We start from the raw sequence: 57,671 nt of genomic DNA on the forward strand, positions 1-57,671 counted from the left end.
GACCAGCTTGTAGGTGGTATCAGACAACTTATAGGTAATTACCAGCGGCTGCTTGGCCAGCATGGCTTCCAGGGTGGCGGTACCCGAGGCCACCAGGTTGGCATCCGCCGCCTGCATGGCCTCCTGGGCGTGGCCAAACATCAGCCGCAGGGGTAGATCCAGCGCCTTGTACTTGTAGCGTGCCGTATCAAACAGATCGCGGGTCTCGCGCGTTACCAACGGCACCAGGAACTGCGCCAGCGGGTAGCGTGAGTGCAGCAACCTGGCGGTCTCGATAAAGAGTTCGGCATGGAACTCCACCTCGCTGACCCGGCTACCTGGCAGCATCGAGAACACCAGCTGATTCTGTGGCAAGCCTATGGTTTCACGCACCTCGGCACGATTCACGCTCAGCGGCATTTCATCGGCCAGGGGGTGGCCCACATAGGTCGCCTTGGCACCTACCGCGTCATACAGCGCCTTCTCAAACGGGAACAGGCACAGCACCTCGCTGGTGGCCGCCTTGATCTTATGGATGCGCTCCCCTCGCCAGGCCCAGATGGAAGGGCTGACATAGTGGACGGTGGGTATGCCGCCATCCTTGAGCTTGCGTTCCAGCCCGAGATTGAAATCAGGGGCATCGATCCCGATAAAAAGATCCGGGCGCTCGGCCAGGCAAGCCGCCCGCAACTGCGAGCGTATGCCCAGCAGCTCACGCAGGTGCTTGAGCACCTCGACATAGCCGCGCACCGCCAGCTTATCCATAGGGAAAAGGCTGGTAGCGCCGGCCGATTGCATCTTGGGGCCAGCTATGCCGGCAAAGCGCACATTGGGCATGCGCCGCCGCACCGCCTCTATCAGGCTGGCACCCAGCAGGTCGCCAGAGGCCTCACCAGCAACAATGGCAATACGCGGGCCGGAATGGCCATCGAACAAGGACTGCATGGGCAATGATATACCGATGAATGAAACAGCTTAGCGAATCAGACCACGCGTCGCCGTCGGAAAGAAATCCACAAAGGCCTGCAACTCGGGCCGCGCCGATGCACGCGCCACGATCTCGGCACAGGCTTCCTCCAGGCTCAAGCCCTGGCGATACAACAGCTTGTAGGCCCGCTTGATCTCGGTGATCTGCTCAGCGGTATAACCGCGCCGGCGCAAGCCTTCGCTGTTGATGCCCGCCGGCGCCGCACGGTTGCCAGCCGCCGTGACATAGGGTGGCACATCCTGCGTCACCGCTGCCGTGAACGCCGTCATGGCATGCGTGCCGATCTTGCAGAACTGATGGATGGTGGTGAAACCGCCCAGGAACACCCAATCACCCAGATGCACATGGCCCGCCAGCGTGGCGTTGTTGGCCAGTATGGTATGGCTACCGATGCGGCAATCATGCGCGATATGCACATAAGCCATGATCCAGTTGTCGTCACCCAGACTGGTCAGGCCTTCATCCTGGCTGGTGCCGGTGGAGATGGTGACGAAATGGTAAACGCTATTGCCATCGCCCATAACCAGCTTGGTCGGTTCGCCCTGGTATTTCTTGTCCTGCGGGGCGCAGCCTATCTGGGCCGATCCATGGAAAACATTGTTGCGGCCTATGGTGGTGTGGCCATCGATCACGCAATGGGGCCCTACCCGGCTACCCGCAGCAATGCTGACATGCTCGCCCACCACACTGAAGGGGCCGATCTCGACATCGTCAGCCAGTTGAGCGCCTGGATGGACTACGGCGTTCGGATGGATACGGGCCATGCCTGCCTCACGCGGCCGCAGGGGCAGTTGTGGCCGGCTTGGTGGCCACCTGGGCGCACAACAGGTCTGCCTCCGCCACCATATTGCCCGCTACGCGGGCCACGGCCTTGTACTTCCAGATATTACGCATGCGCCGCTCTATCTTGACCTCGATCAGCATCTGATCACCCGGCATGACCTGCGACTTGAAGCGGACATTATCGATGCCGGCAAACATGTAGAGGTAACCATCCTTGGGCTTGTCGCCAGTGGTGCGGAAGCTCAGCACACCAGCGGCCTGGGCCATCGCTTCTACTATCAGCACGCCGGGCATGACCGGGTACTTGGGGAAATGGCCGACGAAGAAAGGCTCGTTGTAGGACACATTCTTCAATGCGACGATGCGCTCGCCAGGCACCAGCTCGGTCACCCGGTCTATCAGCAGAAAAGGAAAGCGATGTGGCAGATGGTCCAGTATGCCCTGGATATCCATGCTTTCGATGGTCTCGGTTCCGGTCTCGGCTCCGGCTTCGATTTGCGCTTGGGTCATGACGTTGATTCTCCCGTGTTGGCATCATTGCGGCCAACTTTACGTTCAAGTTCTTTCAATCTCTTTGCCATGGCATCCAGCCTGCGCAGGTGTGATGCATTGGCCAACCAGTCTTCGTGCGATTGCACCGGGTACTGCCCTACATAAGTACCCGCCTTCAATATCGACTTGCCTATCAAGGTACCTGCCATGATGTTGACCCGGTCGGCAATCTCCAGATGCCCCAGAATCATGGCGCTGCCGCCAAAGGTGCAATAGGCGCCTATACGGGTACTGCCCGCCACGCCCACGCAACCGGCCATGGCAGTGTGCCGACCTATATGCACGTTGTGGGCTATCTGTATCTGGTTATCGAGCCTGACGCCATCCTCGATCACCGTATCGCCCAGCGCCCCCCGGTCTATGGTGGTGGAAGAGCCGATCTCCACGTCGTTGCCTATGCGTACCCGGCCTATCTGCGGAATCTTGTACCAGCCTTCGCCTGTCCAGGCGTTGCCAAAACCATCGGAGCCGATCACCGCATTGGCATGCACCACCACCCGCTGCCCCAGCAGGCAATCGTGGTAGATCACCACATTGGGGTAGAGCCGGCTGTCATCACCAATCTCTACACCCTCACCCACCCGGCAACCAGCCTCAATCACCACATTAGCGCCCAAGATGGCACCCTGCCCCACGCTGGCATGCGGGCCTATGCTCACACCGGGCGCAAGGAGGGCATCGGGTGCCACCCAGGCGGTGGGATGCACACCCGCGGCAGGCATGCGCGGCGGGTTGAGCAGCGCGGAAACCTGCGCGAAATACAGATAGGGATTGGCAGCCACGATACGCGGCAGCAGAGTCAGATCGCGACTTTGCTGCCCCAGCACGACGGCTGCAGCCTGGGTGTCATCCAGTTGCTTGCGATACTTGGGGTTCGCCAGAAAAGCCAGTTCGTCGGGCTTGGCAGCCTCAAGCGTTGCCACCTGGCGTATTTCTGCATCATCACCGACCAGTTCGCCGCCCAGCCGGGCGACGATATCGGACAGCCTCAGCACCGATCAGGCCTTACTTGTCAGACAAGGATTTGAGGACCTTGTCGGTGATATCCAGCTTGGGGTTCACGTACACCGCCTCCTGCAGGATGGCGTCGTACTTCTCTTGCGCTGCGATCTGCTGGATGGTGTTGTAGACGCGTTCCTGAATGCCCGACAACTCCTCGTTACGGCGGGCATTCAGATCCTCTCGGAACTCGCGCTGGATACGCGCCAGATCCTGATTCAGCTTCACCAGTTCGCGCTCCTTGTTACGGCGCTCGGTCTCCGGCATGGTCAGGCCGCCTTTGTCCAGCTCCACCTGGCGGCCCCGTACCTGCTCGGTCAGCTTCTTGATGTCGGCATCACGACCTGCAAATTCCTTCTCTATCTTCTTGACGGCTTTCACCGCCGGCCCGGACTCACGCATGATGCGATCCAGGTTGACGAAGCCGACTTTGATGTCCTGCGCAATGGCAGGCGTCATCAGACCGGCGGCAAGAATCAGGCTGAACAGGCGTTTCACGATTACGTCCTTTTGAACTGGCTGCCAGGCAACAGCATGCATCAGAAAATCTGGCCAAGCGAGAACTGGAAGCGCTCCAGTTTATCCCCATCCTTGGCATTCAGGGGCTTGGCATAGCTGAACTTCATCGGCCCCACGGGTGCAAGCCAGCTGAAGGCCACACCAGCCGAGAAGCGCATGTCACCCAGCTTGAGCTTCTGATCCTCACCCCACACGTTACCGCCGTCTATGAAAGCCGACAAGCGCGTCGATTTGTCGGTCTTCATGCCCGGCACCGGTAACAGCAGTTCCAGGTTCGTGATCAGGCGACGATTACCGCCGGTTGCCTCATCCGTGGTTACGGTGCTGGTGCCGCTGGTGATGGTGTTACGCGGGCCCAGGCTGGAGCTTTCATAGCCACGCACCGAGTTCACGCCACCGGCAAAGAAGTTGGAATAGAACGGCAGTTTCTGACCACCATAACCGCCACCCATGCCTGCCTCAGTGTTCCACAGCAAGGTAAAGGTCTTGCTCAAGGGGAAGAACCACTGCTGCTGGGCGGTCACCTTGTAATACTTGACGTCGCCACCTGGCAAGCCAGACTCGGCATTGATGGAGAGCAGCTTGCCACGAGTCGGGAACAGGGCGCTGTCGCGGGTATCGCGTGCCCAGCCTGCCGAACCCAGTATCGTGATATTGGTCTCGCCGTACTTGTTGACGAAACGCTTGTACTCTTCCGGGCTGTTCTCGAACAAGGTCAGCTTGGAGCGTTCTGCCGACAGGCCCAGGTTGACGCCGTCGTACTCACTGACCGGCACGGACCAGCGCAGACCGCCGCCTACGGTGTCGTTGAGGTAGCTGCCCACCGACAGGTTATCTGGCTCATAGCGACGCTTGTACAAGTCAAAACCACGCGATACGCCATCGGGTGTGGCATAGGGGTTGGTGAATGACACCGCGTAGACCTTGTTGCTGGAACTGGTATTCACTTCCAGCTTCAGGTACTTGCCGCTACCGAAGATATTGGCCTGGGCGATGGAGCCCGACAGCACCAGACCATCTGATTGCGAATAACCGGCACCCACCTGGATATTACCGGTCTGCTTCTCCGTCACCGTCACATTGACGTCCACCTGGTCGGTACTGTCCGCGACCAGAGGGGTATCCACCGTGACTTCATTGAAGTAACCCAGCAGATCCAGACGCTCCTTCGAGCGCTTGATCTTCCAGCCAGCGTAGGGAGCGGCTTCCAGTTGGCGCATCTCACGGCGTATCACTTCGTCGCGGGTACGGGTGTTGCCGCTGATATTGACGCGGCGCACATAGGTCTTGCGGCCAGGATCAACATAGAAGGTGAACGCCGCTTCGAATTTCTGCTTGTTGACCTCAGGCACCGCATTGACGTTGGCGAAGGCGTAGCCCTCGTCCGCCAAGCGCTCGGAGATGATGGTGGTGGCAGCATTGATCTTGGCGCGGGAGAACACCTCACCAGCCTCGATGCCGATCAACCGGCGCAGCTCAGCCTCGGGCACAATCAGCTCACCGGCGAACTTGACGTCGCTGATCTTGAACTGCTCGCCCTCGGTCAGATTGACGGTGAGGAAGATATCCTTCTTGTCGTCGGACAAGGCCACCTGCTGGGAATCGATATTGAATTCCAGATAGCCATTATCAAGGTAGTAGGAACGTAGCGCCTCGATATCGGCCTGCAGCTTGGGCTTGGAATACTGGTCGCTCTTGGAGAACCAGCTGAACCAACCACCCGTATCCAGCTGGAAGTAATCCTTGAGATCACCTTCGCTGAATTTCTGGTTACCCACCAGGTTGATCTGCTTGATGGTGGCAACCAAACCCTCGGAGATATCGAAGGAAATCCCCACGCGGTTACGCTCAAGCCGCGTCACCGTGGTCTTGATCTGTACCGAGTACTTGCCACGGCTGTAGTACTGTTTCTTCAGTTCCTGCTCAGCGGAGCCCAGCAAAGCCTGGTCGAATGTCCGGCTCTCCGCCAGGCCATTGTCGCGCAAGGCCTTGAGCAGTTGATCCGATTCGAACTCTTTGGCGCCTTCGATCAGGATATTGGCAATGATGGGGCGCTCGTCCACGGCCACCACCAGCACATCCTTGTCGACCTCCAGCCTGACATCGCTGTAGAAACCAGTGGCGAACAGCGCCTTGACGGCGGCTGCGGCCTTGTCATTGTCTACACGGTCACCCACCTTGACAGGCAGGTAGTTGAATACTGTGCCAGCTTCCGTGCGCTGGATGCCCTCTACACGGATTTCCTTGATGACAAAAGGCTCGAAAGCCTGAGCGGGTACAGATAGGCCGAATACGGCGAGTAGAGCGAGCGAGATCGAGGTCGGTTTCATAAACGAATCCGGCGGCGCAAGCGTGACACCGTCGATGGGATGGAGTTTGGGTGGCTAGCCACCCACCAGGCGCGTAATGTCATTGAACAGGGCAACGACCATCAACGCGGCGAGAAGTCCGACGCCCACGCGTTGACCAAGTTCCATCACGCGTTCCGACACGGGTCGGCCCCGCAAAAGTTCGGCGGAATAATACATCAAATGCCCGCCATCCAGCACCGGCACGGGCAGCAGGTTAAGCACCCCCAGGCTGATGCTGATCAGGCAGAGAAATTCCAGGTAGGCACGCAGGCCTATCTTGGCACTTTGGCCGGCATAATCGGCTATCGCCACCGGGCCGGACAATTGCTTGACTGATACATTGCCCTGCAACATGCGCCACATCATGCGCAAAGACAAGGCCGAAGTCGCCCAGGTCTGCTTCAGGGCCCGGCCGGCAGCCTCCACAGGGCCATATCGTTTCTGCTGCTGCAGACTCTGCAGCGCAGCGATATCCATCCCCACTCCAGCGCCGATACGCCCTATGGTGCGGCCATTTTCCACGATGGCCTGGGGGGTCACTAGCAATTGCCTGACTTGCCCGCCACGCAACACCTCCAGACGTGTAGGCAGGCCAGCCCTGGCCTGTATGGCAGCGACAAATGCACCAGGGCCGGCAATAGGCTTGCCTTCAACCTGCAGCAATTGATCGTCGCCCTGCAATCCGGCCAATGCAGCGGCACTACCCGCCCGCACCTCGCCCACCCGCAGCACACCCAGCAACATGCCGATATGCTGGGTCAAACGGCCGTCGACCGCTTCATTGCCAAGGCGCGAAAGATCCAGCACCAAGGTCTGCCGCTCGCCCCGGCGGTCAACCTCCAGCGCAACCTGTGCCCTGGCTGCAGCCCGGTCTATCAAGGCAAGCTGCACTTCGGCCCAACTACCCAGCTGTTCGCCGTCAATAACCTGTATCGTGTCGCCAGCCTGCAAACCTGCGGTGGCCGCCACACTGCCGGGCACAACCGTACCCAGCCGGGGCAGCGTGATATCCACCCCGGTCATGAAAATGCCCCAATAGACCAGGATGGCAAGCAGGAAATTGGCCAATGGCCCTGCCACCACGATGGCCATACGACGCAAAGGTGTTTGCTGGTTGAAGGCGCGATGCAACTCGTGGTCAGCTACCGGGGCTTCACGCTCATCCAGCATCTTGACGTAGCCACCCAGAGGTATGGCCGCCAATTGCCATTGGGTCTCTCCACGCTGCCAGGTCAGCAGGGGCTTGCCAAAGCCTATGGAGAAGGTCAGGACCTTGACGCCACAACGCTTGGCCACCCAATAGTGGCCATACTCATGGATGGAAACCAGCACCCCGATGGCGAGGGCGAAGGCAGCAAGGGTGATCAACAGCGACATGGGGCAGACTTCTTCAACGTAGGCAGGGCAACGGCATGGAAGCCAAGATGGTAGCGCAAGGCATGGGCCAGGGGCAGATTAACTGCGCCGGGATATCCACGCATCGGCAACACCGCGCGCCGCAGCATCTGCAGCAATCAGGCCATCCAGCGTATTGGCGTCAAAATCCGGGCTTACCTGCTGCATGACCTGCTCATTCAGGCGAGCAATATCGGCAAAACCCAGCGTACCCGCCAGGAAAGCCGCCACCGCAACCTCATTGGCCGCATTCAGCACAGCCGGTGCCGCGCCCGCCATACGCAACGCCTCGAACGCCAGCGCCAGGCATGGAAACCGGGCCGTATCCGGCTGCTCAAAATCCAGCCTGGCAATCTGGAACAAATCCAGCGCCGCCACGCCCGCATCGATACGCTCCGGCCAGGCAAGGCCATAGGCGATGGGCGTACGCATATCGGGATTGCCCAATTGCGCCAGCACCGATCCATCGACGTACTCAACCATGGAATGGATGACGCTCTGTGGATGCACCACGACCGAGATACGCTCAGGCGGCAGGTTGAACAACCAGCGCGCCTCGATGACTTCCAGCCCTTTATTCATCAAGCTGGCCGAGTCTACCGATATCTTGCGGCCCATGCTCCAGTTGGGATGCTTGACTGCCTGCTCCGGCGTCACGACAGCTAACTGCTCGGTACTGAAGTGCCGGAACGGGCCACCGGATGCCGTCAACAGTATGCGCCTGACGCCCTGCCCTGCCTGATCGGAAAAAGGCTGCGGCAGGCACTGGTAGATAGCGTTGTGCTCACTGTCTATGGGTAACAGCGTGGCACCGCCCTCCCGTGCCGCATCCATGAACAGGCGCCCGGCCATGACCAGGGTTTCCTTGTTGGCCAGCAGCACACGCTTGCCCTGGCGTGCCGCTGCCAGGGTCGGGCGCATGCCCGCAGCACCAACGATGGCCGCCATCACCGCATCGACCTCAGGCAAGGTGGCAATGTGTTCCAGCGCCTCCATGCCCGCCATGACCTCGATATCGCTCAAGCCGGCAGCCACCAGCTTGGTACGCAGCTCGGCCACTCTGTCAACCGTCGCCAGCACGGCATAGCGCGGCTTGTGCAACAGGCATTGCTCAACCAGCTTGTCGACCTGGCCGTTGCCGCTCAAGGCCACGACACGGTACTTATCGGGGTGGCGGGCAATCACATCCAGCGTATTGACGCCAATGCTGCCGGTAGAACCCAGAACGGTAATGGAACATTTTGGCATGATGCTCAAGCCATCCATAAGGCGTAGCCAAACAACAGGGCACTGGCTACCGGAATCAATGCCAGCAGGCTATCTATGCGATCCAGCACACCGCCATGGCCGGGCAGCAGATTGCTGCTGTCCTTGAAGCCCACCTGGCGCTTGAGCAGGGACTCAAACAGGTCGCCCACCACGCTTACTGCGGTCAAGGCCCATACCAGAGGCAGCAAGGCCGTGAGGGGTATCTTGGCAAACAGTGGCGCACCCGCAAAATGCAAAGCCAGCGCATAGAGCGTAACGCCTACCAGGGCACCATACACCCCTTCCCAGCTCTTGCCGGGACTGATGCTGGGCGCCAGCTTGCGCTTGCCGAAAGCGCGGCCAGAAAAATAGGCGGCCACATCAGCCACCCAGGCTATGGCCAACAGGAACAATAAAGCCCAGGCGCCATCCTGCATCTCACGGAAACGGGTCACGCCTACCAGCGAAGCCAGCAGCAATAGCCAGCCTATCAGTGCGGACAACCATTTGCGCCTGAGCGTCCACTTATGGCGCAACCACATCGGCACCACCAGCAACCAGAACACCAGGGCCAGCACATCAACGATGGGCGCCCAAACACGAGCCAGCGGCAAATACAGCCAGGCTGCGCCCAGGCCCACAAAGCCCAGGATAAAGCAGACCATCTCGTCGCGCCGATAGCTGGCGAAGCGTGACCATTCCCAGGCCCCCAAGGACAGCGCAAACAGGGCAAACAGCCCCCACCCCCAGGCCGGCGCAAAGAACAGGCAACCCAGCACCAGCGGCAATAGGGCCAGCGCGGTCAGGATACGGGTCTTCAGCATGCCGAGCCCTTCAGTTGCTCGCTGGTACGGCCAAAGCGCCGCTCACGATTACGGTAGGATGAAATGGCAGATTCGAGCGCCGCCCGGTCAAAATCCGGCCAGTAAGCGTCGGTGAAATACAGTTCGGTATAGGCCAGTTGCCAGAGCAGGAAATTCGATACCCGCGCCTCCCCACCCGTGCGAATGAAGAGATCGGGCTCGGGTGCATAGGCCATGGCCAGGAAAGGCGCGAGATCCGCCTCGTCCAACTCGCCGCCAGCCAGTTCGGGCCGCGCCTTCAGCATGGCCTGGGTGGCCTGCAAGATGTCCCACCGACCGCCATAGTCGGCCGCAATGGTCAGCGTCAGGCCGGTGTTGGTGGCGGTGCGTGCTTCTGCCGCCTCGATGGAGCGGACAATCTCGGCAGAAAAGCGATCACGCCGCCCTATCAACTTGAGCCGTATGCCGTTCTTGTCCAGCTTGGCGACCTCGCGCTCCAACGCCGCCAGGAACAAGCCCATCAGGAACGACACCTCCTCGACCGGACGGCGCCAGTTCTCGCTGGAAAAAGCAAACAGGGTGAGATATCCCACCCCCAGCTCGGAGCAGGCCTTGACCGCCTCGCGCACGGTCTCGACACCCTGCTTGTGCCCTGCCACCCGTGGCAGGAAACGCTGCTTGGCCCAGCGGCCATTGCCATCCATGATGATGGCAACGTGGCTGGGCACGGCAGCAACAGCAGGTACTTCGCGGGTAGAGCTTTGAAAGAGCTTCACGACCTTATACCGTCAGCAGCTCTTTTTCCTTGTCGGCGAGCTGCTTGTCGATATCGGCGATGTATTTGTCAGTCAGCTTCTGCACATCGTCGGTACCACGTCGCTCGTCATCTTCCGAAATCAGCTTGTCCTTGACGGCCTTCTTCAGCTGCTCGTTGGCGTCGCGCCGCAGGTTACGCACAGCCACCCTGCTGTCCTCTGCCTCACCGCGCACGACCTTGATCAGATCACGCCGGCGCTCTTCAGTCAGCGCAGGCATCGGCACACGTACCACGTCACCCATGGAGGCCGGGTTCAAACCCAGGTCAGAGTCACGGATCGCCTTCTCAATGGCGGCCGCCATCTTTTTTTCAAATGGCGACACCGACAAGGTACGGGCATCCATCAGGCCTACACTGGCCACCTGGTTGATGGGGGTGGGGTTGCCGTAGTAGTCCACGGTGATATGGTCCAGCAGGCCAGCGTGGGCCCGACCAGTACGCACCTTGGCCAGATTGTTCTTCAGATTTTCCACCGACTTCTGCATCTTGGCTTCGGTGTTCTTTTTCACGTCGGCGATCATGTTTCTCGCTCCTGTGTTGCTTAGGTTGTCTTGGATAAAAAGCGCCGGTCGTATGACCCGCGCAGGGATTCTTTGCCACAAGGTCAGCCACGGTACCGCGACAAATGCGATGTCCGTATGCCAAGGTGCGGAGGTGGGGAAATACGGAGCAATCAGGGACGGGCCCAATTGTCACCTCCGGCAGAACCCGACGGGTCCTGCCTGGCGCGACGGGTGGCATGCCTATCAGTGCGGCAGCAGATCAGCAGTGTACCAGCGTACCCTCGTCTTCTCCCAGCACCACGCGCTTGAGCGCACCGGCCTTGAAGATGCTGAATACGCGGATATTCATGTTCTGGTCACGACACAGCGCCAGCGCCGTCGCATCCATCACCTTGAGGTTCTTGCTGATGGCCTCGTCAAAAGTCAGGGCCGAGTAACGCACCGCATCCGGATTTTTCTTCGGATCATCGGTATAAACACCATCAACCTTGGTGGCCTTGAGCACGATATCGGCATTCATTTCCATGCCACGCAGGGCCGCGGCCGTATCAGTGGTAAAGAAGGGGTTGCCGGTGCCCGCGCCAAAAATCACCACCTTGCCTTCCTCCAGATACTGAATGGCCTTGGGGCGTATATAGGGCTCAGCCACCTGCTGTATGGTCAGCGCCGATTGCACACGGCTGACCAGACCCTGCTGGCGCATGGCATCCTGCAGTGCCATGGCATTCATCACCGTGGCCAACATGCCCATATAGTCGGCCGTTGCGCGATCCATGCCGGCGGCAGCTGGCGCCACGCCACGGAAGATATTGCCGCCGCCTATCACCACGGCTACCTGTATGCCCAGCTCAGCCACTTCCTTGATCTCGGCAACAATGCGCTCGACGGTAATCCGGTTGATCCCATAACTGTCCTCGCCCATCAGCGCTTCACCCGAGAGTTTGAGGAGGATGCGTTTATAGATGGGGGACTGGCTCATGGGCTCACCTTTTATGATGTGGAGAAATCGCTTCTTTGTAGCAGCCGCACGGCAAAAAGTTCGCACAATGCGTACGCTACTTGCAAAACAACCGCCCGGGTCACCCCGGACGGTTGTCTGATACTACGGGTACAGCTTAAACCTTGGCGGCAGCGGCAACTTCGGCAGCGAAGTCGACAACCTTCTTCTCAATGCCTTCACCCACAACATACATGGTGAACGCGGTCACGCTGGCATTGTTGGCCTTCAGCAGTTGCTCGACCGACAGCTTGTCGTCCTTGACGAAGGGCTGGCTCAGCAGAGTGACATCCTTCAGGAACTTCTGCACGGTGCCTTCGGCGATCTTTTCCAGCATGGCTTCCGGCTTGCCGGCTTCCTTGGCGCGCTCGATGGCAACGCGACGCTCGGTAGCGATCAGCTCGGCATCAACGCCCGAGGCATCCAGCGACTTCGGCTTGCAAGCAGCGATATGCATGGCAATGTCCTTGCCCAGCACGGCGTCGCCACCGGTCATATCGACCACAACACCGATCTTGGAGCCGTGCAGATAAGTAGCCAGCTGACCCTGGGTCTCAAAACGCACGAAGCGGCGAACGTTGATGTTCTCACCCAGCTTGGCGATGATGGCCTTGCGCAGCTCTTCCACGGTCTCGCCCGAAGCGGTCTTGACCGCACCCAGGGCTTCCACGTCGGCAGGGTTGCCCGCAACGATGGCTTCTGCAGCTGCCTGAGCGAATGCCAGGAAACCCGCATCCTTGCCAACGAAGTCGGTTTCACAGTTCACTTCGGCCAGGGCGCCGATATTGCCCTGCACGAAAGCAGCCACGGTGCCTTCAGCAGCGGTACGACCAGCAACCTTGGAAGCCTTGTTGCCGCTCTTGATGCGCAGCGCTTCTTCAGCTGCCTTCAGGTCGCCATCAGCTTCAACCAGTGCCTTCTTGCAATCCATCATGCCCAGGCCGGTCATTTCGCGCAGCTCGGCAACCATCTTTGCGGTGATTTCCGCCATGTTGGTACTCCTTGATCGTTCGATATTCGGTATTGATTTAACAAAAAGGGGCTTGTATGCCCCTTTTTGCTGACTTCATGTGACAGAGCGATTAAGCAGCTTGTGCTTCGCTACCGGCGGCAATGATTTCCTGAATGGCCAGGGCACGGCCTTCGAGGATGGCATCAGCCACGCCACGGGCATACAAACGAATCGCACGGGCGGAGTCATCGTTACCCGGGATCACGTAATCAATGCCTTCAGGCGAGTTGTTGGTATCGACCACGCCGATGACGGGGATGCCCAGCTTCTGGGCTTCCACGATGGCGCCCTTCTGGTAGCCAACGTCGATCACAAAGATGGCATCTGGCAGACCGTTCATGTCCTTGATACCACCCAGCGAGGTTTCCAGCTTCTCGACTTCGCGCTGCAGCATCAGCTGCTCTTTCTTGGAGTAACCGTTGTTGGCATCAGCCAGGGTCACTTGCAGCTCGTTCAGGCGCTTGATGGATTGCTTGACCGTCTTGTAGTTGGTCAGCATACCGCCCAGCCAGCGGTGATCAACGAACGGGGTACCAGCACGCAGGGCTTCTTCGCGAACGATCTCGCGAGCCTGACGCTTGGTACCGACGAACATGATCGAACCCTTGTTGGCGGTGAGGCGACGCACGTAGGCCAGTGCGTTTTCGAACATCGGCAACGTCTTTTCGAGGTTGACGATATGAATCTTGTTGCGGTGACCGAAGATGAACGGAGCCATCTTGGGGTTCCAGTAACGGGTCTGGTGGCCGAAGTGAACACCGGCTTCCAGCATTTCGCGCATGCTGACGGACATAGGGTAACTCCAATGCAAGGGTTATGGACTTACCGCCCGCGACCGACACATCGTCCTGAGACGGATGCACCCTGGCTTGCGCGGACGGGTAAATTCTCTTCCCGGATTTGGGAAGCCAGCGATTATAGACACAAAACCCTGTTTCCCTCAAGCCGCACCGGCATTTACTCCCACCAGCCACGCTCCAGACACCTTGAACACCTGCCTGGTTAAATGGCGCTGCACGGCATTCAGGGCCGACAATACTCGGCTCCCGCCGCCTCACACACCCTGGCTGCCCGCGCGGCCAGCGCCTGCGCCGTTGGGTCGGCGCGCAGAGCCGCCAGTTCAGCCAAGGCCCGCAGATCAGCAGCGATGCCGCCAGGGCGGGCCAGTTGCTTGTCCAGCCGCAAAGCCGCATCCAGCGCTTGCGTAGCCGCAGGCCAATCCTGCAGGCGCATGGCCGCCTGCCCCTGCAGGCGCAGGGCATTGGCACGCTCACCGCTGGCAGGCCCGGCCATAGTGAGCGCCGCGGCAGCATATTGCCGCACCCCCAGCCAATCACCAGCAACCCAGGCAGCGCGGGCGCGTAGATTGGCCATGGCAGCCCTGAGCTCGGCATCCTGGCCGGCATCCCGCTCCGCTGCATCCAGCAAACGACCAGCCGCCGCCCAGTCTCCCTGATCGGACTTTAACAGGGCCAACTGATAACGCGCCTCAGCCTGCTGAGCCACCGGGTACACCCCTTCTTGCAACAGGCTATCGAGCAGACGCGTCGCCTCGTCCTGGCGACCCAGGCGTTGTAGCGCCTGGGCCTGGCCCAGCGCGGCAATGGCCACGCCCTGCCCGTCATCCAGGGCCAGATGTCGACGCGCCGCCTCTTGCCACAGCTGCGCAGCAACGCTCCACTTGCCTTCTCCGCTGGCACGTGCGGCTACCTGGCTGGCGGTCTCTGCCTGCTTGCGCATGGCCGGCTGCGTGGGGCCGCTGGCACAGCCGGTCAGCACCAGCGCCATGATGATCCATCCGTGTTTCATGGCGCCACCCCCTGACTATCGCTGCGTGGTGGCTGGCTCGCGGGCGGCGTGATCAGTTTGTTCAAAGGCCACGCCCCCGTTACCGCATCGATGGTTTCATTACCCTTGCGAGAGAGCTCCCGCCCTTCATGCACCAGCCCCACCGCGTCCGGCCCTATCTGTTTCACCAGCTGATTGGTGGCATTCCCCGCCGCTTCCAGATGGCCCAGGGTACGGTCAGCCTTATCCAGTAAACTAGGCATGCGCTGCTCTATCTGCTGCAACGACGCATCCGCCCGCTCCAGCGCCTGCCGCGTGGTAGCCAAGGTCGCCGGCACCTCTTTGCCGGTGAGCTGGTTGACGCTGATCAGCACCTGATCCAGGTTATTACGCGTCTCGTTCAGGCCGGCCGAGAAAGTACGCAGATTCTTCAGGGTTTGGTGCAGATCCCCCTGCGGGTCGTTCACCCGCTGAATCATGGTCTCCACCTCATTGATAACTGGCATGGCCCGATCACGCACCTCGCGCATGATCTCGTCCAGGCTCTTGGCTGGCACAAACTCCAGCTCCGCATCGCGCTCTACCGGCGGCGCGGTGGCGCTACCGATACCCACATCGATATAACCATCGCCGATCAGGCCATCCTTGGCGATGCGCCCCACCGAATCAGGCTTGATCAGGCGCAGATGCCTGTCCTCCACCAGAACCGAGATACGCACCCGGCTGACTGGCCCATTGGTATCCAGGCTCAGATCGGTCACCTCGCCTATCTTGAAGCCCGAAAACTTCACCGCCATTCCTAGCTTCAGATCATTGCCGCTGTCGCTGATGAAGCTGATCGGTGTCTTGGCCTCGAAATAGCCCTGCTTGATGGCCAGAAACAGCAGAATGGCCGCCGAGCTGATCAAGGCAGCCAGCCCAAACAAAGCCAGCTTCCAGGGTAGCGCACGAAAGCGCGGGTCATTGTCACGCAGCAGCATCAGGATGCTTCCCGGTTGTCATCATCAGTAAATCCCCAGCAGGCAGCCGGCCGGCGGCCGCCCAGCACCAGCCAGGCACTATGCGGGCAATGCTCGGCAAACAGCCCAGCCAGATTCAGCGCATCCACCTCCTCCAGCCTGCCGAACCACTCGCTCTCAGCCAGCAACAGCGCCGGCCTGGCCAATAGGGCGCGCAAGCCACAAGCTAATCGGCGCAATCTTGGCGTCAGGCTACCGGCCGGCGCAGCTGCAAAGGCCGCGCGTTCCGGCATCGACATCGCCAAACCATCCAGCAATCGCTGGAACAATGCCTCATCCGCCATGGCCGGCGTCCGCCCAAAATAACTCAGCGGCAACAGGCAGTTCTCCCATACGCGCAGATTGGCCACCAACCCGCCCTCGCCAGGCAGCCAGCCACGCGGGCCCGCCACCGTCGCTGCCGCAGTATCGAACAACAGCTCACGTTCATGCCCCGACACCGGCAACCACAGCCGCCCGCCGGGCTGGAGGCGAACTGCCCCACCCTCATATGTCAGGCTGAGCAGACTCATGCGTAATACCTCACCACAATGAATACCAGGTCCAGCGCAAACACCGTCAACAAGGCACGTATCACCGCACTGGAGGCAGCAATGGGAACATCGGTGCCGCTATGCCCCCCTGCCAGGCCGCGCGCACAGGCAACGGCGGCGATCGCCGCGCCAAACGTCACTCCCTTGGCCAGGCATTGCAACAAGGTAGCCGGCGGCAAGACCAAGGCCAGCCGCGTCAACTCCTGCAACCATCCAAAGCCCGCCACCGCGATGGCTCCAGTAACCAGCGAAGCCGCAGCGAAGTAGAAGGTCAGTACGCCACAGGCCAGCATCATGCCCAGCACCCGAGGCATGACCAGGTACAGCTGGATGCTCACCCCCATCCGGCTCAGGCTGGTCAGCTCGCCATGAAAACGCATCAGTGCCAATTCGCTGGCCATGGCGGAACTGGAACGTGCCGTCAGGAGGATGGCGGTCAGCATGGGTGCCAGCTCCCCCAAGGTAATGGTAGCCAGTAATTGCAGGCTGCCCTCACCGCTCTGGCCTATCTGGTAATGCAATTGCGCCACCACTATGCCACCCACGGCCACGCCCACAAACAGCAGCAATGGCAGCGCCTCAATACCGCAGAAGTACAATTGCTTCATCAAAACCCGCCGCACCGGCCAATAGCGCAATGCCGGCAAGCCGCGCAGGCTGGCCCAGAGCAGGCCCGCGCTACTCATGCCACACCTCGTGGAACACGGTGGGCTATCGGATATATTGAAACAATCAATTTAATTCCTTTGCGATGCCGGACTTATACTATCGCCCAATTGTGACCGGCCACAGCCAGCCACGCCAGCTTTCCCAGTATCCAAACAAAAAGGAACCCGCCATGTCCAGTACCAAGCACAGCAGCCTGCTGATTCTCGGCTCCGGCCCCGCCGGCTACACCGCCGCCGTCTACGCCGCACGCGCCAACCGCAAGCCGCTGCTGGTAACTGGCCTGGCCCAGGGCGGTCAACTGATGACCACCACGGATGTGGACAACTGGCCCGCCGACGCAGATGGCGTGCAAGGACCTGAGCTGATGCAGCGCTTTGAAGCACACGCACGGCGCTTTGGCACTGAGATCGTGTTTGACCATATTCATACCACCAAGCTCGACGAAAAGCCCATACGCCTGATAGGCGATGCCGGTGAATACACTTGCGACGCCCTGATCATCGCCACTGGCGCCTCTGCCCAATACCTGGGGCTCCCCAGCGAAGAGGCCTTCATGGGCAAGGGTGTATCTGGCTGCGCTACCTGTGACGGCTTTTTCTACCGCAACCAACAGGTCGCCGTAGTTGGCGGCGGCAACACTGCTGTCGAAGAAGCCTTATACCTGGCCAATATCGCCAGCCACGTCACCCTGGTACACCGCCGTGACACCTTCCGCGCCGAGAAGATCCTGATCGATCACCTGATGGAAAAAGTCGCCAGCGGCAAAATCAGCCTGCAACTGGATAGCACCCTGGACGAAGTGCTCGGTGACAACACCGGTGTCAACGGCATACGCCTCAAGTCCACCAAGGATGGCAGCACCAAGGACCTGGCCGTGACAGGCTGCTTTATCGCCATTGGCCACAAGCCCAATACCGATATCTTTGCGGGCCAGTTGGAGATGGAGAACGGTTACATCATCACCAAGGGCGGCAATCAGGGCGGTGCCACCAGTACCAGCGTAGCGGGCGTGTTCGCCGCCGGCGATGTTCAGGACCATATCTACCGCCAGGCCATCACCAGCGCAGCCACCGGCTGCCAGGCCGCGCTCGACGCCGACAAGTATCTGGACACCCTGAAGTAAGCCTCACACTAGCGAGAAGGCCGCCCGCGAGGCGGCCTTGTCGTTTGTAGCAGGTAAAATGCCGCATGGCCCGCCCCAAGACCCTACTTGCCGACCAACTCAAGCCGCTCGCCCGCACCCTCAAGGCAGCGAAAGCACGGCCTGTCGGCCAGCCTGCCAAACCGGTTGCCGATGACGAGGCAGCGCTGTTCCGCAAAGCCGTGGCGGATGTCCAACCGCTGAAGCACCCCTTGCCTTTCCCCCACCCCAGCCCTGCTGCCTCTCCCTGGCCGCAGCAACATCTGCACGACGAAGGACTGGTCATGCACGATGCCATGACGGACTTCTGGCCCTGGGACGAAATTGAAAGCGGCGAGGAGCTGCTCTACCTGCGGGCGGGCCAGAAGCTGGACACCATGAAGAAGCTACGGCGCGGTCATTGGGTAGTGCAAGCGCATCTGGATCTGCATGGCCTCAATACCGACGAGGCCCGCGCCGCCGTCGGCGCCTTTGTGCACGACTGTGTGCAGCAGGACAGGCGCTGCGTCCGCATCGTCCATGGCAAAGGTCTAGGCTCCAGGAACAAGGAGCCCGTATTGAAGAACAAGCTGCGCAACTGGCTGGTACAACGGGAGGAAGTACAGGCCTTCTGCCAGGCACGGCAAGTGGACGGCGGTGCCGGCGCCGTGATCGTACTGCTGCGCGGCCGCAAGCGCTAAGCAAACCCGTCGCCGCCCAGGCTGGGCTAGACCAACCGCAGCGCCATCACGAACAGGGCGATCACACTCAACAGCCCCACCACCCAGCTCAAGGAGCGTGCACGGGGCAAATCTGCCAGATAGCAGACGCCATGCAGAACGCGCGCCACAATAAATACCACGGCCGCAATATCCACCTGCGCCGCCGACACCCCCGCCTGCACCGCTATCAGCACGGCGACAGCGAATGCCGGCAAGGCCTCGAAGGCATTCTGATGTGCCCCTACCGCCCTGGCGGCACGCCCATCCATCTGTGCCTGTTGCAACCGGGGAGTGTGATTGTTGTAGCGCAGCTTGCTGCCATCGGGCTGGCGGCCGAATTTGGCAAAGCAGATCCACACATAGGGCAGCAATACGGCAATCAGAATGCAGCTGTAAGCCAGGGACATAGCACGCCTCTCCATGATTAATGGGCCGGATATTACGCCATGCATGGAGCGCAGTGAGTGAAACCGCTAAAATGCCATCTTTGGCTGCAAACACCTGCCTGCTGCAGCACGACTTGAGGAGAACAAGCATGTCCATGTCCGATCGCGACGGCGTCATCTGGTATGACGGCAAACTGGTGGATTGGCGCGATGCCAATACCCATGTGCTGACGCATACCCTGCACTATGGCCTTGGAGTCTTTGAGGGCGTGCGCGCCTACGAAACCAGCAAGGGCCCGGCAATCTTCCGCCTGCAGGATCATACCGACCGTCTGTTCAACTCGGCCAAGATCCTCGGCATGACCCTGCCCTACAGCAAGGATGAGATCAACGAGGCCCACAAGCAGGTGGTGCGTGAGAACAAGCTCAAGTCGTGCTATTTCCGTCCCATGGCCTTTTATGGCTCAGGCAAGCTGGGCATTGCGCCACCGCTGGGCGACGTACATGTGATCGTGGCGGCCTGGCCCTGGGGCGCCTATCTGGGTGCCGACGGCCTGGAGAAAGGCATACGGGTCAAGACCTCGTCCTTCACCCGCCATCATGTCAACGTCACCATGTGCAAGGCCAAGGCCAATGGCAACTACATGAACTCCATCCTGGCCAATACCGAAGCCGTGCGCGACGGTTACGAAGAGGCCTTGCTGCTGGACGTAGACGGCTATGTAGCCGAAGGTTCGGGCGAGAACATATTCGTCATCCGCAAGGGCAAGATCTACACGCCCGACCTGACTTCCTGTCTGGCCGGCATTACCCGCGACAGCATTTTCCAGCTGGCAGCCGAGCACGGCTACGAAGTCATTGAGAAGCGCATCACCCGCGACGAGCTCTATATCGCCGACGAAGCCTTCTTTACCGGCACGGCCGCCGAAATCACCCCCATACGCGAGCTGGATGGCCGCACCATAGGCGAAGGCAGCCGCGGGCCTATCACCACCCAGTTGCAGGCAGCCTACTTCGCGGCCGTCAAGGGCGAATCCGCCAAGCACCACGACTGGCTGAGCTGGGTCTGATCAACCACACCCGATATCCACTCCCGGCTGCCAACAGCGGCCGGGCAGTACGCAAAAAGGAAGCACCATGACACAACTCCAAGAAAACACCCGTAGCCAGATCGAAGTCGAAGCCAAGGATCTGCCCCTGTACTGCCCCATGCCCGATATGGTGAAGTGGAATGCCCACCCGCGCGTGGTCATCCCCGTGGGCAACACCGGCGAAGCACTGTGCCCCTATTGCGGCACCAAGTATGTTCTCAAGGGCGGTCCCGTTGGCCACGGCCACTGAGCCTGGCAATGCCTGATCGCATTCTCGTAGTTGCGCCTGCCTGGGTGGGCGACAGCGTCATGGCCCAGCCGCTTTATCGGCGCCTGAAGCAGTACCAGCCCGACGCCCATCTCACCGTCATGGCGCCGGACTGGACCTTGCCACTGCTGGAACGCATGCCTGAGGTGGATGCCACCCTGCGCAACCCTTTCGGCCACGGCGCGCTCAAGCTGGGCGCCCGCTACCGCTTGGGGCGTAGCTTGCGGGGCCAGTTCGACCAGGCCATCTTGCTACCGAATTCACTCAAATCGGCACTGGTGCCCTGGTTTGCCCGCATTCCGCTGCGTACTGGCTTCATTGGTGAATCACGCTACGGCCTGCTCAACGATGCCCGCACCCTCAACCCCAAGGCCTTGCCGCAGATGGTGGAGCGCTTCGCTATCCTGGCTGAGCGCGTGCCCGGCAACCCCTTGCCACGCCCCATCCCGGCACCAAGGCTGACCATACAGCCCGCACAACAGCAGGCAGCCCTGAGCAGCCTGGGGCTGGATACCGAACGCCCCATCGTGGCTTTTTGCCCTGGCGCAGAGTACGGCCCGGCCAAACGCTGGCCAGCCCGTCATTTTGCTGAATTGGCCCGCCGCCTGGTTTCACAGGGTTACGCGGTCTGGCTGTTCGGCTCGGCCAAGGATCAGGCCGAAACCCAAGCCATCAGCCGGCTGGCTGGCATCCCGCTGGTAGACCTGGCGGGCCGCACGTCGCTGGCCCAGGCGATAGACCTGTTGTCGCTAGCCCATATGGTGGTAACCAATGATTCAGGCCTGATGCATGTGGCTGCTGCGCTGGAACGCCCCTTGGTGGCACTGTATGGCTCCAGCAGCCCCGAGTTCACCCCGCCGCTGAGCGACAGGGCCGAAATCGTCTCGCTGGACCTCGAGTGCAGCCCTTGCTTCGAACGCAATTGCCCGCTCAAGCATTTCGATTGCATGGAGCAGCTGGACAGCAATCTGGTCGAAGCCGCCATAGCACGCACTCTGACCAAGCCACCCGGCACGCCCGCCAGCCCCTATATACCCATCGCGTCCGTCTAGACCGTCACCCCAGGCCTGCATGCCATGCATGCAGGCCAACGTGGGCGGGGTAGCCAGACTGAACGTCCGGCTACCTCCCCTACTTACAGCGTCCAGGAGCCTTTCACGAACAACTCGTTCTGCTTGCGCTTGCCGCCATCATCGCGCGTATCCGCCAGGGTGGCACCCAGATAGACAGCCTTGCCCAGGCCTTGCTGATGGGTATACACCAGCGACCAGGTATTGCGCGTGTCATCGCGGTTCACCGCGCCCATATAGGCAATGGGATTACGCTCGACCTTGGCATGTTGCCAGATGAATCGTGCCGTATCTCGGGCAGTGAAGTGCCAGATCGAATTCCACTGATAGGCCAGTTCCGAGTAAGCCCTTTCCTTGGTGACAGGGCCGCCATCAACCCAAACCTTGTCCAGTGTCTGCTCTACCTCCAGCCGCTCATGCAGGCGCATGCGGGCGAATAGCGAGACATAACCCCCCTTGCCTACCCGGCTGTTCTCGTAATCAATCTGGTCCCCCAGTTGTACTGTGGCGGTCAGCCGGTTCAACAGCTTGGATGGCGCACCATCTGCGAACAGATGCACATAGTCACGCTTGAGCAACGGGCCTCCCGCCTCCAGCCGGGTTTGCTGGTTGGGTCGCCACTCCAGGTTGTAAAAGCTGTCGTACGGCCCCGCCAGGAACAAACCAGGACGCAGCGTGCTGAACACCTTCTGCCCCTCCCTGTCCTCTACATACTCCGTGTTCAAGTAAGGATTCGTTTCACGCCAGGCGCCGGCATGTTCGAACATCAGGTTCATCTCGCTATAAAAGCTACGCACTCCGGTCTGGGTGATGAAACCATTATCCGCACGGAAGTCACGCCCGATGTCGCGCACCTGAGCGTAGATATCCCAAACGGCAGTCCGCTTGCTGAAATCGGCGTAGAAGGAATGACCGTCGCGCTTCTCACCGCGCATCAGGGCATCCGCAGCCTGGTCGTACAAGGCTGTAGTCTGGCTGGCCAGCAGTTGTGTGCGCACGCGTGTCGTATCATCGACTTGCCAGGCCACGTCCCCACCCGCCACCCGGTTGTAGCCCCGGCCTTGCTCCAGGCTGCGATCGGTAAACAGCCCGCCCAACTGCGTACTGCCCAATCGCAAGCTGCCACGGGCAATGGTTGCCTGTGACTTGAAGCTTTGCTGGGCATAGCCATTACCGTATGCCCCCGGCACCACCACCAAGCCGCCACCATCATCACGGGTCGTCAGTACCGTCGCATCCGCAGACTCGCCACGCCAGGTGGCACGGCCACCCCAGGCCGGGTCGGTAATGGCCCGGCTATGGATGGCACGGGTAGGCCCTTGCAGCAGGTCGGCACCTTCCAGAAAGAATGGTCGCTTCTCCGGTAGAAAGACGGCAAAGCGGCTATTGCCCGCCAGCACCGGTGCATCCAGCTCCACCTGGGAGAAATCCGGATTCAGCGTCATATCCAGCACCCAGTCCGGCCGTGGCCGCAACTTGATATCCACAGCCAGATCCACCTCGTTCTTGTGCGTCTTGCTGCCATTGGCGTGGGTTTTCTCGGCCCGGCTGGCCAGTATCTGCGGTGTAATGCTCCAGTTCATGGCTTGCTGTGGCGGTGTCATGCCAGTCAATGGCATGCTGTAGCACAGGAAGCAATTGGTATCGCCGGGCGCCTCTCCGCTGGTCAGCCGATAGCGGTCACCGCGCGTCAGGCTACGCAGCAGCATGACCTTCCAATCCTTGCTGCCGCCGTTGTAAGCCAGTGCCGAAAAGGGTATCCGCAGCTCCGCCGTCCAACCGGTATCGGTGCGGCTGGCAGCAGCCTCGAAATCATAGTCGGGCGAAAAATCCTCGCCGCCCGTATCGGTAAACATACCGTCGCCAACAGCCCCTCGCGGATTCACCCGAAAGAACTGTGCGGCCTTGCCATCACCCGCCGGATCCAGATAGAAGACAAAGAAGTCCTGATCACCCAGCACCTTGTCTCGCCGACTGAAAGGCTCTCGGACCTCCTGCGGGTTAGGGTCTATCGCTTCCAACGCTACATAGAGGTACTGCTTGTCATAGGCAATCCGCATGGCCGTGGGCTGTTCGGCCGGGCGCTTGTCACGCGGTGTGTGCTCATAGAAGGTGTCGTAACGCTGGCTAGTCTGCCAGGCCGCATCATCGAGCTTACCGTCCAGCTTGATGCCTTGCTGTGCACCCAGTTGCAATGCGTTGATGGCCGCCTGGCCAGGTAGGGCAAACGCCAGGGCAAGGGCATAGGCGAGCTTGTGCATGGAACTCCCGAAATATTGTTTATACCGTTGGAAGCGCGACAATACCGATCACCTTGAAAAGCATCGCCGCCGAGGCGACAAAGCGCAATCGGCGGCGACAACCGGGCAATCCGGGCGACGGGCTGCAAGGCACTGGTGCACATTGCCGCCCCGACAGATCAGCTAATCAATCACGGAAGTTCTGGTACTGCAGCGGAAACTCCTCAATGGACTTGCGCACCAGCGCAATGGTGTCCTGCAGCAAGTCCCGCTTGGCGCCACTCACCCGCACGGCATCGCCCTGTATGCTGGCCTGTACCTTGATCTTGGAGTCCTTGATCACCCTGACGATCTTCTTGGCCAGTTCGGTCTCGATACCCACCTTTACGGTAATGACCTGCTTGACCTTGTTGCCACTGATTTTATCTATCTTGGCTTCGTCCAGGCAGCGCACATCCACATTGCGCTTGGCCAGCTTGGCCAAAAGAATTTCCTTGACCTGCTCCAGCTGGAAATCATTGTCGGCAAACACCGTCAGCGTCTTTTCAGCCTGATCGATGCGGGCATCCGAGCCCTTGAAGTCAAAGCGATTGCCGACTTCCTTGTTGGCCTGCTCCACGGCATTCTTCACTTCTACTTCGTTGACCTCAGACACAATGTCGAAAGACGGCATAATTCGCTCTCCATAAGACCGGCAGGCAGTATTCGCGCAAGCCCTGAATACTTGGCAAACCGGCGCTGGTTACCAATAAAAAACTGATTTTACCCGAGCACGCCATGAATACACCCGTCCAGCTTGATGATTTCACCCGCCAGACCGCCAGCCAGGTGGTCTACCAGATATTCCCGGAGCGCTTTGCCATAGGCAATGGCCTCAGCAGTGCCGACAAACTGGCCCAGGCAGCCTATGACATCCCCGGCGCAGTCAAGCGCGGCTGGGATGAATCCACGCTCAACCAGCCATGGGGGCAGCAGTTCTATGGCGGCGACCTCGATGGCATCACAGACAAGCTGGACTACCTGGCCGACCTGGGCGTTACCGGCGTCTACCTCACCCCCGTCTTCAGTGCCCCCAGCAATCACAAGTACGATGCGACCGACTTTTTCAGCATCGATCCCATGTTTGGTGGCGAATCCGCCCTGCAGCGCCTGATCACGGCATTGCATCAGCGCGGCATGAAGCTGACACTGGACGCTGTGCTCAACCATGTTTCCGACCAGCATCCCTGGTTCTTGGCCGCCCAGGCGGGCGACACAGAAAAGCGCGACTGGTTTACCTTCCGCGCTGACGGCAGCTACCTGTGCTGGCAGGACTACGGCCTGATGCCAGAGCTCAACCTGGCAAACCCGGCAGTGCGCGATGTGCTATATCGCCAACCCCGCAGCCTAGTACAGCACTGGCTGGGCCAGGGGGTAGACAACTGGCGTTTTGACGTGGCCCAGGATGTCGGTATTCCCGTTGCCAAGGAAATGGCTGCCTGCGTGGCAGAACGCTACCCGCAGGCCAGCCTGCTGGGCGAACTCAATGGTTACTCCGCCAGTTGGTTCCAGGCAGGCGGCGGCTTCCACGGCATGATGAATTATTGGTATCGCACCGCAATACTGGCATGGCTGGCCGGCGAGATCGACGCAACACAGATGAACCGTGCCGTCGCGGATGCCCGCGATGGCTACGGCCTGCAGGGATTGCTGTGCTCGTGGAACATGCTGTCCAGCCACGACACACCAAGGCTGATCACCACCGTTGGCAGCATAGAGAAAGCCCGCGTAGCTCTGTTGATGCAATTGACCCTGCCCGGCGTGCCCTTGGTCTATTACGGCGAGGAAATCGGCATGGAAGGAGGCGCCGACCCCGATTGCCGCCGCCCCATGCGCTGGGACGAGCGCGAGTGGAACCTTTCCCAGCGCGCCTGGGTCAAGCAGCTGATCAGCATACGCCAAGCCAATCCAGCCTTGCAGTATGGCGATGTCACCGTACTGGGCGATCGCCTGCCCGGCAATGCGCTAGTGTTCCTGCGCCATACCGAGGTACCAGGCCAGGCCGCTCTGGTGATCGTGAATCTGTCTGACCAGCCGTTAAAAACCAGACTGCTGCTGCCGTATTCGCACTGGTACGATGGTGTCCCATTGCGCGATGCGACAGGTCAGACCGCCGACACCCAGGTACAGGCTGCCAGCGTGCAACTCGACATCGCCCCGCATGGTAGTGCGATATATGAGGCCTTCGAGCCATACTCGAACTACACTTTCTTCAAGCCGCGCAATTGCGCTTGATACAATTGTCATAAATGGGCTGCCGGATACGGGTTTCCCGGTGCTTGGCAGTCACCATAAGAAATGGCGCCAAGCTGCCCCAATATGGCGAGGCCAGGCGAACAGAGGCAAAGATAGATGGCGGACACCACATCCCTATATAAACGCAAGGTCTACTTCCTGGCACAGACCTTCTTTATCAAGGACAACCAGGCAGAATTGCTGCTGTGCGCACACAAGTACGACTTCGACATCCAGTTCTTTGACCAGATGGCCGAGTTTGTCCGCACCGCCGTACAGGCAGATCCTGAAGACCTCTACGTGGTCGATCTGGACGTGCTCTACAACATGCAGCTGGACGACAACCGCACCATGTTCCTGGGCGACCTGCTTCGCCGCCTGCCGCAGCAGCATCACTATGTGTATTTGCAGACCGAGAAGCAGAGCGGCCGCTTTCTGCTGCAAAAGATGCTGGTAGACAACAACTGCCTCGCCTATGCCGAAAAACCCATCGCCAATGACGTACTGGTCGACAAGCTGTTCAACCTGTTTGCCCAGCGCAAACGTGATGAAACCAGCGTGGTGCTCTATCTGGGCGACCAGGTGCGCTTTGATACAGCCTTGCTGGCGACACAGCAGGTCAACCTGATACACCACCCCGATGTGCAGACCTTGCACCTGGTAGTGAAGCAGATGCAGCCTGACGTGGTGGTGATAGAAGATAGTCATTACCTGCGCACCGAGGTCATCGCCCGAGTGCTCAAGAAGAATATCGAAGTCGATCCCAGCCTCGAGATAGTACTGCTGCAGACCAGGCCCGATACAGCCCTGGCCCGCAAGGCGACGGACAGTGGTTTTGACCAGATACTGTCGCTTACCGACAGCGATGTCCTCACCCATCAGTTGCTCAATCGTATCAGTAAGATACGCACTGACAAGAACCTCATCAGCAAGGACCGGGCAACCGGCCTGCTCAACAAGATAGGCTTCAAGAAGCGGGCCCAGGATGTCATCCGCCGCGCCAGCCGCGACAAGGTGGCCCTTGCCCTGGCGGTCATCGACATCGACAAGTTCAAGACCATCAACGACACCTGGGGACACTACTTTGGCGACATCGTCATCAAGCGGCTATCGCTGGTAGTCGGTGCGCACATGCAGGAGAACGACCTGCTGAGTCGCTTTGGTGGCGAGGAGTTCGTCATGCTGCTGTGGGACTGCACCGTGCAGACCGCACGCGAGCGGGTAGACAAGATGCGCCTCGCCTTTGGTGACATCGCCTTTGAAGTCTCCCATATCGAAACCCGTCATTTCTCCTTTAGCGGCGGACTGGCGGCCTACCCTGCGCTCAAGACCGAGAACGAATTGTTTCTGTATGCCGACGAACAGCTGTACGAGGCCAAGCAAAGCGGACGGAATCGGATTTGTGGTTAAGCGCCGCTAACAAAACCTTTCTGGCGTTGTTGTGCGAGCTTGCCGTACCCACGTTCTGTCATCGCTCGCCTAGCCAGAACCGCCATGCTGGGTTTTGTTAGCCGCTCTAAGCACGGCTAAAGAGCCCTACCGCTGTTGTTGCGCAAGCCCCGTGATAACACCTCCCCCTCACATGGCGCGCGACGAATGGCCGCCCCAGCACGGTGCACACTGCTCAGGCTAAGGGTAGAATGCGCGCCAATTTGCCCCGACCCTCCGACAACGATATTCGGGCAATCAGCGGGTCTGCGCCCCTATAAGGTGCAGACCAGTCCATCTGTAGTGGAGATCCCATGCGTCAACTGATACTGGCCGCCCTGCTGGCCACCGCCGGCATGCCGGCATTTGCTGCAACGGCCAAGGCACCTGCCAAGCAAGCTGTACAACTGGAAGTCAAGGTGAGAGACCTGTCGCCACTGTTCCTGGATTTCTACAAGGTAGCCAGTGCGCCTGTCGTCCAGGCACCGGCCGCGCCCGCCACGCCTGCGGCTGATGGCAAACAGGCTGCTGTGCCGGCCGCACCCGCCGTACCTGTCGAGAGCGAGGGCGATCGTCGCTGGCGCCTGTTCAAGAAGATTTACAACGTGAGCGCGCACGAAGACGATGCGGCCACCCGCGCTGCGCTTGAAGCCGCCTGGCCTCGCTATGCTGCCGCGCTGCCGCAGATCAATGCTGGATTCGACGGCATCGCAGCTGAACCCGCCGAAGCCATCGACGCCCTGTCAGCCCAGTATTTTCTCGACAAGCCCTTTTCGGTACGCTGGATCACCTACGTCGGTGCTTTTGAAGGTCGCGTCTGGAGTCAGGAGGCCGATGGCATAGTCAACGTCAACCTGCCCCTGGAAGTGGACGCCAAGACCCGTGCCCTGCCCCTGCATCGCATCCTGTCCAAGGTCATGCAGGACAAGAACGCCCATTTCGGCAGCCAGCCCCGCAACCTGGCTGAGCTACTGATCTCCGAAGGCGTGCAGGCCCACGTACTGCGCAGTACCGTGCCTGGCCATAAGGTTGAGACCTACCTCAACCTGAACGCAGAACAACTGGCTCAGGCAAGCAGCAATCGCAAGGCAACCATCAGCACCATCATCACCAAGCTGGGCGATGGCTCGGCTGCCACCATGGGTAGCTACGCCGGCGAGCAGCTGGCCCAGACCCGCTACGTGGGCTGGCTGCTGGTCGATTACCTGGTGAAGAAGCAAAAGGCACGTTATGCCGACCTGATCCGCCAAAAACCCGCCGATCTGGTCAAGGCAAGTACCAAGGCACTGGCTGTTATCAACGCTGGCAAGTAAGCTGGTAGTGCCGCAACGCTGATCCGACAGACACGGTCTGCAATCCAAATTGCAGTCCGTGCCCATGCAAGCAGTTAACCGGCCTACCCACTCCAGCTTGATGGTGCCATGGCAGAAGATAGCGATCTAGAACGCACAGAAGACCCCAGTCCCCGACGGCTGGAAGACGCGCGCAACAAGGGCCAGGTCGCCCGCTCGCAGGAGCTCGTTACCTTCTCCGTACTGATGACCGGCGTGGTCGCCATGATCAGCCTGGGCGGCTCCATGCTGGAAGCCCTGAAACGCATCGTCAGCCGCAACCTGCAGTTTGATCGCGCCACCCTGGGCGATATGGATCAACTGCTGGCGCATTTTTCCCAGTCCGCCTTCGATGGACTGATGGCCATACTGCCCTTCATGGCCTCTACCGCTGTCGCCGCCATCCTCGCCTCCATCGTGCTGTCGGGCTGGCTGTTCACGTTTGAAGCCCTTACGCCCAAGTTCGACAAGCTCAACCCCATGACGGGCATAGGCCGCATCTTCTCGGTGCGCAGCCTGGTAGAGATGGTCAAGGCCGTACTCAAATCCTCGCTGATCGGCGGTGTGGCCATACTCACCATCTGGTCAGAGAAGGAAGAAGTCATCCAGTTGATCGCCATGCCGCCGTTCGAGAGCCTGGCCTATCTCTACCAGATCGTGAAATTCACCTTGCTGGTGGTGGTGGGCTCCATGGCGCTAATCGTGCTCATCGACGTGCCCTTCCAGCTGTGGGAATACAAGCGCAACCTGCGCATGACCAAGGAAGAGGTCAAGCAGGAACACAAGGAGTCGGAGGGCGATCCGCAGGTCAAGGCCAAGATACGCCAGCTGCAGATGCAGGCTGCCCGCCAGCGCATGATGGCCGAGATACCCAAGGCCAATGTGATCGTCACCAACCCCACTCACTATGCCGTGGCCCTGCAGTACGACGAAAAGAAGATGAAAGCCCCGCGCGTGGTTGCCAAGGGCTCCTTCCTGCTGGCGGAACGCATTATCGAGATAGGTCGCGACAGCAAGGTACCCATACTGCGGACCCCACCGCTGGCACGTGCGCTCTATCACCATGCAGACCTGGGCGAGGACATTCCCACCCCGCTCTACACTGCGGTGGCCGAGGTGCTAGCCTATATCATGCAGCTCAATCACTTCAAGCGACATGGTGGTCACGAGCCCGAGCTGGCGAAAGAGCTGCCGGTACCGACCGAGCTGGACCCCGGCGGCGAAGCCTGATCTGAGCACGGGCATCACTGCCACAATGCCGGCACGACAGCTACGGCATCCCATTCCCATAGCGCGCACCGAAGGCGTGCTGATGCGCCGGTGTGCTGGGTTTTTACGCACTCAACTCACGCCAACTGCATTCCCTGCGTGACAAATACAAAAAAATGAGATAATTCAAAGAAGAAGCGCAGTTTCTGAAACTGCTTTATCAAGATTCAAAGGCGACGGTAGTACAAACCCATGTTTGCACGGCTTAATTTATCCTCGCTGGCCGGACCCATCATCGTCCTGATGGTGCTGACGCTATTCATCCTGCCGCTACCGCCGCTCCTGCTTGATCTCTTCTTCACCTTCAATATCGCGGTGGCCATCATCGTGCTGATGGTGGCCATCAACACCAAGGAACCACTGGACTTCTCGGCTTTCCCCGTCGTCCTCTTGATGACCACGCTGTTGCGGCTTGCCCTGAACGTCGCCTCCACACGCGTTATCCTGACTGCTGGTCATGGCGGTGAAGCGGCAGCAGGCAAGGTGATCGAGGCATTTGGTCATTTCCTTATCGGCGGCAATATCGCAGTCGGTATCGTCGTGTTCGTCATCCTTACCATCATCAACTTCGTGGTGATCACCAAGGGTGCCGGCCGCATCGCAGAAGTGAGCGCCCGCTTCACACTGGACGCCATGCCAGGCAAGCAGATGGCCATCGACGCCGATCTCAACGCGGGCCTGATAGGTGAGGATGAAGCCCGGCGCCGCCGCAAGACCATCTCCCAGGAAGCCGACTTCTTCGGCTCCATGGACGGTGCCTCCAAGTTTGTGCGGGGAGACGCCGTTGCCGGCATCCTGATTATCGTCATCAACCTGGTGGCTGGAATTATCGTGGGCATGCTGTCGCACGACATGCCCTTCGCCTTGGCCGGCAAGACCTATACCCTGCTTTCCATCGGCGATGGCCTGGTGGCCCAGATTCCCGCCCTGATCATTTCGACCGCCGCCGGCCTGGTGGTATCACGCGTCGGTGATGACAAGGATCTGTCCGAGCAGTTGCTGGGCCAGCTGTTCTCCAAGCCCACCACACTCTATGTCACTGCCGGCGTCATCGGCCTGTTCGGCCTGATACCCAATATGCCTCACCTTGCCTTCCTGCTGATGGCAGCAGGCCTGGCTGGACTGGCCTACTACATGGAGCAACGCGCCAAGGTCAAATCCGAAGAAGTGCCGCAGGAGGTCCAGGCCGCCGCACAAGAGGCCCAGCGTGCACAGGAGCAGCAAGCGCAGGAAGTGGGCTGGCATGACGTCTCGGCGGTCGACCCTGTCGGCCTGGAAGTCGGCTACCGCATCATTCCGCTGGTCGATCGCAACCAGGATGGCGAGTTGCTGCGCCGCATACGCGGCATACGCAAGAAGATCGCACAGGATCTCGGCTTCCTGGTTCCGCCCATCCATATCCGCGACAATCTTGAACTCAAGCCCAATGCCTATCGCATCCAGCTGAAAGGCGTCGATGTTGGCAATGGCGAGGCCTACCTGGGGCAGTTCCTGGCCATCAACCCTGGTCGGGTACTTGGCCCTCTACCCGGCACCCCCACCACCGACCCCACTTTTGGCCTGCCCGCCATCTGGGTCGACGCCCACCTTAAGGAGCAGGCCCAGTCACTGGGCTACACCGTTGTGGATGCCAGCACCGTGGTGGCGACCCATATTTCCAACCTGCTGCAAAGCCACGCCTCCGAGCTGCTCGGGCGCGAGGAAGTCCAGCAATTACTGGACCATACCGCCAAGGAATCGCCCAAACTGGTGGAAGACCTGGTACCCAAGGTGGTACCACTCAACATCCTGCAGAAAGTGCTGCAGAACCTGTTGGACGAAAGCATGCATATCCGCGATATGCGCACCATTCTGGAAGTGCTGGGCGAGCATGTCACCAAGACCATGGACGTGGACGAACTGACCTCGGCCGTCAGGGTAGGCCTGGGTCGCGCCATCGTGCACCAGCTATTCCCTGGCGAAAACGAACTGCAAGTCATTGCGCTGGATCCTGGCCTGGAGCAGGTCTTGCTGCAGGCCAGCCAAGGTCGCGGCGGCGGGCTGGAACCCGGCCTCGCCGAGACGCTGCTACAACAGGCCAGCCAGTTGACCGAGCAGATGGAAAACCAGGGGCTCAACAGCGTGCTGATCACGCCCGCCCAGTTGCGGCCATTGCTCAGCCGCTTTCTGCGCCGCTCGATTCCGCAGTTCCGGGTATTGGCGCACAGCGAGATACCCGACAACAAAACCATACGCATCATAGGCGTACTGGGCGGCCGTGCAGCGGCTGCCTGACATAAGCAGGTGGAGTGTGAACCGGAAGCCCGGTAATGCACCATAAGAAAGAATCGACCAGCAAAGGACAGGATCATGGTCGTCAAGAAATTCCAAGGGGCCAGCACCCGAGAAGTACTGAAACAGGTACGTGATGAGCTGGGGCCAGACGCACTGATATTGTCGAACCGGCAATTGCCGGACGGGCATATCGAGATCATGGCCGTCTCTGACACTGAGGTAGCCAGCTTGGGTAGCAGCAGCCTGGCCGCCAAGCCAGCGCCACGCGCCACGCTGACGCCACCCAAGGCACCAGCAGCAGCAAACCGCGCCGTGCAACGCACCTACGCCTTGCCGCCCGAACTGGACGACGATGACGAGGAGCCCACGCTGGCCGACATCCGGCCACCGGCACGCCCCGCCCCTACCACACCGACCATGATGGCCATGCCGCGCCTGGGCGGCGACGTCTTGCCGGATGACCACCCCGCCGTGGTCAGCCCGACCAGCTTTACCCCGCGCTATCGCTATGAGCCGCCCGAGCAGGATCAACCGCAAGGCCACAGGGTGGAGCCTACCCTGGCGCCGGCCGAGGCCGAGGCTGCGCCAGCTACAGCGCCCGTTCATGCCCCGCCTCCTGCCCCGCCCGCCATCACCCGCGAGCCAGTGCACCCCGTGCCGGATATGAGTGAGCACGGCAAAAAGATAGAGAACATCAGCCATGAGGTTGAAGACATTTCCAGCGAGATCAAGATGTTGCGCAGCCTGCTGGAAGGACAGTTGGCCGGTCTCGCCTGGAACGAACTCAAACGCCATGCGCCTGAACGGCTGGAGGTGCTGCGCCGCTTGCTGAGTGTGGGCTTCAGCCCTGCCCTCAGCCGCCAGATCGTTGAGCATATGCCCAGCGGCTACAGCACCGAGCGCGGCATGAAATGGGCACGCACCGCCTTGCAACATAATCTGCCCACCGTCGGCCCAGGGGCCGATATCGTCGAGGCAGGCGGTGTGTATGCCCTGGTGGGCCCTACCGGCGTAGGCAAGACCACCACCGTCGCCAAGCTGGCTGCGCGGGCCACACTCAAGCACGGTGCGGCCAAGGTCGCCCTGATCACGACCGATGGCTACCGGATAGGCGCGCAGGACCAGTTACGCATCTATGGCAAGATATTGGGTGTGCCCGTCTACGCCGTAACCGATGAAACCGACCTGGCGCAGACGCTGGCAGACCTGCGCAACCGCCACCTTGTCTTGATTGATACAGTCGGCATGGGCCAGCGCGACCAGCGCGTGGTCGAGCAGATCGCCCTGCTGGCCGGCCAGACCACCCCGGTAAAGCGTTTGCTTCTGCTCAGCGCCAATGCCCAGGGCACCACCCTGGACGATGTGGTACGGCGCTACCATGGAGAAGGCCTGTCTGGCTGCATCTTTACCAAGACCGACGAAGCCTTTTCGCTAGGCAGCGGCCTGGATGTCATCGTGCGCTACAAGCTGCCGCTGTACTACATCACCAATGGCCAACGGGTGCCTGAAGACCTGCACGTGGCCAGTGGGCTGTACCTGGTCGACCGGGTGTTTAAGACGCCGCCCGAAGCCCCGGCTTATCGGCTCAAGAATGAGGAATACCCGCTGTTTCTGGGGGCGCAGCAACCGTCGCTGGATTTTTCCTGGCGAGAAGCCGCCGCCTGATGTGCCATGGATAGGCTCAACAATATCGTTACCACGGTGGCAGCCGACCAGGCAGCTAGCTTGCGCAAGCTGGTCGGCGGGCCAGGCGGCCGGGCAGTGGCCCTTACCGGTGGCAGCGGCACCGGTGTGACCACGCTGGCGCTCAACCTGGCAGCCGCGATATCGGCACAGGATATGCGCGTCCTGCTGCTGGATGAGGACGACAGCCGGCACAACGCCATCAACCGTCTGCAACTGCGCCAGCGCTATGCCTTCGAGCACGCCGCTGGGCGCGAGGTCCGGCTGGATGAACTGCTGCTTTCCGCTCCCGGTTTTGAGCTGATGCCCATCAAGCTGTCCGCCCCCCTGGCAGGCCACCTGCCCCCTGGCCGCGCCAACCAACTAGCCGACGAGTACGACTCCCTGGTCGCCCGCATAGACTGGGTGCTGGTTGATGCCCGCCCGGTTGCCGACGACAACGCCCCTGGCCTGGCTTTGTCGGCGGATGAGGTCATTGTCGTCATCACCCCCTCGGGAGAGTCGATCACGGCGGCCTATGCTGCCATCAAGCGCTTGCATACCGAGTATGGCCGCCGTGATTTCCGCCTGCTGGCCAACCGGGTACGTACGCTGGACACCGCCATGGCCCTGTTCAAGCGGGTCAAGGAAGTCGCTGGCCGCTATCTGGATGTGAAGATGAAGCTGGTCGGCTTTGTCCCCGAGGACGAGCAACTGGCTCGTGCAGACAAGCTGGGCCAACCGGTAGCCCATGCCTTCCCACAAAGCGAAGCGAGCATCGCCTTCGCCCAGCTAGCTGCCGCCATGCGGCGCTGGCCCCGCAAACCGGGTAGTGCCGACAGGGAGAACCTGCTCTACCGCGCACTGGATGTCAGCCGCCGGCTGAGCAGCCTGCGCTAGCGCAACCGCCATCTCCTCCTCTGGCAAGCATGTCGCCGGCCATGTTGGTATATCGGCATGTGCCACCAGTGTTCAAGCCCCATCATCAAGTACCTCAATGACTTGCGCATGGCCCGCCACACCTCGCCCACCAAGCCGGTTGCCAGCCTCCCAGGCTTGTCGTAAGTTTCGTCCCAAAGGCACCCGTGCCAGCAAAGCCAGCACTGGGCCTAAAGCCCATGAGGTGCCAGCCGGCTGCTCCATATAATTCAACAAAGCGCATGTCAGCTGTTAATCTTGGATTGCCACATTGGCAAACCGGCCAGCGTGGCGCATAAAGAAGCCATACCCTCCCACCTGATGTCGAGCATGCCCACGTCCCGCGCCATAGGTGCATATCAGAAACACGCCACCGATCCGGTGGAAGAGCGCGTCAACAACTTTGCCCCGCTGGTCAAAAAACTGGCCTACCACCTGGTTGCCAGGCTGCCAGCCAGCGTGGAAGTGGATGACCTGATACAGGCCGGACTGATCGGCCTGATGGATGCTGCCCGTAACTTCGACCCAACCGCGGGGGTGTTGTTCGAAACCTATGCCACCCAGCGCATACGCGGTGCCATGCTGGACGAACTGCGCGAGGCCGACTGGCTGCCAAGGCAGCTACGCCGCTCCATGCGCGATATCGAGGCGGCGCTGGTCAAGCTGGAGCACAAGCTTGGACGTGCCGCCAATGAGTCCGAAGTGGCGGATGCCATGAACCTGCCCCTGGCAGACTACCAGGAGCTGCTGGCCGATTGCCGGGGCCATCAGTTGATCTATTACGACGACCATGACAGCGAAGACGACAGCCGCAGCGCGCTGGACTCCATGGCGGCAGACCACAAGTCCGACCCGCTGAATGAGATAGATGACAACGCCTTCCGGCAGGTACTGATCGATGGCATAGCCAACCTGCCGGAGCGGGAGAAAATGGTCATGGCTCTCTACTATGAGCAGGAGCTGAACCTCAAGGAAATTGGCGCCGTACTGAATGTCTCCGAATCCCGCGTCTGCCAGTTGCACAGTCAGGCCGTCGCCCGTTTGCGGGTCAAGCTGCGCGATTGGACACAGAAGTAACCATGGCGTCACCAAGCAAGGCGCAATCTGCTATAAACGGCAGCAAACCAGATCACACAGAGATTACCCGTTCACATGGATAGACTGAGCATAATCGGTATCCTCCTCGGCATTGCGGCCATCGTTGGCGGACAGGTGCTGGAGGGCGGCCAGATTTCTTCGCTGCTGCAGGTCACCGCCCTGTTGATCGTCATGGGTGGCACCATGGGTGCGGTACTACTGCAAAGCAACGCCGCCAGCTTTATCGGTGGCGTCAAGATGCTGCGCTGGGTCGTGGCACCGCCGCTGGTGGAACTGGAACCCTGGGTCAAATCCATGGTGTCCTGGAGTAACACCGCCCGCCGAGGCGGCCTGCTGGCGCTGGAAACCCCCTTGATGAACGAGAAGGATCCCTTCATCAAGCGTGCCCTGCAAATGCTGGTCGACGGTGCAGAACCCGAGGCCATACGGCATACCATGGAACTGGAAATCACCGCCTACGAGGAAAAGCACCGCGCTGCTGCCAAGATCTGGGAATCGGCTGGCGGCTATGCCCCCACCATAGGCATTCTGGGCGCCGTCATGGGCCTGATCCATGTCATGGAGAACCTGACCGACCCCGCCAAGCTGGGTTCGGGTATCGCGGTTGCCTTTGTCGCCACCATATACGGCGTAGGTTCAGCCAACCTGTTCTTCCTGCCCATAGGCAACAAGCTCAAGCAGGTGATCGCCAGCGAGGTCAAGCGACGCGAACTGGTCACCGAAGGCCTGGTTGCCATCGCCCATGGCGAGAACCCGCGCATTATCGAGAGCAAGCTGCGCGGCTTCCTGGTCTAAGCCGTGTGGCGGCCATGCCTCCCGCCCCTCCGTAAGGCCCAGCTCGCCAGCCTGGCGGGCGCGCCCATGCCTGCCAACCGCACCCCTGGCCCTGGCTGGCTGGGCACACGGCTGACTGCGTCATGATTGCCCTGTTGCGCCTGCTCTGGCGCGTACTGGCCATATTGGATTTCGTCCTATATACCCCCGTACTGCTGCTGTTGGCACAACTGCCGCATGGTGTTATCCGGCGCATCTATCCACCGTTCTTCCATGCCTGGTGCCGCGCCTTTGTCCGCGCCCTGGGGGTGGAGCTGCGTTTGCACCAGCATTACCGTGGTCAACTACCCAAGCACTATGTGCTGATTGCCAACCATCCCTCCGCCTTCGAGGATATCGGCATCCCCGCCCTGTTTCCGGTCCGTTCGCTGGCCAAGGCCGAAGTCGCCGATTGGTGGATAGTAGGCCGGGTCGCTGTCGCAGCAGGAACCCTGTTCGTCAAACGGGAATCGTCCGATTCGCGCAAGGCTGCTACCCAAGCCCTGATCGATGCCGCCCGCAGCGGTAGCTGCCTGGCGCTCTATCCCGAAGGCGGCTGCAAGGGCAGGCGCTTGGGTGGGCGTTTTTTCAGCGGCGCCTTCATCGCCAGCTTCGAGAGCGGCACCCCCATCGTGCCGGTGTTCCTGCACTACCAGGCCCAAGAAGCATTCGAGTGGGCTGACCAGCACCTTTTGTCGAAACTCTGGCAAATCGCCAGGTCACCCAATCCCCGGGCCGACTACCATGTATTTGAGCCCATAGACCCCCGCAACTTCGACACACCAGAGAGCATGAAGGACCATGCCTATCGGCTCTACCAAGGCTGGCAGAAGCGCTTTCTGGAATAACTGTCCCTGACATGCCCATAGCCCTCGCCCTACACGGCGGCGCCGGCACCATACGCGCCGCCGACCTGACACCTGAGTTGGAAGCCGAGCTGATGGCCGGCCTCAGCGCCGCGCTGGATAGCGGCCTCAGCATCCTGCACGCGGGTGGCGCCGCCCTGGATGCCGTACAGGCTACCGTCACCGTCCTCGAAGACCATCCGCTGTTCAACGCTGGCCGTGGCGCTGTGTTCAATGACCAGGGTTTTATCGAGATGGAAGCCGCCATCATGGACGGCGCACTTCGCACGGCTGGCAGCGTCACCGGCGTCAGGCGCACCCGCAATCCGGTACAACTGGCTCGCCTGGTCATGGCCCATACCCCCCATGTCACACTGGGCTTCGAGGCTGCTGATGCCTTCGCAGCAAAGATGGGCCTGCCCCAGGCCGCCCCTGAGTACTTCCACACCAGCAAGCGCTGGGATGCCCTGCAGTCCGAGCTGGCCAGGCTCAGGGCAGGTGGTAGCGATGCCGACGTAAGCGAGCAGGTGAAGCACGGAACAGTAGGCGCCGTAGCGCTGGATGCGGCTGGCCACTTGGCTGCAGCCACTTCTACCGGTGGCCGCACCGCTAAGATGGCAGGCCGTATAGGCGATACCCCGGTCATCGGCGCCGGCACCTGGGCGGACGACCTGGTCGCAGTATCGGGCACCGGCCACGGCGAGAGCTTCATACGCTGCTGTGCCGCCCACGAGGTCGCCAGCCGGATGCGCTACATGGGTCAACCGCTGAGCGATGCCTGTGATGAAGTGGTGTATGGCCAGTTGCTGGAGCTGGGTGGCAGTGGTGGCCTGATCGCGGTGGATTGGGAAGGCCATGTGACCCTGCCCTTCAACTGCGAAGGTATGTATCGCGCCGCCGTGGATGCCAACGGCGAGCGCATGGTGGCCATCTACCGTTAATTTCAACCCCTAGCCAAGCCATGCGGACTGCCAGCTTGTTGCGGGAATGGCATGTCTGGTCCCGGGGCTGATGGGCTATACATCGCCGTTTCGGGCCAACTTAAACTGCTGATGCTGTGGCGCTTGCTGGGTCTTGGCCGCATTGCCACCTGGCCTGCAGGTGTACATGGCAAGCCAAAGAGTGTGAATAGGGCGCACTGTGCATCCGCATTCCTCCGTCATCAAATCCACCACGCTATAATCGCCCTCGATTCCCTTGCAGGCTGCATCCATGCTGTTCCAACGTCGCCCCAAGAACGCCCCCAACCCCGCCAAGCGTGATGGTACGCCCTTGCCGCCCCAGATCACGGCTGTATTGCGTGAGAGCTGGTGGTTGGCGGCGGTGGTAGCCGGCATCTACCTAGTCATCATCCTGGCCAGCTACAGCCCGGCCGACCCTGGCTGGTCGCATGCGGCCAGCGATGCGGTGGTGCGCAACAAGGGCGGCGCCTTCGGCGCCTGGCTGGCCGACGTTTTGCTCTATCTGTTCGGTTTCTCCGCCTGGTGGTGGGTGGTGTTCTGCCTGGCCGCCATCCTGTGGGGCTATCGCCGGCTGGAGAAGGTGGAACACAACCACCGCCTGGCCTTTGTTGCCATCAGCGGCTACCTGCTGCTCATCCTCTCCAGTTGCAGCCTGGAGGCCTTGCGCCTCAATACCTGGCAGATCGACCTGCCCTATGTACCCGGCGGCATGCTGGGCCTGGCCCTGGGTGGCTGGTTGTTCCACGCACTGGGTTTCAGCGGTGCCACGCTGATACTGCTCACCTGCTTTGGCATAGGGGTGTCCCTGTTTGCCGGCGTTTCCTGGCTGGATCTGATGGAGAAGCTGGGCGGTTGGATAGAAACCGCAGGGCTACGCCTGTTCAATTTCTGGCAGGCCCGGCAGGATCGCAAGATAGGCGAGGAAGCTGCCATCGCCCGGGAAGCACGCGTCACCGTCGAGAAGCAGCGTTTCGAAGATGCACCAGCCCTGCGGATTGAAGAACCACTGCTGGAGATTGCACCCTCCAAGGCCGTGTTGAAGGAAATCGAACAGGAACAGAAGGCCCAGGAGAAGGCCAAGCAGGCCGAGGCCCAGCCTTCACTGTTCAGCAAGGACGAACTCCCGCCCTGGGATGAAGCCACAACGGCCCCAGCTGGCGTCAAGCAGAAGACTGTCAGCAAGAAGACCCCTGCCCTGGTAAGCAGCAATCGCGCCGAGCTACCCAGCATTACCCTGCTGTCGCCACCACCACCTACCCAGGAAGTCGTCAGCCACGAGACCATCGAGTACACCTCGCGCCTGATCGAACGCAAGCTGGCCGAATTCGGCGTCGAAGTCAAAGTGGTGGCCGCCTATCCCGGCCCCGTGATCACGCGCTACGAGATCGAACCGGCGGTGGGGGTCAAGGGCTCGCAGATCGTCAATCTGATCAAGGACCTAGCACGCGCCCTGTCGCTGGTCAGCATACGGGTGGTCGAAACCATACCGGGCAAGACCTATATGGGCCTGGAACTGCCCAACCCCAAGCGCCAGATTGTGCGGCTGTCCGAAATACTCGGCTCGCAGCCCTATCACGATTCGTCCTCGCTGCTCAGCATGGCCATGGGCAAGGATATCTCGGGCAAGCCGGTGGTCACCGACCTGGCCAAGGCGCCACACATGCTGGTGGCCGGCACGACCGGCTCGGGTAAGTCGGTGGCCATGAACGCCATCATCCTGTCCTTCCTCTACAAGGCCACGCCAGAGGAAGTACGCCTGATCATGGTTGACCCAAAAATGCTGGAACTGAGCATCTACGAGGGTATCCCCCACCTGCTGGCCCCGGTGGTGACCGATATGAAGCACGCTGCCAACGCGCTCAACTGGTGCGTGGCCGAGATGGAAAAGCGCTATCGCCTGATGAGCGCTATGGGTGTACGTAACCTGGCGGGCTTCAACCAGAAGATCAAGGAGGCCGAAAAGCGCGGCGAAAAGCTGACCAACCCCTTCAGCCTGACCCCGGACAGCCCGGAGCCCTTGGAGCCGCTGCCGTTGATCGTTGTACTGATAGACGAGTTGGCTGACCTGATGATGGTGGCCGGCAAGCAGGTTGAACAGTTGATTGCCCGCCTGGCACAAAAGGCACGGGCTGCCGGCGTACACCTGATACTGGCTACCCAGCGCCCCTCGGTGGATGTCATCACCGGCCTGATCAAGGCCAACATTCCCACCCGCTGCGCCTTCCAGGTATCCAGCAAGATAGACAGCCGCACCATCCTGGATCAGATGGGTGCAGAAAGCCTGCTGGGCCAGGGTGACGGCCTGTTCCTGCCGCCCGGTACCGGCTACCCGCAGCGCATACATGGCGCCTTCGTGGCCGACGAGGAAGTCCACGCCGTAGTGGAGTTCCTCAAATCCCAGGGCGAGCCTAACTATATCGAAGGCATCCTGACCGGCCAGGTCGAGGGCGCAGAAGGTGGCACAGGGGAGTTCAGCCTGGGCGGTGGCGAGGGCGGAGAAGGCGACGATATGTATGACCAGGCCGTGGCCTTCGTGCTCAAAAGCCGCAAGGCCTCCATTTCGTCGGTACAGCGGCAACTGCGCATAGGCTACAACCGGGCAGCACGGCTGATAGAACAGATGGAGCAGGCGGGGCTGGTCAGCCCCATGGAAACCAACGGCAACCGCACCGTTTTGGTGCCTGCGCGGGAAGACTAAGAGCGGCTAACAAAACCCAGCGTAGCGGTTCTGGCTAGGCGTGCGAGCGCTGGCGCGCGAAGCAGACAGTACGTGGGTACGGCAAGTTCGCACAACAACGCCAGAAGGGTTTTGTCAGCCGCTCTAAGCAGGATCATCCCCTAGATGGGGGATAATCCTTGCTGCATTCTATCCGGCATAACTGCAGACCATGCCGCGCAGGCTGCCAAACATCTCTGCAGCATCGCCGGCTTTACGCCACTGCATTACCTTGGGCACATGGCGAGGCAATACTCGCCAGAACAGTGTTAAACGCCCACGGAGCAAGCCTTATGAATCTTCCCAACGAGAACACAACAACGATGAAAGACTCGATGCGCGAGATTTGGCAACTGACTGTCAAACTATGGTGGCAGTTCTTCGATTGGCTCGCCGTCGTTCCCAAGAAGACCCTGGCACTCAGCATGCTGATGGTGCTGATCATCTGCAACATGCTGTTCAACGACGCTGAAGCACTGATACCCATCTTCGCGATCTTGATCCTGATACGGGTTCTGGCAGGCGGCAAGCGGCGTGCCGAGTTGACGGCCGATGCCGCCAACAAGCGGGCAGACACCGAGCAACTGGAGCGCAACCTGCTGGAAGCACGGATGGAAGCCCTGCAGGCACAGATCGAGCCGCATTTCCTGTTCAATACCCTGGCCAGCATAGACCAGTTGATCCAGACCGATCCGCCGCGCGCCTCACGCATGCAGCAATCATTGATACGTTATCTGCGCTACGCCATGCCGCAGATGCGCGAAGGTAGCCGGCCTAACCTGGGCCAGCAGACAGCACTGTCCAGCGCCTTCCTGGAAATCATGGCCATCCGTATGGAAGGCCGCCTGCAACCCGAGGTACTGGTGCCTGATGGCCTCAAGTCGGCGGTGTTCCCCTCCATGATGCTGCAGACCCTGGTTGAAAATGCCATCAAGCATGGCCTGGAACCCAAGGCCGAAGGCGGGCGGCTGGAGATCAAGGCGGAGATTCGCGATGGCCTGCTGGAAGTCAGCGTCACCGATTCCGGCCTGGGCTTCGCCCCCAAGGGCGCAGGTGGTGTCGGGCTGGCCAATATCCGGGAGCGCCTCAAGGTGCTGTACGGCAACAAGGCCGAACTGGTGATACTGGTACCACTGGACGGCGGCACCCGCGCCACCATCCGCGTGCCTTACGAGGTAGCGCCACAACAGGTTGCACCGGTACGCAGCGAAGGCAGCTGAACCCACTCGCCAGCGTGTGGCAAATCCATCGCCAGCGCTGACATACCCACCCCCAACAGGTCGGCAATCATGTCGGCCTGTGCTATTTTTCACGCCATCTGCCTTCCAGAACAAAGCCAGGACAAGAGGAAACCCACGTGAGCCACAAAGCCGCCCCGACCGCCGTGATCGCCGATGACGAAAGGCTGATGCGCGAACAGATCGTCTCCCGCCTCAAGGAGGCCTGGCCTGAACTGGTCATCGTCGGCGAAGCCACCAATGGGCTGGAAGCCGTAGCCATGGCGCGCGCGCAAGAGCCTGATATCGTCTTTCTGGATATCCGCATGCCGGAACTGGACGGTATCGGTGCCGCCCGCGCCTTGCTGGGGCAATGTCATGTGGTGTTTGTCACCGCTTACGATCAGTACGCTATCACGGCCTTCGAGCAAGGTGCAGTGGACTACCTGCTAAAGCCAGCAGACCCAGAGCGCCTCAAGCTCACCTGCCAGCGACTGCAGGAACGCCTGGCCAAGAATGAGGAAGAGCCCAACGATATGGACGTGCTGCTGGACCAGCTATCCCGTCGCCTGGGCGGCGAAGGCAAGTCGCGTGACTATTTGCGCTGGATACAGGCCAGCGTAGGCAGCAGCATACGGATGATCAGCACCCGCGAGATCCTGTTCTTCCGGGCCGAGGACAAATACACCCGGGTGCAGACTGAGGGCTTCGAGGCATTGATACGCAAACCCATCAAGGAGCTGGCCGACGAGTTGGACCCCGATGAGTTCTGGCAGATACACCGTGCCATCCTGGTGCGGGTAGACGCCATCGACCAGGTCAGCCGCGATTTTCGTGGCCAGCAGATTGTGCAGATGAAGGGCAATAACGAAAAACTGGAAGTCAGCCGTAGCTTCAACAATCTGTTCAAGCAGATGTAGCCGGCAGCCCTTGGGCAATCATGCTGCCCCGGGGCCACTTTTTTATCAGTTAGCCCGCTTGCGCTGATAGGCCGCCAAGCCTGCCAGCGCCTGCTTGCGTATTGCCCCTTGCACCGGTGGCAGCCAACCCAGCAAGACCCCCTTGCCCCCCAGCGCCATGCGCGACCAGCGCCATAGATCAAAGACATCGCGGTGCCGCACGATCAGGCCATCCCTGAACTCGAAGCTGGCCCGGATATCGTTCACCACCATGCGGCCTGTCTGACTGAACTCATAGCGGGCAATCCAGTGAGCGCTGCCGCCATGGTCATCGGCCACCACCTCATCGAACTGCAGTGAAAACTGCTTGGCACGGCTGCAAAGCATGCGCCACATATCGCCTGCTTCATGCCCCCGCAGGCCGATGAATACCGGGTCGTCGAATACCACATCCGGGTGATAGCAAGCAGCCATGGCCTCGGCATCCTGTTGCTGAAAAGCCTGGTAAAAGCGTTGTATCAGTGCGGCATGGGGGTGCATGGGCTGGCTCCGTTGGGTGGTAGGCATGCCTGCATGATGGACTGTCCTGACACGAAAAGACAATGGCGATAAAGCCAATAAATATGTCATTATCGCCAAATGTCTACCAACCCCACGCTAAGCATAGTCCTGCCTCTCTGCTCTCAGGTTGCCGCCGGCAGCCTGCTGCCCGCAGAGGATTGCTTTCTGCTGGCCAACAAACTGGCGCAAGCGCCCTTGTTTCATCTGCGTCGAGTAACCGTGGACGGGCAGCCCCTGCAGCTCGCTGGCCTGACCATCAACAATCCGGCCGGTCCATCAGCTTTGGCCAGTGCCGACCTGGTGCTGATTCCCGGCCTGGGCCAGCAGCCTGACCTGACGGAACCCCAGCTGGCCAGCATGGCTACCCTGCTGCAAGCTGGCCGGGACGGCCCCACCAAGCTTGCCAGCCTTTGCAGCGGTGCCTTTCTGCTGGCGGCCACGGGCAGGCTGGATGGCCGCCGTGCCACCACCCACTGGGCCCTGGCAAGCCGCTTCAGGCAAGCCTATCCCCGGGTTAAGCTCGACATCAGCGCCCTGCATACCGAAGATGGCGGGCTGTATTGCTCGGGCGGCGCCCATGCCGGACTGGATCTGTGCCTGCACCTGATCGCCGGGCATACCGGCCCTGCGCTGGCGCGGCAGGTTGCCAACGCCCTGGTCATAGACTGGCCCCGCCAGTCGCAAGCCGCCTATAGCGGCCTGCAGCTGGACACCCGCCATGGCGACACCGCCGTGGCCAAGGTGCAGGCCTGGCTGCACCGGCACTACGCCCAGGCCATCAGGCTCGAAGACCTGGCAGCCGAAGCCCATCTCAGCCCCCGTACCCTGCTGCGCCGCTTCAAGCAGGCTACCGGCGAAACACCCATAGGCTATCTGCAGCAACTGCGTATCGATGCCGCCAAGCGACTGCTGGAAACCAGCAGCCTAAACGTGGATCAGATCATGGCCGCCGTGGGCTACGAGGACAGAGCCAGCTTTGGCCAATTGTTCAAGACGCTTGCCGCCTGCAGCCCGCAACAATACCGCTTGCGGGTCCGCCCCGGCTGATGCAGTCGCGGCCTGGCCTAGTGCTTGGCCAAGCGGCAAACCGCGACCTTGGCTGCATGCAGGCTAAGCCTATTGCCGCATCGCAACATCTGCCGCGCAGCTTACGCAACGGCCCTGGGTTTCGGGCATAATTGATGGCTATTTCCCGACTTCCCGCACGGAACCAACACCTCATGCGTACCGCAGAAATCCGTCAGAAATTCCTCGGCTTCTTTGAGAGCAAGAACCATCAGGTGGTTGCCTCCAGCCCACTGGTGCCTGGCAACGACCCCACCATCATGTTCACCGTGGCGGGCATGGTGCAGTTCAAGGATGTGTTCCTGGGCAATGAGAAGCGCAGCTATACCCGCGCCACCACCAGCCAGAAATGCCTGCGTGCCGGTGGCAAGCACAACGATCTGGAGAACGTGGGCTATACCGCCCGCCACCACACTTTCTTCGAAATGCTGGGTAATTTCAGCTTCGGCGATTACTTCAAGCGTGATGCCATCACCTATGCCTGGGAGTTCCTGACCAGCCCGGCCTGGCTGGGCCTGCCCAAGGAAAAGCTGATGGTGACGGTCTACGCCACTGATGACGAGGCCTATAAGATCTGGAACGAGGAAGTCGGTCTACCGCCCGAGCGCATCGTCCGCATAGGCGACAACAAGGGTGCGCCCTACGCCAGCGACAACTTCTGGACCATGGGCGATACCGGCCCCTGCGGCCCCTGCACCGAGATATTCTACGATCACGGCGCGGATGTAGCTGGCGGCCCACCCGGCAGCCCCGATGAAGACGGCGATCGCTTCATGGAGATCTGGAACAATGTGTTCATGCAGTTCAACCGCGACGAAAGCGGCACACTGCATCCGCTGCCCAAGCCCTCGGTCGATACCGGCATGGGCTTGGAACGCCTCTCCACCGTGCTGCAGCACGTCAAATCCAACTACGAAACCGACATCCTCTCCAGCCTGGTGCGGGCTGCCGCGCGCGAAACCGGCGTGCCTTACAGCCAGGACGTGCCTTCGCTGAAGGTTATTGCCGACCATATCCGCGCCTGTACCTTCCTGGTGGCCGATGGCGTGTTGCCATCCAACGAAGGCCGTGGCTATGTGCTGCGCCGCATCGTCCGCCGCGCCATACGCCATGGCTACAAGCTGGGCCAGAAGGGCCTGTTCTTCCACAAGCTGGTGCCCGATGTCACTGCCACCATGGGCGATGCCTATCCGCAGTTGCTTGCCGATCAGGATCGCATCGTTGCTGCCCTGCGGCACGAGGAAGAGCAATTTGCCCGTACCCTGGATATCGGCATGGCACTGCTGGAAAAGTCCCTGGAAGGTGGCAAGAACCAGTTGGACGGCAAGACCGCCTTTACCCTGCACAGCACCTACGGCTTCCCTATCGACCTGACGGCAGATGTCTGCCGCGAGCGCAATGTGCAAGTCGATATGGCCGGCTATGAGCGGGAACTGGCCGAAGAGCAGGAGCGTGGCCGTGCCGCTGGCAAGTTCAATGCCGCTGCCAATGTCGAATACAGTGGCGCCGACACCGCCTTCGAGGGCTACGACAAAAGCCGCAGCGAAGCCAAGGTGCTGGCGCTTTACAAGGACGGCGCCGCCGTCTCAGCCTTGCAAGCCGGTGATGAAGGCGTTGTGGTGCTCGACAATACCGCCTTCTATGCAGAAGGCGGCGGCCAAGTTGGCGATACCGGCAAGCTAACTGCCGGCAACAATGTTTTTGAGGTAACCGACACCCAGAAGGTGAAGGCAGCCGTATTCGGCCACCAAGGCAAGCTCAGCAGCGGCAGCCTGAAGCTGGGTGATACCGTACTGGCCAGCATCGACACCGACAATCGCCTGGCTACCGCACGCAACCACTCCGCGACCCATTTGCTGCATGCTGCACTGCGCAGCGTGCTGGGCACCCATGTGCAACAAAAGGGCTCGCTGGTGAACAGCGAACGCACCCGTTTTGACTTCGCCCATACCCAGGCAGTCACAACCGAAGAAATCGCCCGCATCGAAGCCTTGGTAAACCAGGAAATCGCCGCCAACAATGCAGTTTCCGCCACCATCATGAAGCAGGACGATGCCCTGAAGGCCGGCGCCATGGCGTTGTTCGGCGAGAAGTACGGCGATGAAGTGCGCGTGCTGAAAATGGGCGAGTTCTCCACCGAGCTTTGCGGCGGCACCCATGTGCAGCGCACGGGTGACATCGGCTTCTTCAAGATTGTTGCTGAAGGCGGCGTAGCGGCGGGCATTCGACGAGTTGAAGCCGTGACTGGCGCCGGCGCGCTGGCCTATGTCCAAGGACTGGAGCGCGAGGTAAAGAGCGCTACCCAGTTGGTGGGCGCGCAGCCAGGCGACCTGCTGGGCAAGCTGGAGAAACTGCAAGCCGAGCAAAAGGCACTGGAGAAGGAACTGGCCAAGCTCAAGGGCAAGCTGGCTTCCAGCGCGGGCGACAGCCTGGCCGACCAAGCCATCGAGGTCAACGGCATCAAGGTGCTGGCGGCTGCAGTAGAAGGCGCCGACAGCAATGCCCTGCGCGAGATGCTTGACAAGCTGAAAGACAAATTGGGCAGTGCCGCCATCGTGCTGGCCTCTGTCAGCGAGGGCAAGGTAGCGCTGGCGGCAGGTGTGACGGCGGACCTGACCGGCCGCGTCAAGGCAGGCGAACTGGTGAACTTTGTGGCCCAGCAAGTCGGTGGCAAGGGTGGCGGCCGCCCTGACATGGCCATGGCCGGCGGCACCAATCCGGCGGGCTTGCCTGCGGCGCTGGCGGGTGTGGCAACGTGGGTACAGGCCAAGTAAACCTGTACTTCATCCAGCAAAAAAGCCGGCTTATGCCGGCTTTTTTGCTGGTACATCCAAGGTAACGGCGGCGAACCCAACTGCCAGCAACCTGCTTCGCCAAGCAACACCAGGCCAGAGCGAAGAATTTTCAAAAAGTATGTATTTGATACTTAATGGTAAATTCATATCTGGCGGCGCTAGCATTGCTAGGTAAACGAGGTATCTGGGCGTTCCCTACAGCGGTGGCATAAAGAAACCTGCAATCAGCGCCTCATCGACCTCTGCCAGGCTAGCAGGTGACCAACGCGGCGCATTGTCCTTCTCCACCAGCAAGGCCCGGACACCTTCAGCAAAATCCGGGTGGCGGCAGCATTGGCGCGACAGGTTTAGCTCCATGTCGAACACCTGCTGCAGCGACAGGTGGCGGGCGCGCTGCTGTGCCGCCACGATCAGGCGCATGGATGTGGGCGACCCGGCAGCCAGCTTTTTCGCCCCGGCGCGCAGCCATTCGTCCGCCCCTTCATAGCGGGTAATGGCCGCCACCATTTCGTCCACGCTGTCGTAATCGGTCAGTGACTGGATGGCATCGTAGTGGGCACGTATGGGCGATGGCGGCAGCTCCAGCTGGGTCAGTCGGCTAAGCTCGCGCAACTGGCTGGAGAGCAAGCGCTTGTCCTGCTCACCCTGCCCTGTCCAGGCAATGGCCGCCAGTTCTTGGCACAGCTCATCGCGCAACGCGCTGGGCAAGGCAAAGTCGGCCATGCCGGTGAACAGGGCATCGGCGGCATTGAAGCTGGCCCCGGTAAGCCCCAGGTATATGCCCAGCCGCCCTGGTAGACGATTGAGAAACCAGGAGCCGCCGACGTCGGGATACAGGCCTATGGTGACTTCGGGCATGGCAATGCGGGAGCGTTCTGTCACGACCCGGTGACTGGCACCCACCAGCAATCCCAGGCCGCCCCCCATCACGATGCCATGTCCCCAGGCGAGTATGGGCTTGGGGTAGGTATGGATGGCGTAGTCGAGGGCATACTCCTCAGTAAAGAAGGCATCGGTCGTCGCAAAATCACCACTGCGTATGGCGTCATGCATGGCCACCACATCGCCGCCGGCACAGAAGGCCTTCTCGCCAGCCCCCTGCAGCAGCACGCAGACGATATCGGGATTGTCGCGCCACTCCAGCAGGGTTGGGGTCACCGCCCGTATCATCGCCAGGGATAGTGCGTTGAGCGACTTCTCGGCATGCAGGGTAATCACCCCGATCTGCCGGCCATTGGCGGTAGGGTGCAGTGCAAAAAGGGCGGGAGCAGTCATGGTAGTTAGCGCAAGCGGTAAAGGTGGAAATCAGCAGCCACGGGTGTGGTACCAGATATTGTAACGACCCTTGCTGTCACGCAGGGGCAACCAGCCCTCGAGCATGGCCGGGGGCACGGCCGGCTTCTCCTGGCAAGGGTCAGGCACCAGCCTTACCTGCAGCCACCAGCGGCGGCCCAGCTGGCGCTTGCCTATGATGCTGGGCACCAGGCTGTCATCGCCCTTGAACAAGGCATACTGCTGGCCGTCGGGGACAGACCACAGTCGCCTGTCCCAGCCTGGCGCAAAATAGTTCAGTTGATCCGGCCCCACCATGGCCGCCATGGGTTTGAAGCCAGGCGGCTGTGCATCGGGCAGCCAAACCCAGCGTATGGGCTGGCCCTGCAAGGCCAGGCGCAACCAGCCTGGCTGTTGCTGGTAGACCAGCGCATCTGCTGTCTCGTAGCCGGTCTCCAGGTACTGCAGCTTGTCGACAGCCAGTTGCTGCGTGGCAGCTGACTGCTGAGGCGCCGCATACACGGTCACCCGACCGGGCGATGCCCCCTCCTGCAGCCAGCGATCAAGTGCCGGTAGTTTGACCACACCTTCGGCGGCCGGCGGCGGGAAGTGCTCCGGCGCATAGCTGGTTGCTACCGCCACCATGGGCAGCAGCAGGGCCAGACTCAGGCTAGCGGTTCTGCCAGACAGGTGGACGTTTTTCCAGAAATGCATTGACGCCCTCCTGCTGGTCCTGGGTGTCGAACAGATCGACGAACTTTTCACGCTCCATAGTCAGCGCCGACCACATGGGTTGCTTGCGGGCAGCCTGTATCAGCTGCTTGCAAGCCGCCACCGAGGAAGGGCTCTGCTTGGCCACCTTCTCGGCCAGCTCCAGTGCCTTCTGGCGGGACTCGCCGCTGGCCACCACTTCTTCCACCAAGCCTATCCTGAGTGCCGTCTGGGCATCCAAGCGCTCACCACACAGTATCATGCGCTTGGCCCAACCTTCGCCTACCAGCCAGGGCAGGTGCTGGGTACCCAGCCCGCCGGGCAGCAGGCCTACGGCAGCCTCGGGCAGGGCCATGACCGCGTGCTCCTCGGCAATGCGGATATCACAGGCCAGCGCGGCCTCCAGCCCACCGCCCATGGCGTAGCCATTGATGGCGGCGATACTGACGCCCCGGAACTGCGCCAGCGTCTCGAATGCCTTGCCGAAGAAAGTGATCATCTGCCTAGCGCGGGCCTTGTCACCCCCCGCGAACACATTGAGATCAGCGCCCGCACTGAAAAACTTTGGGCCATTGCCCGTCAGCACCAGTGCGTAGATTTCGCGGTCTGCGTTCAGCTGCTCCACCATGGCCTTGAGGGCTGGCAGGCTGGTTTCGGTCCAGGTATTGGCGGGCGGGTTGTTGATGGTGATCAGCGCGGTATGGCCTACGCGCTCAAGCTGGAGCAGTTCGCTCATGTGGTCTCCTTGTTGGGCAGCCGACCCACACTATAACGTAGCCGGCCAAGATGATTGACGTCCACGTCAATTTATCGCGACACTTCCACCTTTGTCACCCACAAAGCAACTCATCATGAAATTCATTGCTCTGATCGCGGCCTCGCTGCTCGCCACGACCGCCTTTGCCCAAGAGGCCGCCACCCCTGCGGCTGCGCCGGCAACCGCCGCGCCAGCCGCCCCCAAGCATGACTGCAAGGCCCCCAGCCACCCTGGCCGGAGCGCCAGCCAGATACGCATGGATGCCTTCAACAAGCAACACAAGGCCTATGGCGAGTGCATGAAAAAATACATTGATGAGCAGGTTGCCATTTCCAATGCAGCCGCGAGCACCGGCAATGCCGCCATCAAGGAATACAACGACTACGTGAAGGCATTGAACGAGATCAACGGCCAATAGTTCAGTAGCCACCTACTGGCAATCAAGCAAACGGCCCTCTTGACGGGCCGTTTGTCTTAGAGTCTGTTCAAAGTCTTTTCGCCGCGCGCCGGCACGCTGGGTCAATCCGGGCTATTGGCCTGCTCACTCAGCCTGCCGCAAACCACACTGCTGGCCGCCAGCGTGCCCTCGGACCAATCCCTTACCCCCTGCCCTGCTACATCTGCCCAGGTTTCCATGATCTCACTGGCTAGGCTGACCGGGCTGGCAGGATGAGGTAGCAGCCGGGCTATGCCCTGCCCTTCTCCCACGCTCAGTCGCATGCCCTGGTTGCGCGCCAGTTCCATCAGCTCGGTGTTATAGGGCAGGAAGTACATAACCACCTCGACCACGCCCAAATTGCGGGCATGCAGGATGGCGCGCCCAAGCATGCGGCCCGCCAATCCCTGGCGGCGCTGGCCCGCGTCGACGCTGACGCCTATTTCGGCCGTCTTGCCTTGTCCATCCAGCGCCAGATGCGTCAGGCCTATCAGGCTAGGCTGGCCCTCGCGGCCCTGCCATACGCCATAGTGGGCATCGCGCTCAAAGTCCAGCCGACGCACGTAATCCCGTATCGAATCATCGCTGGCGGGCCGGGCAAAGCGTTGCACCCGGTCTGTTTCGTCCAGCCGCAGCAGGTGGGCCAGCATGGCAGGCGCATCGGCCTGGTTTAGCTGCCGCACCAGCATCATTGCAGTCGTTGACATAGCAAGCTCCTGTGTTGACCAGGGGTGCCGTGTTGTCTCCGTACCGCGTGGCCTTGTGGGCTTTGTGCGCGGTACACGCTACTTTTAAGCGTGCAGCTTAAGGATTGCAAGTTGCCGGCCAATCATGTTGCATCGCAACAACCATAGCCATCAGGCAAGGGGCGGCAAGCAGTGCCCGCAAGCAAAAGGCGTGTCGCGCTGCCGCGACACGCCTTCAAGGGAGCCTTCCGAAACCAGCTCACTCCATCAACCCACTCAGGCCGTCCCTCCCACCGTCAGGCCGCCATCTATTCGTATGGTGGGCTGGCCCACGCCCACGGGCACGCTCTGCCCGTCCTTGCCGCAGGTGCCTACGCCGGCATCCAGCTGCAGGTCGTTGCCTATCATGCCCACCTTGGTCAACACATCAGGGCCGTTGCCTATCAAGGTCGCCCCCTTGACCGGATACTGGATCTTGCCGTCTTCCACCCAGTAGGCTTCGCTGGCCGAGAACACAAATTTGCCGCTGGTGATATCCACCTGGCCACCGGCGAACTGGACGGCATACAGGCCGCGCTTGATCGAGCTGATGATCTCTTCCGGTGACTTGTCGCCATTCATCATGACCGTATTGGTCATGCGTGGCATGGTGATATGGGCGTAACTCTCACGCCGGCCGTTGCCCGTCGGCGCCACGCCCATCAGACGAGCATTGAGGCTGTCTTGCAGATAGCCCTGCAGCACGCCATCCTCGATCAACACCGTACGCTGGGTAGAATTGCCCTCATCGTCCACATTCAGCGAGCCGCGGCGGTCTGGTATGGTGCCATCATCCACCACCGTCACCCCCTTGGCTGCCACCCGCTGGCCGACCTTGCCGGCGAAGGCGGAGCTGCCCTTGCGATTGAAATCACCTTCCAGGCCATGGCCTATGGCTTCATGCAGCAGGATGCCAGGCCAGCCATTGCCCAGCACCACCGTCATTTCCCCCGCCGGCGCGGGCCTGGCGTCCAGGTTTACCAGGGCCTGGCGCACCGCCTCACGGGCATAGCCCTGCAGTCGCTCTTCGCTGAAGTAGCTGTAATCGTAACGGCCGCCGCCTCCCACATGTGCCGATTCACGCCGGCCGTTTTGTTCTACGATCACCTGTATCCCAACCCGTACCAGCGGCCTGACATCGGCGGCCCGATGGCCATCGTGGCGGGCAATGTAGATCACCTCATACTCGCCGGCCAGGCTGGCCATCACCTGGATCACGCGCGGGTCCAGGCTGCGGGCGTAGCTCTCCAGCCGCTCCAGCAGCTTGACCTTGTCGGCCTCGGCCAAGCTGCCCAAGGGGTCCAGGGTGGCATACAGCGGTTGCACCGCCGACGGCCGACGCGCTGCCCCTGCCAGCCCCTGTCCACCTTGCCGGCCTATGGCACGGGTTGCCTTGGCTGCCGAGTGCAGGGCCGCCAGGCTGATGTCGTCTGAGTAGGCAAAGGCCGTCTTCTCGCCGCTGACAGCCCTGACACCCACGCCCTGATCAATATTGAAACTGCCCGATTTGACGATGCCTTCCTCCAGGCTCCAGCCTTCAGCTCGGCTGTACTGGAAGTAAAGATCGGCGTAGTCCACATCATGGCGCATGATTTCGCCAAAAACCTGGTCCAGGGCGGCATCATCCAGACTGTAGGGATTCAGCAGATAATGTTCGGCCGTCTGCGTCGGCAAGGTAGTGCTGCTCATGTTTGTGCTCTTGTCATGGGTAGGCGCGCAGTGCGCCAGGCTGCCACTAGTTCGGCCTGGGGCCAAGGTAGCGGCGCAGGATAGCGGTGAATTGTTGCTGCATGGGGCCGGCCAGCAGGGCTTCCCAGCGGTTCAGCTCGGCCGCGCCAAAACGCGACCGCGAAAAATACAGGCCCGCCCTGAGCTCATTGCGCTCAGGCGTCCAGTCCAGCGTGTGCACCTTACCATCTAGCGCGTAGCGCGGCAGCATCAGGCGGTACAGCATGGGGCTGGAAATCAGGGCGTTGATACGGCCGATTTTCATCTGGTGGTACAGACTTTCGATATCGGCCACTTCAATCAGTTCACCGCGTTCGCGCTGACGGGCAAGCAATTGCTCCCAAATCGCATCGCCGTATTTATAGGAACGTACGATGCCCAGGCGAAACTCCGGCAATTCGTCCAGATCCGCCAGGCTTGCCGGCCGCCCCAGGCTTTTGAGCACCACCAGTTCATTGCCATTGCCCCAATAAGGCAGCGGCATGAACTGCCCAAAGCGATCGCGCTGCTCGGTAGGCAGGGCCGACAGCACCATGTCCGTCTCGCCCTGCTCGTACATCTTCCAGATCAACACCCGAGACAGCTCCGCTACCTGAAAACGGCAGCCGGTCGCCTGGCCCAGCGCCGCCACCAGGTCGGGGTCGATACCTTGCGGCTGGCCCTCCGCATCGCGCCAATAAGCCATGCCAAAAGGGTGGTACGCCACCCGCACGGCCCTGTCGGCGCAACCGTAGTCTGCCGGCGCCGCATAAGCCAGGGTGGCAATCAGCAGTGCCAGGCAGTAGCGCAGCATCAGGCCAGCACTCGATGGCTCAATGCCGGCAAGCCCTGCCTCAGCCTGGCCTTGTAGTCGTGATCGATATCGGCCACCACGATGCCGGAACCACGCGGCAAGCGGTCCAGCACGATGCCCCATGGGTCAACAATCATGCTGTCGCCATGGGTTTCGCGGCCATTGCGGTGAAACCCGCCCTGGGCCGAGGCAATCACATAGGCCAGATTCTCTATGGCGCGGGCACGCACCAGTGTCTCCCAATGCGCTCGTCCGGTGGTTTCGGTAAATGCCGCCGGCACGATGATCAGGTCCACTGGCTGCATGCGGCGGAACAGCTCGGGGAAGCGCAGATCGTAGCAAATGGCCAGACCGATACGGCCAAAGGGCGAGTCGAACACCACCACTTCATCGCCTGGGGTGATGGTGGCTTCCTCACGGTAGGTCTCCGTGCCCATTTCAAAGCCGAACAGATGGATCTTGTCGTAACGCGCAACCTGGCGGCCCAGGTCATCGAACACCAGGGTGGAGTTCCGTACCTTGGCGGGGTCTTCAGTCCACAGCGGCACCGAGCCACCTACGATCCAGATGCCCAGCTTCTTAGCTGTCTTGGATAAAAAAGCCTGTATCTGCCCCTCACCCGGCTGCTCACGTACGGCCACCTTGTCAGTGTCCTTCAGGCCCAGAATGGCAAAGTATTCGGGCAGGACCACCAGCTTGGCGCCCTGTTTGGCGGCCAGCTTGAGCAAGACTTCTGCCTCGGTCAGATTGGCCGATACGCTAGGGCCGGAAGCCATCTGCACGGCAGCAACCCGCAAGCCGCCGCTGGTAGCGGCGCGGGCTGCGGCTTGCTGGCTGGTATGAGCACGAGTCGACATGATGTGTCTCCTTTCTTGTATTTTGAAGGCGGTTTACCACCCTGACGCCGCTTGGTGAACGCGCTCTGACGAGGCGCTTCCAGCAATCTCGCCTGCGCCTATCCACTACGGAGAGGCTGAAGCAAGGCTGCGGTGCTGGGCTGGGCTATCCCCTTAATGCCGTCCGCACGGCTACTTGCTACTACCTGCTGCGCCTACCTTGCTGTACTGCGGGTCTGTCCAGGTGCCGGTGATATCGTACTCATAGGCCACCAACTGCCCCAACGGGTCTTTCAGCACCCGCTGCAGCAGAAACGCCCCCACACCCACCAGGGGGTTGGCCAGTGCCACCCCAGCCCCCACGGCAAAGCTATCGCCCACCGTGGGCACGATGCGCACACGTAGCTTCTGGGTTTCCCGGCCTATGTCGGTCTCGCCCCTGAACAGTACCTGTGCCGCAGGTCCGACTATGGTCAGATTGTCCGTCGTCATCACGCCTCGCACTACCTTACTATCGCCCTCGATACGGTCGAAGGCAAAGCCCTCGCTGAAGACATCGCGAAAATCCAGAGTCAGGCGCCGTTGCAGCGATTGCAGGCTGAGTATCCCCAGCAACCTGCCCATGCCGGGTTCTACCTTGGCAAACTGACCGGATTCGGCCTTGATGCTGAATTTGCCGCTCATGCTGGGATAATCAGGCGCCAACGGTGAACCGCGCCAGGCCAGATCGCCACGCAAACTCCCTTCGCCCCGCCGCACCGTCTCGGGATAGCCAAACCGGCCCAGCAGCTTGCCCACATTGTCAGATGCTATGTCCAGCCTTACCTTGGTGCCTGCATCCTCCCCGACCGGCTGCCACACCCCCTGCATACTGAGCCGTCCGTCGGGATTCGACAGTGTCAGGCTCTCTATCAGCCAGTTCTCCCGCTGCTGTTGCGCTTTTACGTCAAGCCGGCCCAGCGCATGCCCACGGTAGTAAAAGTCTTCGGCAACGATATCCAGTGCAGGCAGGGACTGATTGCTGAAGCCACTCCCTGTTGGTGCACCCGGCGCATCCGGCAAAGGCAGCACCAAGCGGGCAAACCGCGCATGCACCTTGCCCTTGGCCTGTGGCGACCAAGCCAGCCGGCCTTCGATCTGCTTGCCGCTGGCTGTCAATTGCCAAGCCCCATCCTTACCCGGCACGGCGCGCAAGGCCAGATCATCCAGCTGGCTACCCAGCGCCATCAGTTTGCCTGCCCTAAGCTCTATGCCCGCTAATGCCATGCCACTGGCGGCCTTGCCGCCCGCCCCCTCCAACAGCGCCAGCCAAGGGTCCAAGGCAAGCTCAGGCAGGGTGCCGGTCAGCCAGAGCCCACGATTGGCGTTATTGGGCACGCCGCCACCCAGGCGCACTTCGCCTCGCTCCACTTGCCAATCCTGGTCAGTGGCGGCGGCAAGCTGGACTTCAGCATTCAGCTGGCTACCCAGCGCCACCTTCCAGTTCTCTGTCTGCCCGGCATTGTCGAGCACCAGCCGCAAGGGCCTGACCTCGCCCATGGCTTTACCCAACGGTGCCGGTAAATCCAACCGCACATCCTTCAGCGGCGCATCCAACTGCACGCTCCAGCCTTGCTCGGGTAGATCAAGCTGTACTCGATAGTCCGTCATGCCCACCAGGCGATCCGCCAAGGGCAGGCTGTAGCGCTTTGCCGCCAGGCCCACATCAGCACGGCCGCTGGCGCGCATCTGCACCACACCGCTGTCGGAGGTGGACAAGTCAGCCCGGAATGCACCACCCAGCGTGCGCCCCCGCAGGGCGCTGGCGCTGACCTTGCTCTCGGTAAAGGTCAGCTCCCCCTGTAGATCTGTCATTTCAGGCAGTTGTTCACCGACCTGCAGCTGATTGCCGGCAAAGCGGTAACTGCCCGCCAGCTTGGTTGCATCTACATCCTCAAATGGGATCTCCAGCTTGATCGACAGTTTGCCGTCACCGGCGGCGCGAGTAGCACTACCCATGCCATCCAGGCTGGCATCCAGCGGACTCTGCGCGATATAGCGCAGGAACTCGGCAGTCTGCCCTTCGGCCGAGCCCTCTATGCGCACGCTGGGGCTCAGCTCCAGGTCATCGATCACAGCCAGTGCATCGCTTACCCGTGCCCCCAGTATCTGCCCCCCCGCCGCTACCGTGAGCCGGTTGCCAACGATACGTACCTCGCCGTCTATCCCGCTCATGGCAGGCCAGCCGTCGCTGTAGTCCAGCGTCACGCCCTTGGCCTGGGTAACCACCTCCCACACGCCCACCTTGCCATCGGTGAACGGAAAGCCTGCCAAGGGGCCATTCAGCGTAAAGCGCGCATCACGCGCCTCGCCCGCAGTCAGGCTCTGGCGCAGCCAGTGGCGGGTATCGTTGCCCAGCATGATGGGCAGGTAATCGGCCACCTTGCTGGCCGTG

52 protein-coding genes (2 of these 52 cut by a window edge) are annotated in these 57,671 nt (G+C 60.8%); 22 read left to right on the plus strand and 30 right to left on the minus strand.

The window, feature by feature from the left end; translation table 11 throughout:
- From lpxB to QWZ03_RS04425, 18 genes are all read right to left on the minus strand, one after another.
- Positions 1–924 carry the 5' portion of a lipid-A-disaccharide synthase gene (gene lpxB / locus QWZ03_RS04340; protein WP_290331622.1) on the minus strand. It extends 249 nt beyond the left edge of the window, so the window shows 924 of its 1,173 coding nt (coding positions 1–924); the start codon lies at positions 922–924; its stop codon lies off the left edge, out of view.
- A gap of 30 nt (positions 925–954) precedes the next feature.
- Positions 955–1,731 (minus strand): acyl-ACP--UDP-N-acetylglucosamine O-acyltransferase, encoded by a 777-nt coding sequence (lpxA, locus tag QWZ03_RS04345; protein WP_290331623.1) that lies wholly within the window; start codon positions 1,729–1,731, stop codon positions 955–957.
- A gap of 7 nt (positions 1,732–1,738) precedes the next feature.
- The gene (gene fabZ, locus QWZ03_RS04350; protein WP_290331625.1) at positions 1,739–2,260 is read right to left on the minus strand and encodes a 3-hydroxyacyl-ACP dehydratase FabZ; all 522 of its coding nucleotides are present in this window, start codon (positions 2,258–2,260) and stop codon (positions 1,739–1,741) included.
- The gene (lpxD, locus tag QWZ03_RS04355; RefSeq protein ID WP_290331626.1) at positions 2,257–3,297 is read right to left on the minus strand and encodes a UDP-3-O-(3-hydroxymyristoyl)glucosamine N-acyltransferase; all 1,041 of its coding nucleotides are present in this window, start codon (positions 3,295–3,297) and stop codon (positions 2,257–2,259) included. Before lpxD ends, fabZ begins: the two co-directional genes overlap by 4 nt.
- A 10-nt stretch (positions 3,298–3,307) precedes the next feature.
- Entirely contained in the window at positions 3,308–3,799 is a 492-nt protein-coding gene (locus tag QWZ03_RS04360; RefSeq protein WP_284197365.1) for an OmpH/Skp family outer membrane protein, read from the minus strand.
- 41 nt (positions 3,800–3,840) lie between these two features.
- Complete coding sequence (gene bamA / locus QWZ03_RS04365) at positions 3,841–6,150, minus strand: outer membrane protein assembly factor BamA (protein WP_290331627.1); 2,310 nt, start codon at positions 6,148–6,150, stop codon at positions 3,841–3,843.
- A 54-nt stretch (positions 6,151–6,204) separates the two neighbouring features.
- A complete protein-coding gene (gene rseP / locus QWZ03_RS04370) occupies positions 6,205–7,548 on the minus strand; it encodes an RIP metalloprotease RseP (RefSeq protein ID WP_290331628.1) in 1,344 nt (447 codons plus the stop codon).
- Between the two features lie 78 nt (positions 7,549–7,626).
- Complete coding sequence (gene ispC / locus QWZ03_RS04375) at positions 7,627–8,814, minus strand: 1-deoxy-D-xylulose-5-phosphate reductoisomerase (RefSeq protein ID WP_290331629.1); 1,188 nt, start codon at positions 8,812–8,814, stop codon at positions 7,627–7,629.
- Between the two features lie 5 nt (positions 8,815–8,819).
- The gene (locus tag QWZ03_RS04380; RefSeq protein ID WP_290331630.1) at positions 8,820–9,638 is read right to left on the minus strand and encodes a phosphatidate cytidylyltransferase; all 819 of its coding nucleotides are present in this window, start codon (positions 9,636–9,638) and stop codon (positions 8,820–8,822) included.
- Positions 9,632–10,321: a polyprenyl diphosphate synthase gene (uppS, locus tag QWZ03_RS04385; RefSeq protein ID WP_373322372.1), complete on the minus strand. Its 690-nt coding sequence runs from the start codon at positions 10,319–10,321 to the stop codon at positions 9,632–9,634. Before uppS ends, QWZ03_RS04380 begins: the two co-directional genes overlap by 7 nt.
- Positions 10,322–10,397: 76 nt before the next feature.
- Positions 10,398–10,955 (minus strand): ribosome recycling factor, encoded by a 558-nt coding sequence (gene frr, locus QWZ03_RS04390; RefSeq protein ID WP_284197371.1) that lies wholly within the window; start codon positions 10,953–10,955, stop codon positions 10,398–10,400.
- Positions 10,956–11,196: 241 nt separating this feature from the next.
- Positions 11,197–11,916, minus strand: a complete 720-nt coding sequence (pyrH, locus tag QWZ03_RS04395) for a UMP kinase (RefSeq protein WP_284197372.1) — start codon at positions 11,914–11,916, stop codon at positions 11,197–11,199.
- Between the two features lie 136 nt (positions 11,917–12,052).
- Positions 12,053–12,925, minus strand: coding sequence for a translation elongation factor Ts (gene tsf / locus QWZ03_RS04400; RefSeq protein WP_284197373.1), 873 nt, complete (start codon positions 12,923–12,925; stop codon positions 12,053–12,055).
- A gap of 91 nt (positions 12,926–13,016) precedes the next feature.
- A complete protein-coding gene (gene rpsB, locus QWZ03_RS04405; RefSeq protein ID WP_284197374.1) occupies positions 13,017–13,739 on the minus strand; it encodes a 30S ribosomal protein S2 in 723 nt (240 codons plus the stop codon).
- Between the two features lie 230 nt (positions 13,740–13,969).
- Positions 13,970–14,755: a tetratricopeptide repeat protein gene (locus tag QWZ03_RS04410; protein ID WP_290331633.1), complete on the minus strand. Its 786-nt coding sequence runs from the start codon at positions 14,753–14,755 to the stop codon at positions 13,970–13,972.
- Entirely contained in the window at positions 14,752–15,714 is a 963-nt protein-coding gene (locus QWZ03_RS04415) for an MlaD family protein (protein ID WP_290331634.1), read from the minus strand. Before QWZ03_RS04415 ends, QWZ03_RS04410 begins: the two co-directional genes overlap by 4 nt.
- A complete protein-coding gene (locus QWZ03_RS04420; RefSeq protein WP_290331636.1) occupies positions 15,714–16,265 on the minus strand; it encodes a hypothetical protein in 552 nt (183 codons plus the stop codon). Before QWZ03_RS04420 ends, QWZ03_RS04415 begins: the two co-directional genes overlap by 1 nt.
- Complete coding sequence (locus QWZ03_RS04425; RefSeq protein ID WP_290331637.1) at positions 16,262–16,972, minus strand: MlaE family ABC transporter permease; 711 nt, start codon at positions 16,970–16,972, stop codon at positions 16,262–16,264. The genes QWZ03_RS04420 and QWZ03_RS04425 overlap by 4 nt, the downstream gene beginning before the upstream one ends.
- A gap of 152 nt (positions 16,973–17,124) precedes the next feature.
- On the opposite strand from QWZ03_RS04425, the gene trxB reads away from it, so the two are divergent.
- Both trxB and QWZ03_RS04435 read left to right on the plus strand, forming a co-directional pair.
- Positions 17,125–18,078: a thioredoxin-disulfide reductase gene (trxB, locus tag QWZ03_RS04430; RefSeq protein WP_290331638.1), complete on the plus strand. Its 954-nt coding sequence runs from the start codon at positions 17,125–17,127 to the stop codon at positions 18,076–18,078.
- A 65-nt stretch (positions 18,079–18,143) separates the two neighbouring features.
- Positions 18,144–18,776, plus strand: coding sequence for a Smr/MutS family protein (locus QWZ03_RS04435; RefSeq protein WP_290331639.1), 633 nt, complete (start codon positions 18,144–18,146; stop codon positions 18,774–18,776).
- Between the two features lie 26 nt (positions 18,777–18,802).
- Here QWZ03_RS04435 and QWZ03_RS04440 read toward each other — a convergent pair whose 3' ends face one another.
- Positions 18,803–19,204, minus strand: coding sequence for an MAPEG family protein (locus QWZ03_RS04440; protein WP_290331640.1), 402 nt, complete (start codon positions 19,202–19,204; stop codon positions 18,803–18,805).
- 128 nt (positions 19,205–19,332) lie between these two features.
- On the opposite strand from QWZ03_RS04440, the gene QWZ03_RS04445 reads away from it, so the two are divergent.
- The 3 genes from QWZ03_RS04445 to waaF all read left to right on the plus strand — a co-directional run bounded on the left by QWZ03_RS04445 (position 19,333) and on the right by waaF (position 21,594).
- Complete coding sequence (locus QWZ03_RS04445; RefSeq protein WP_284197382.1) at positions 19,333–20,253, plus strand: branched-chain amino acid transaminase; 921 nt, start codon at positions 19,333–19,335, stop codon at positions 20,251–20,253.
- A 67-nt stretch (positions 20,254–20,320) separates the two neighbouring features.
- Positions 20,321–20,524, plus strand: a complete 204-nt coding sequence (locus QWZ03_RS04450; RefSeq protein ID WP_290331641.1) for a zinc-finger domain-containing protein — start codon at positions 20,321–20,323, stop codon at positions 20,522–20,524.
- Between the two features lie 8 nt (positions 20,525–20,532).
- A complete protein-coding gene (gene waaF, locus QWZ03_RS04455; RefSeq protein ID WP_290331642.1) occupies positions 20,533–21,594 on the plus strand; it encodes a lipopolysaccharide heptosyltransferase II in 1,062 nt (353 codons plus the stop codon).
- Between the two features lie 83 nt (positions 21,595–21,677).
- Here the strand turns inward: waaF and QWZ03_RS04460 are convergent, their stop codons facing one another.
- Both QWZ03_RS04460 and QWZ03_RS04465 read right to left on the minus strand, forming a co-directional pair.
- Positions 21,678–23,873: a carbohydrate binding family 9 domain-containing protein gene (locus QWZ03_RS04460; RefSeq protein ID WP_290331643.1), complete on the minus strand. Its 2,196-nt coding sequence runs from the start codon at positions 23,871–23,873 to the stop codon at positions 21,678–21,680.
- A 166-nt stretch (positions 23,874–24,039) separates the two neighbouring features.
- Complete coding sequence (locus QWZ03_RS04465) at positions 24,040–24,525, minus strand: YajQ family cyclic di-GMP-binding protein (RefSeq protein ID WP_284197386.1); 486 nt, start codon at positions 24,523–24,525, stop codon at positions 24,040–24,042.
- A 104-nt stretch (positions 24,526–24,629) separates the two neighbouring features.
- Between QWZ03_RS04465 and QWZ03_RS04470 the strand changes: the two genes are divergently transcribed.
- The 14 genes from QWZ03_RS04470 (at position 24,630) to QWZ03_RS04535 (ending at position 43,579) form a co-directional block, all read left to right on the plus strand.
- Entirely contained in the window at positions 24,630–26,126 is a 1,497-nt protein-coding gene (locus tag QWZ03_RS04470; protein WP_290331644.1) for a glycoside hydrolase family 13 protein, read from the plus strand.
- Positions 26,127–26,243: 117 nt separating this feature from the next.
- Entirely contained in the window at positions 26,244–27,536 is a 1,293-nt protein-coding gene (locus QWZ03_RS04475) for a GGDEF domain-containing protein (protein ID WP_290331645.1), read from the plus strand.
- A 332-nt stretch (positions 27,537–27,868) separates the two neighbouring features.
- A complete protein-coding gene (locus QWZ03_RS04480) occupies positions 27,869–28,867 on the plus strand; it encodes a hypothetical protein (RefSeq protein ID WP_290331646.1) in 999 nt (332 codons plus the stop codon).
- A gap of 108 nt (positions 28,868–28,975) precedes the next feature.
- Entirely contained in the window at positions 28,976–30,115 is a 1,140-nt protein-coding gene (gene flhB, locus QWZ03_RS04485; protein WP_290331647.1) for a flagellar biosynthesis protein FlhB, read from the plus strand.
- A gap of 231 nt (positions 30,116–30,346) precedes the next feature.
- Complete coding sequence (flhA, locus tag QWZ03_RS04490; RefSeq protein ID WP_290331648.1) at positions 30,347–32,428, plus strand: flagellar biosynthesis protein FlhA; 2,082 nt, start codon at positions 30,347–30,349, stop codon at positions 32,426–32,428.
- 75 nt (positions 32,429–32,503) lie between these two features.
- Positions 32,504–34,093 (plus strand): flagellar biosynthesis GTPase FlhF, encoded by a 1,590-nt coding sequence (gene flhF / locus QWZ03_RS04495; protein WP_290331649.1) that lies wholly within the window; start codon positions 32,504–32,506, stop codon positions 34,091–34,093.
- A 6-nt stretch (positions 34,094–34,099) separates the two neighbouring features.
- The gene (locus QWZ03_RS04500; protein ID WP_290331650.1) at positions 34,100–34,990 is read left to right on the plus strand and encodes a MinD/ParA family ATP-binding protein; all 891 of its coding nucleotides are present in this window, start codon (positions 34,100–34,102) and stop codon (positions 34,988–34,990) included.
- Between the two features lie 348 nt (positions 34,991–35,338).
- Positions 35,339–36,085 (plus strand): RNA polymerase sigma factor FliA, encoded by a 747-nt coding sequence (locus QWZ03_RS04505; RefSeq protein ID WP_284197394.1) that lies wholly within the window; start codon positions 35,339–35,341, stop codon positions 36,083–36,085.
- 75 nt (positions 36,086–36,160) lie between these two features.
- The gene (locus tag QWZ03_RS04510; protein ID WP_290331651.1) at positions 36,161–36,901 is read left to right on the plus strand and encodes a flagellar motor protein; all 741 of its coding nucleotides are present in this window, start codon (positions 36,161–36,163) and stop codon (positions 36,899–36,901) included.
- A 122-nt stretch (positions 36,902–37,023) separates the two neighbouring features.
- On the plus strand, positions 37,024–37,767 hold the full coding sequence (locus tag QWZ03_RS04515; RefSeq protein ID WP_290331653.1) for a lysophospholipid acyltransferase family protein: 744 nt from the start codon (positions 37,024–37,026) through the stop codon (positions 37,765–37,767).
- Positions 37,768–37,778: 11 nt separating this feature from the next.
- Positions 37,779–38,705 (plus strand): isoaspartyl peptidase/L-asparaginase family protein, encoded by a 927-nt coding sequence (locus QWZ03_RS04520; protein ID WP_290331654.1) that lies wholly within the window; start codon positions 37,779–37,781, stop codon positions 38,703–38,705.
- A 271-nt stretch (positions 38,706–38,976) separates the two neighbouring features.
- Positions 38,977–41,424: a DNA translocase FtsK gene (locus tag QWZ03_RS04525; protein ID WP_290331655.1), complete on the plus strand. Its 2,448-nt coding sequence runs from the start codon at positions 38,977–38,979 to the stop codon at positions 41,422–41,424.
- Positions 41,425–41,735: 311 nt separating this feature from the next.
- Positions 41,736–42,662: a sensor histidine kinase gene (locus QWZ03_RS04530; RefSeq protein WP_290331656.1), complete on the plus strand. Its 927-nt coding sequence runs from the start codon at positions 41,736–41,738 to the stop codon at positions 42,660–42,662.
- A 137-nt stretch (positions 42,663–42,799) separates the two neighbouring features.
- Positions 42,800–43,579: a LytR/AlgR family response regulator transcription factor gene (locus QWZ03_RS04535; protein ID WP_290331657.1), complete on the plus strand. Its 780-nt coding sequence runs from the start codon at positions 42,800–42,802 to the stop codon at positions 43,577–43,579.
- Positions 43,580–43,624: 45 nt separating this feature from the next.
- On the opposite strand, the gene QWZ03_RS04540 is transcribed toward QWZ03_RS04535, so the two are convergent.
- On the minus strand, positions 43,625–44,098 hold the full coding sequence (locus tag QWZ03_RS04540) for a nuclear transport factor 2 family protein (RefSeq protein ID WP_290331658.1): 474 nt from the start codon (positions 44,096–44,098) through the stop codon (positions 43,625–43,627).
- A 99-nt stretch (positions 44,099–44,197) separates the two neighbouring features.
- Here QWZ03_RS04540 and QWZ03_RS04545 point away from each other — a divergent pair, with 99 nt between their 5' ends.
- Positions 44,198–45,166 (plus strand): GlxA family transcriptional regulator, encoded by a 969-nt coding sequence (locus QWZ03_RS04545; RefSeq protein WP_290331659.1) that lies wholly within the window; start codon positions 44,198–44,200, stop codon positions 45,164–45,166.
- A 173-nt stretch (positions 45,167–45,339) separates the two neighbouring features.
- A complete protein-coding gene (alaS, locus tag QWZ03_RS04550) occupies positions 45,340–47,958 on the plus strand; it encodes an alanine--tRNA ligase (protein WP_290331660.1) in 2,619 nt (872 codons plus the stop codon).
- A 216-nt stretch (positions 47,959–48,174) separates the two neighbouring features.
- On the opposite strand, the gene QWZ03_RS04555 is transcribed toward alaS, so the two are convergent.
- Genes QWZ03_RS04555 through QWZ03_RS04565 form a run of 3 tightly spaced genes read right to left on the minus strand, consistent with a single transcriptional unit; the run spans position 48,175 to position 50,698 of the window.
- Complete coding sequence (locus tag QWZ03_RS04555) at positions 48,175–49,254, minus strand: enoyl-CoA hydratase/isomerase family protein (protein WP_290331661.1); 1,080 nt, start codon at positions 49,252–49,254, stop codon at positions 48,175–48,177.
- Positions 49,255–49,284: 30 nt separating this feature from the next.
- Positions 49,285–49,965: a hypothetical protein gene (locus QWZ03_RS04560; protein WP_290331662.1), complete on the minus strand. Its 681-nt coding sequence runs from the start codon at positions 49,963–49,965 to the stop codon at positions 49,285–49,287.
- Positions 49,922–50,698: an enoyl-CoA hydratase gene (locus QWZ03_RS04565; RefSeq protein WP_290331663.1), complete on the minus strand. Its 777-nt coding sequence runs from the start codon at positions 50,696–50,698 to the stop codon at positions 49,922–49,924. The genes QWZ03_RS04560 and QWZ03_RS04565 overlap by 44 nt, the downstream gene beginning before the upstream one ends.
- Before the next feature lie 115 nt (positions 50,699–50,813).
- Here QWZ03_RS04565 and QWZ03_RS04570 point away from each other — a divergent pair, with 115 nt between their 5' ends.
- The gene (locus tag QWZ03_RS04570) at positions 50,814–51,137 is read left to right on the plus strand and encodes a hypothetical protein (protein WP_290331664.1); all 324 of its coding nucleotides are present in this window, start codon (positions 50,814–50,816) and stop codon (positions 51,135–51,137) included.
- A gap of 101 nt (positions 51,138–51,238) precedes the next feature.
- On the opposite strand, the gene QWZ03_RS04575 is transcribed toward QWZ03_RS04570, so the two are convergent.
- The 5 genes from QWZ03_RS04575 to QWZ03_RS04595 form a co-directional block, all read right to left on the minus strand.
- A complete protein-coding gene (locus QWZ03_RS04575) occupies positions 51,239–51,862 on the minus strand; it encodes a GNAT family N-acetyltransferase (protein ID WP_290331665.1) in 624 nt (207 codons plus the stop codon).
- A 255-nt stretch (positions 51,863–52,117) separates the two neighbouring features.
- Entirely contained in the window at positions 52,118–53,569 is a 1,452-nt protein-coding gene (tldD, locus tag QWZ03_RS04580) for a metalloprotease TldD (RefSeq protein WP_290331666.1), read from the minus strand.
- 46 nt (positions 53,570–53,615) lie between these two features.
- On the minus strand, positions 53,616–54,401 hold the full coding sequence (locus QWZ03_RS04585) for a substrate-binding periplasmic protein (RefSeq protein ID WP_290331668.1): 786 nt from the start codon (positions 54,399–54,401) through the stop codon (positions 53,616–53,618).
- Positions 54,401–55,258: a carbon-nitrogen hydrolase family protein gene (locus QWZ03_RS04590; RefSeq protein ID WP_290331669.1), complete on the minus strand. Its 858-nt coding sequence runs from the start codon at positions 55,256–55,258 to the stop codon at positions 54,401–54,403. The genes QWZ03_RS04585 and QWZ03_RS04590 overlap by 1 nt, the downstream gene beginning before the upstream one ends.
- A 171-nt stretch (positions 55,259–55,429) precedes the next feature.
- A protein-coding gene (locus QWZ03_RS04595) for a YhdP family protein (protein ID WP_290331670.1) crosses the window boundary here: on the minus strand, positions 55,430–57,671 show its 3' portion. The gene runs 1,592 nt beyond the window's last position; 2,242 of the gene's 3,834 nt are visible here — the last part of the coding sequence; its start codon lies beyond the right edge, outside the window; the stop codon is at positions 55,430–55,432.

It is taken from the genome of Chitinimonas viridis (assembly GCF_030409555.1).
In the GTDB taxonomy this organism is placed as follows: Bacteria; Pseudomonadota; Gammaproteobacteria; order Burkholderiales; family Chitinimonadaceae; genus Chitinimonas; species Chitinimonas viridis.

Coding starts and splice junctions, on each gene's coding strand:
- QWZ03_RS04520 (WP_290331654.1), top strand. CDS start 37,779: ATGCCCATAGCCCTCGCCCTACACGGCGGCGCCGGCACCATACGCGCC.
- frr (WP_284197371.1), bottom strand. CDS start 10,955: ATGATCGCCGACGTGAAAAAGAACACCGAAGCCAAGATGCAGAAGTCG.
- tsf (WP_284197373.1), bottom strand. CDS start 12,925: ATGGCGGAAATCACCGCAAAGATGGTTGCCGAGCTGCGCGAAATGACC.
- QWZ03_RS04420 (WP_290331636.1), bottom strand. CDS start 16,265: ATGAGTCTGCTCAGCCTGACATATGAGGGTGGGGCAGTTCGCCTCCAG.
- QWZ03_RS04425 (WP_290331637.1), bottom strand. CDS start 16,972: ATGAGTAGCGCGGGCCTGCTCTGGGCCAGCCTGCGCGGCTTGCCGGCA.
- ispC (WP_290331629.1), bottom strand. CDS start 8,814: ATGCCAAAATGTTCCATTACCGTTCTGGGTTCTACCGGCAGCATTGGC.
- QWZ03_RS04480 (WP_290331646.1), top strand. CDS start 27,869: ATGCGTCAACTGATACTGGCCGCCCTGCTGGCCACCGCCGGCATGCCG.
- tldD (WP_290331666.1), bottom strand. CDS start 53,569: ATGAGCAGCACTACCTTGCCGACGCAGACGGCCGAACATTATCTGCTG.
- bamA (WP_290331627.1), bottom strand. CDS start 6,150: ATGAAACCGACCTCGATCTCGCTCGCTCTACTCGCCGTATTCGGCCTA.
- alaS (WP_290331660.1), top strand. CDS start 45,340: ATGCGTACCGCAGAAATCCGTCAGAAATTCCTCGGCTTCTTTGAGAGC.
- QWZ03_RS04575 (WP_290331665.1), bottom strand. CDS start 51,862: ATGTCAACGACTGCAATGATGCTGGTGCGGCAGCTAAACCAGGCCGAT.
- flhB (WP_290331647.1), top strand. CDS start 28,976: ATGGCAGAAGATAGCGATCTAGAACGCACAGAAGACCCCAGTCCCCGA.
- QWZ03_RS04545 (WP_290331659.1), top strand. CDS start 44,198: ATGTCTACCAACCCCACGCTAAGCATAGTCCTGCCTCTCTGCTCTCAG.
- QWZ03_RS04590 (WP_290331669.1), bottom strand. CDS start 55,258: ATGTCGACTCGTGCTCATACCAGCCAGCAAGCCGCAGCCCGCGCCGCT.
- QWZ03_RS04450 (WP_290331641.1), top strand. CDS start 20,321: ATGACACAACTCCAAGAAAACACCCGTAGCCAGATCGAAGTCGAAGCC.
- QWZ03_RS04585 (WP_290331668.1), bottom strand. CDS start 54,401: ATGCTGCGCTACTGCCTGGCACTGCTGATTGCCACCCTGGCTTATGCG.
- flhF (WP_290331649.1), top strand. CDS start 32,504: ATGGTCGTCAAGAAATTCCAAGGGGCCAGCACCCGAGAAGTACTGAAA.
- trxB (WP_290331638.1), top strand. CDS start 17,125: ATGTCCAGTACCAAGCACAGCAGCCTGCTGATTCTCGGCTCCGGCCCC.
- QWZ03_RS04415 (WP_290331634.1), bottom strand. CDS start 15,714: ATGCTGCTGCGTGACAATGACCCGCGCTTTCGTGCGCTACCCTGGAAG.
- QWZ03_RS04565 (WP_290331663.1), bottom strand. CDS start 50,698: ATGAGCGAACTGCTCCAGCTTGAGCGCGTAGGCCATACCGCGCTGATC.
- QWZ03_RS04470 (WP_290331644.1), top strand. CDS start 24,630: ATGAATACACCCGTCCAGCTTGATGATTTCACCCGCCAGACCGCCAGC.
- QWZ03_RS04460 (WP_290331643.1), bottom strand. CDS start 23,873: ATGCACAAGCTCGCCTATGCCCTTGCCCTGGCGTTTGCCCTACCTGGC.
- QWZ03_RS04540 (WP_290331658.1), bottom strand. CDS start 44,098: ATGCACCCCCATGCCGCACTGATACAACGCTTTTACCAGGCTTTTCAG.
- rseP (WP_290331628.1), bottom strand. CDS start 7,548: ATGTCGCTGTTGATCACCCTTGCTGCCTTCGCCCTCGCCATCGGGGTG.
- QWZ03_RS04410 (WP_290331633.1), bottom strand. CDS start 14,755: ATGAAACACGGATGGATCATCATGGCGCTGGTGCTGACCGGCTGTGCC.
- waaF (WP_290331642.1), top strand. CDS start 20,533: ATGCCTGATCGCATTCTCGTAGTTGCGCCTGCCTGGGTGGGCGACAGC.
- pyrH (WP_284197372.1), bottom strand. CDS start 11,916: ATGAGCCAGTCCCCCATCTATAAACGCATCCTCCTCAAACTCTCGGGT.
- QWZ03_RS04475 (WP_290331645.1), top strand. CDS start 26,244: ATGGCGGACACCACATCCCTATATAAACGCAAGGTCTACTTCCTGGCA.
- QWZ03_RS04525 (WP_290331655.1), top strand. CDS start 38,977: ATGCTGTTCCAACGTCGCCCCAAGAACGCCCCCAACCCCGCCAAGCGT.
- lpxA (WP_290331623.1), bottom strand. CDS start 1,731: ATGGCCCGTATCCATCCGAACGCCGTAGTCCATCCAGGCGCTCAACTG.
- rpsB (WP_284197374.1), bottom strand. CDS start 13,739: ATGTCCGTCAGCATGCGCGAAATGCTGGAAGCCGGTGTTCACTTCGGC.
- QWZ03_RS04570 (WP_290331664.1), top strand. CDS start 50,814: ATGAAATTCATTGCTCTGATCGCGGCCTCGCTGCTCGCCACGACCGCC.
- QWZ03_RS04510 (WP_290331651.1), top strand. CDS start 36,161: ATGGATAGACTGAGCATAATCGGTATCCTCCTCGGCATTGCGGCCATC.
- QWZ03_RS04560 (WP_290331662.1), bottom strand. CDS start 49,965: ATGCATTTCTGGAAAAACGTCCACCTGTCTGGCAGAACCGCTAGCCTG.
- QWZ03_RS04555 (WP_290331661.1), bottom strand. CDS start 49,254: ATGACTGCTCCCGCCCTTTTTGCACTGCACCCTACCGCCAATGGCCGG.
- flhA (WP_290331648.1), top strand. CDS start 30,347: ATGTTTGCACGGCTTAATTTATCCTCGCTGGCCGGACCCATCATCGTC.
- QWZ03_RS04500 (WP_290331650.1), top strand. CDS start 34,100: ATGGATAGGCTCAACAATATCGTTACCACGGTGGCAGCCGACCAGGCA.
- QWZ03_RS04465 (WP_284197386.1), bottom strand. CDS start 24,525: ATGCCGTCTTTCGACATTGTGTCTGAGGTCAACGAAGTAGAAGTGAAG.
- QWZ03_RS04435 (WP_290331639.1), top strand. CDS start 18,144: ATGGCCCGCCCCAAGACCCTACTTGCCGACCAACTCAAGCCGCTCGCC.
- QWZ03_RS04505 (WP_284197394.1), top strand. CDS start 35,339: ATGCCCACGTCCCGCGCCATAGGTGCATATCAGAAACACGCCACCGAT.
- fabZ (WP_290331625.1), bottom strand. CDS start 2,260: ATGACCCAAGCGCAAATCGAAGCCGGAGCCGAGACCGGAACCGAGACC.
- QWZ03_RS04440 (WP_290331640.1), bottom strand. CDS start 19,204: ATGTCCCTGGCTTACAGCTGCATTCTGATTGCCGTATTGCTGCCCTAT.
- QWZ03_RS04530 (WP_290331656.1), top strand. CDS start 41,736: ATGAATCTTCCCAACGAGAACACAACAACGATGAAAGACTCGATGCGC.
- QWZ03_RS04445 (WP_284197382.1), top strand. CDS start 19,333: ATGTCCATGTCCGATCGCGACGGCGTCATCTGGTATGACGGCAAACTG.
- QWZ03_RS04515 (WP_290331653.1), top strand. CDS start 37,024: ATGATTGCCCTGTTGCGCCTGCTCTGGCGCGTACTGGCCATATTGGAT.
- QWZ03_RS04380 (WP_290331630.1), bottom strand. CDS start 9,638: ATGCTGAAGACCCGTATCCTGACCGCGCTGGCCCTATTGCCGCTGGTG.
- uppS (WP_373322372.1), bottom strand. CDS start 10,321: ATGGATGGCAATGGCCGCTGGGCCAAGCAGCGTTTCCTGCCACGGGTG.